This is a genomic window from Modestobacter italicus, from assembly GCF_019799965.1.
In the GTDB taxonomy this organism is placed as follows: domain Bacteria; phylum Actinomycetota; class Actinomycetes; order Mycobacteriales; family Geodermatophilaceae; genus Modestobacter; species Modestobacter italicus_A.
This window is the reverse complement of record NZ_JABGCJ010000010.1, coordinates 57,672-100,345: the sequence shown is the minus strand read 5'-3', so window position 1 is coordinate 100,345 and position 42,674 is coordinate 57,672. Positions and strand designations below refer to the sequence as shown.

At 73.5% G+C, this 42,674-nt stretch carries 35 protein-coding genes and 1 riboswitch (1 of these 36 only partly in view); of the genes, 23 read left to right on the top strand and 12 right to left on the bottom strand.

The window, feature by feature from the left end; translation table 11 throughout:
• The 4 genes from HLA93_RS19540 to treZ all read right to left on the bottom strand — a co-directional run.
• Positions 1-893, bottom strand: an 893-nt coding sequence (locus HLA93_RS19540) for a DUF222 domain-containing protein (protein ID WP_308128248.1), incomplete at its 3' end; no start/stop codon positions are given.
• A 63-nt stretch (positions 894-956) separates the two neighbouring features.
• Entirely contained in the window at positions 957-1,496 is a 540-nt protein-coding gene (locus HLA93_RS19535) for a putative immunity protein (RefSeq protein ID WP_222196112.1), read from the bottom strand.
• Positions 1,497-1,521: 25 nt separating this feature from the next.
• Positions 1,522-2,247 carry a dihydrofolate reductase family protein gene (locus HLA93_RS19530; protein WP_308128247.1) on the bottom strand — a complete coding sequence of 242 codons (726 nt, stop codon included), beginning with the start codon at positions 2,245-2,247 and terminating at the stop codon, positions 1,522-1,524.
• 2 nt (positions 2,248-2,249) lie between these two features.
• On the bottom strand, positions 2,250-4,004 hold the full coding sequence (gene treZ / locus HLA93_RS19525) for a malto-oligosyltrehalose trehalohydrolase (RefSeq protein ID WP_222196111.1): 1,755 nt from the start codon (positions 4,002-4,004) through the stop codon (positions 2,250-2,252).
• Between the two features lie 215 nt (positions 4,005-4,219).
• Between treZ and HLA93_RS19520 the strand changes: the two genes are divergently transcribed.
• Genes HLA93_RS19520 through HLA93_RS19510 form a run of 3 tightly spaced genes read left to right on the top strand, consistent with a single transcriptional unit; the run spans position 4,220 to position 7,181 of the window.
• Positions 4,220-5,248: an efflux RND transporter periplasmic adaptor subunit gene (locus HLA93_RS19520; protein WP_222196110.1), complete on the top strand. Its 1,029-nt coding sequence runs from the start codon at positions 4,220-4,222 to the stop codon at positions 5,246-5,248.
• On the top strand, positions 5,245-5,973 hold the full coding sequence (locus tag HLA93_RS19515) for an ABC transporter ATP-binding protein (RefSeq protein WP_222196109.1): 729 nt from the start codon (positions 5,245-5,247) through the stop codon (positions 5,971-5,973). The genes HLA93_RS19520 and HLA93_RS19515 overlap by 4 nt, the downstream gene beginning before the upstream one ends.
• Positions 5,970-7,181, top strand: a complete 1,212-nt coding sequence (locus HLA93_RS19510) for an ABC transporter permease (protein ID WP_222196108.1) — start codon at positions 5,970-5,972, stop codon at positions 7,179-7,181. Before HLA93_RS19515 ends, HLA93_RS19510 begins: the two co-directional genes overlap by 4 nt.
• A 51-nt stretch (positions 7,182-7,232) precedes the next feature.
• Here HLA93_RS19510 and HLA93_RS21705 read toward each other — a convergent pair whose 3' ends face one another.
• From HLA93_RS21705 to glgX, 3 genes are all read right to left on the bottom strand, one after another.
• Positions 7,233-7,802: a transglycosylase family protein gene (locus HLA93_RS21705; RefSeq protein WP_222196107.1), complete on the bottom strand. Its 570-nt coding sequence runs from the start codon at positions 7,800-7,802 to the stop codon at positions 7,233-7,235.
• Between the two features lie 14 nt (positions 7,803-7,816).
• Positions 7,817-7,990: riboswitch (cyclic di-AMP (ydaO/yuaA leader) on the bottom strand.
• Positions 7,991-8,293: 303 nt separating this feature from the next.
• Complete coding sequence (gene treY / locus HLA93_RS19500; protein ID WP_222196106.1) at positions 8,294-10,630, bottom strand: malto-oligosyltrehalose synthase; 2,337 nt, start codon at positions 10,628-10,630, stop codon at positions 8,294-8,296.
• Positions 10,627-12,732, bottom strand: a complete 2,106-nt coding sequence (gene glgX / locus HLA93_RS19495; RefSeq protein WP_222196105.1) for a glycogen debranching protein GlgX — start codon at positions 12,730-12,732, stop codon at positions 10,627-10,629. Before glgX ends, treY begins: the two co-directional genes overlap by 4 nt.
• 729 nt (positions 12,733-13,461) lie before the next feature.
• Here glgX and uvrB point away from each other — a divergent pair.
• From uvrB to HLA93_RS19480, 3 genes are all read left to right on the top strand, one after another.
• A complete protein-coding gene (uvrB, locus tag HLA93_RS19490) occupies positions 13,462-15,579 on the top strand; it encodes an excinuclease ABC subunit UvrB (RefSeq protein WP_222196104.1) in 2,118 nt (705 codons plus the stop codon).
• Between the two features lie 279 nt (positions 15,580-15,858).
• Positions 15,859-16,983 carry a TerC family protein gene (locus HLA93_RS19485; protein WP_222196103.1) on the top strand — a complete coding sequence of 375 codons (1,125 nt, stop codon included), beginning with the start codon at positions 15,859-15,861 and terminating at the stop codon, positions 16,981-16,983.
• Positions 16,984-17,145: 162 nt separating this feature from the next.
• A complete protein-coding gene (locus HLA93_RS19480; RefSeq protein ID WP_222196102.1) occupies positions 17,146-18,219 on the top strand; it encodes a TerC family protein in 1,074 nt (357 codons plus the stop codon).
• A 41-nt stretch (positions 18,220-18,260) separates the two neighbouring features.
• Here HLA93_RS19480 and HLA93_RS19475 read toward each other — a convergent pair whose 3' ends face one another.
• Positions 18,261-19,505: a metal-dependent hydrolase family protein gene (locus tag HLA93_RS19475; RefSeq protein WP_222196101.1), complete on the bottom strand. Its 1,245-nt coding sequence runs from the start codon at positions 19,503-19,505 to the stop codon at positions 18,261-18,263.
• A gap of 75 nt (positions 19,506-19,580) precedes the next feature.
• Here HLA93_RS19475 and HLA93_RS19470 point away from each other — a divergent pair, with 75 nt between their 5' ends.
• The 3 genes from HLA93_RS19470 to HLA93_RS19460 are packed head-to-tail and all read left to right on the top strand — an operon-like array spanning position 19,581 to position 22,983.
• Positions 19,581-21,680: a S9 family peptidase gene (locus tag HLA93_RS19470; protein ID WP_222196100.1), complete on the top strand. Its 2,100-nt coding sequence runs from the start codon at positions 19,581-19,583 to the stop codon at positions 21,678-21,680.
• Positions 21,677-22,678, top strand: a complete 1,002-nt coding sequence (locus HLA93_RS19465) for a DUF2891 family protein (protein WP_222196099.1) — start codon at positions 21,677-21,679, stop codon at positions 22,676-22,678. The genes HLA93_RS19470 and HLA93_RS19465 overlap by 4 nt, the downstream gene beginning before the upstream one ends.
• Before the next feature lie 26 nt (positions 22,679-22,704).
• Entirely contained in the window at positions 22,705-22,983 is a 279-nt protein-coding gene (locus HLA93_RS19460) for a hypothetical protein (protein WP_222196098.1), read from the top strand.
• Between the two features lie 82 nt (positions 22,984-23,065).
• Here the strand turns inward: HLA93_RS19460 and HLA93_RS19455 are convergent, their stop codons facing one another.
• The gene (locus tag HLA93_RS19455) at positions 23,066-23,461 is read right to left on the bottom strand and encodes a VOC family protein (protein ID WP_222196097.1); all 396 of its coding nucleotides are present in this window, start codon (positions 23,459-23,461) and stop codon (positions 23,066-23,068) included.
• Positions 23,462-23,568: 107 nt separating this feature from the next.
• Here HLA93_RS19455 and HLA93_RS19450 point away from each other — a divergent pair, with 107 nt between their 5' ends.
• The gene (locus HLA93_RS19450) at positions 23,569-24,171 is read left to right on the top strand and encodes a hypothetical protein (RefSeq protein ID WP_222196096.1); all 603 of its coding nucleotides are present in this window, start codon (positions 23,569-23,571) and stop codon (positions 24,169-24,171) included.
• 3 nt (positions 24,172-24,174) lie between these two features.
• Here HLA93_RS19450 and HLA93_RS19445 read toward each other — a convergent pair whose 3' ends face one another.
• Positions 24,175-24,843 (bottom strand): MBL fold metallo-hydrolase, encoded by a 669-nt coding sequence (locus tag HLA93_RS19445; protein WP_222196095.1) that lies wholly within the window; start codon positions 24,841-24,843, stop codon positions 24,175-24,177.
• A gap of 47 nt (positions 24,844-24,890) precedes the next feature.
• Between HLA93_RS19445 and HLA93_RS19440 the strand changes: the two genes are divergently transcribed.
• From HLA93_RS19440 to HLA93_RS19430, 3 genes are all read left to right on the top strand, one after another.
• Positions 24,891-26,300, top strand: coding sequence for an amidase (locus HLA93_RS19440; protein WP_222196094.1), 1,410 nt, complete (start codon positions 24,891-24,893; stop codon positions 26,298-26,300).
• 196 nt (positions 26,301-26,496) lie between these two features.
• Entirely contained in the window at positions 26,497-29,388 is a 2,892-nt protein-coding gene (gene uvrA, locus HLA93_RS19435) for an excinuclease ABC subunit UvrA (protein ID WP_222196093.1), read from the top strand.
• Positions 29,389-29,494: 106 nt separating this feature from the next.
• On the top strand, positions 29,495-30,415 hold the full coding sequence (locus HLA93_RS19430) for an alpha/beta fold hydrolase (protein WP_222196092.1): 921 nt from the start codon (positions 29,495-29,497) through the stop codon (positions 30,413-30,415).
• Positions 30,416-30,559: 144 nt separating this feature from the next.
• Here HLA93_RS19430 and HLA93_RS19425 read toward each other — a convergent pair whose 3' ends face one another.
• Entirely contained in the window at positions 30,560-31,123 is a 564-nt protein-coding gene (locus tag HLA93_RS19425) for a hypothetical protein (protein ID WP_222196091.1), read from the bottom strand.
• A 198-nt stretch (positions 31,124-31,321) separates the two neighbouring features.
• Between HLA93_RS19425 and uvrC the strand changes: the two genes are divergently transcribed.
• The 10 genes from uvrC (at position 31,322) to HLA93_RS19375 (ending at position 42,450) form a co-directional block, all read left to right on the top strand.
• Positions 31,322-33,388 (top strand): excinuclease ABC subunit UvrC, encoded by a 2,067-nt coding sequence (gene uvrC, locus HLA93_RS19420; RefSeq protein WP_222196090.1) that lies wholly within the window; start codon positions 31,322-31,324, stop codon positions 33,386-33,388.
• On the top strand, positions 33,385-34,359 hold the full coding sequence (gene rapZ / locus HLA93_RS19415) for an RNase adapter RapZ (RefSeq protein ID WP_308128246.1): 975 nt from the start codon (positions 33,385-33,387) through the stop codon (positions 34,357-34,359). Before uvrC ends, rapZ begins: the two co-directional genes overlap by 4 nt.
• Complete coding sequence (locus HLA93_RS19410) at positions 34,359-35,396, top strand: gluconeogenesis factor YvcK family protein (RefSeq protein WP_308128245.1); 1,038 nt, start codon at positions 34,359-34,361, stop codon at positions 35,394-35,396. Before rapZ ends, HLA93_RS19410 begins: the two co-directional genes overlap by 1 nt.
• Before the next feature lie 79 nt (positions 35,397-35,475).
• Positions 35,476-36,450 carry a DNA-binding protein WhiA gene (gene whiA, locus HLA93_RS19405; protein ID WP_439957991.1) on the top strand — a complete coding sequence of 325 codons (975 nt, stop codon included), beginning with the start codon at positions 35,476-35,478 and terminating at the stop codon, positions 36,448-36,450.
• Positions 36,451-36,717: 267 nt separating this feature from the next.
• Positions 36,718-37,722, top strand: coding sequence for a type I glyceraldehyde-3-phosphate dehydrogenase (gap, locus tag HLA93_RS19400; protein ID WP_222196088.1), 1,005 nt, complete (start codon positions 36,718-36,720; stop codon positions 37,720-37,722).
• Positions 37,722-38,915: a phosphoglycerate kinase gene (locus HLA93_RS19395; RefSeq protein WP_222196087.1), complete on the top strand. Its 1,194-nt coding sequence runs from the start codon at positions 37,722-37,724 to the stop codon at positions 38,913-38,915. Before gap ends, HLA93_RS19395 begins: the two co-directional genes overlap by 1 nt.
• Positions 38,915-39,727: a triose-phosphate isomerase gene (gene tpiA, locus HLA93_RS19390; RefSeq protein ID WP_222196086.1), complete on the top strand. Its 813-nt coding sequence runs from the start codon at positions 38,915-38,917 to the stop codon at positions 39,725-39,727. The genes HLA93_RS19395 and tpiA overlap by 1 nt, the downstream gene beginning before the upstream one ends.
• A 38-nt stretch (positions 39,728-39,765) precedes the next feature.
• Positions 39,766-41,538 (top strand): ABC transporter substrate-binding protein, encoded by a 1,773-nt coding sequence (locus HLA93_RS19385; RefSeq protein WP_308128244.1) that lies wholly within the window; start codon positions 39,766-39,768, stop codon positions 41,536-41,538.
• Positions 41,539-41,657: 119 nt separating this feature from the next.
• A complete protein-coding gene (secG, locus tag HLA93_RS19380; RefSeq protein ID WP_222196085.1) occupies positions 41,658-41,888 on the top strand; it encodes a preprotein translocase subunit SecG in 231 nt (76 codons plus the stop codon).
• Between the two features lie 196 nt (positions 41,889-42,084).
• Positions 42,085-42,450: an RNA polymerase-binding protein RbpA gene (locus HLA93_RS19375; RefSeq protein WP_439957990.1), complete on the top strand. Its 366-nt coding sequence runs from the start codon at positions 42,085-42,087 to the stop codon at positions 42,448-42,450.
• A 138-nt stretch (positions 42,451-42,588) separates the two neighbouring features.
• On the opposite strand, the gene pgl is transcribed toward HLA93_RS19375, so the two are convergent.
• Positions 42,589-42,674: the 3' portion of a 6-phosphogluconolactonase gene (gene pgl / locus HLA93_RS19370; RefSeq protein WP_222196083.1), read on the bottom strand. It continues 727 nt past the right edge of the window; the window shows 86 of its 813 coding nt (coding positions 728-813); the start codon falls outside the window, past its right edge — the gene reads right to left on this strand; its stop codon occupies positions 42,589-42,591.

Sequence of the window (42,674 nt, the reverse complement as noted above, 5' to 3'; positions counted from 1 at the left end):
GTGGTGCTGCTGGCGCCTTCGAGGGCGGTGAGGTCGGCGGTGATGGTCAGGTTCGCGGCCACCGCCGGCAGTCCTGAGTCGGCGGGGCGACGGATCAGGGCTGAGAGCACGTGGGCGCGGAGGACGCCGATGGGGCGGGGGTCGCCGTCGGCTTTGAGCATGCGGGCGAGTTGGTCGAGCAGGTCGTGGCACTCGGCGGCCTCGTCGGTGGGCAGGTCCGCGGCCAGCGTCGCTCGCCCGTCGACCGGTGAGGGGTGGACGCGTACGTCGGCGGTCTTGTCGGCGTCGGCTCGGCGTTCGTCGGCTGCGGCGGCGTCGAGCTCGAGCATCAGGGCGGTGGCGCGCTTCTCCAGCCGGGACACCGACAGATGGGCGGCTCCCCCGAGCAGTGTGTTCTCGACCTGGCCGGCGACGGTGGGGTTGGTGTGGGTGAGGGTGTCGGCCAGTGCCTGGGCGCGGCGCTCGTCCAGGTCGCCGGCTTTCAGGGCGGCGAAGGTGGCCGGCAGCTTGGTCGACCAGGTCAGCGCCCGGCGCAGCCGTAGTGCGGCGGTGCCGTGACCGAGGTTGAGCACGGTCGCGAGCTCGGTCACGAAGAACTCGCTGATCTCGCCGTCACCGGTGCTGCTGGTCCAGCCCGGTCGGCGGGCGCCGGGGGAGTCGGCCGGTGGATCGTCGGTGGCGGGCCGGTGGCCGGCGAGCGCGAGGATCAGTTCGGCTTCTTCGGCGGCGAGCCTGGCCCGCCGCCGTTGCATGCGGTCCAGGTCGGTGGCCAGCTGCTCGTCCGACCACGACGCGGGTTCGGCAGCCAGACGGGTGAGGGCATGAGGGCGGCCCAGGTACACGATGTCGATGACCGGCTCGAAGGGGCCTGGTGGCACCGCGGTCGTCGTCACGCATCGAACATACGTACGGGGTACGACAGTTCCGCCCACCGGAGGAGCACCACCGACGCCGGCTCAGACAAGAGCCCGGAGTGCCCGGTCGAGAGAGCGGAGGAGTTCCCCGACACGGCCTCCGCCGGGTGGTGCAACGGGGTACCGGAGCAAGACGTCCACGACGGCCGGGGTCGCGCGGCGACGAGCTCGCTCGATGTGCTCGTCACCCACGGAGCGGTCGTCGCCCGCGGTGAGCTCGGCAGCCCGCGCCGCGTGGGCAGCTGAGCCCAGGACGTGCTTGACCTGGTGGGCGTCGGCGAGCGGGTGCAGGTACGCGGCAGACGCGGCGTGCATCGCTGCTCGTGCCGCTTCGCCCGCGGCCCCGGCGCCGGCGGCGCGGGCTGCCCGGTGCGCGGCCCAGCCGGCGTCCCGCAAGGGCTTGCCACGTGCGCCCCCGGAGGCGAACGTCCACGCCGCGGCGATCGCCTCGCGAGGTCTCGGGTCTCCCGGGCACGCTGTCTCGAAGGCGTCCAGGACCTCGTCCGCGCTCTCCGCGGCGAACCGCGTCACAGCACGGAGGTCCGACAGGCCGAGGACGATCTGCTCCACCTGGTCCGGCACGAGCCGATCCTCGCCGACCCGCGGGTCACCCGCCCGCGCCCGACCGGAGCCCGTACCGGGTGAAGAGGACGCCGTCCTCGTCCAGGACCTGCCGCAGCTCGGCCCGCAGCGGGCTCCCCAGAGCGGAGGGGAGCAGGCCGGGGCCGCCGCCGACCAGCTGCGGGGCGAGTGACAGGTCCAGCTCGTCGACCACCCCCGAGGCGAGGGCAGCGGAGAACAGCGCCGGTCCGCCTTCGCAGAGCACCTGGGGCAGCCCGCGCTCGGCGAGGGCGTCCAGCGCGGCTGGCAGGTCGACCTCGTCGTCCCCGCAGACCATCACCTGCACGCCGGCGGCGGCGAGCGCCGCACGCCGCTCGGGGTCGGCGGCCGCGCAGGTCACCAGCAGGGTCGGGGTGACCGCGTCGGTGACCAGCTGGTCGTCCGGGGCCAGCGACGCCCGCCGGGAGACCACCGCGACCGGCATCGTCGCCGGCCGGCCGAGGGAGCTCCGTAGTCGGCCCACCGCGGAGCCGGGCAGCACCGGGCGGTACCCCTCGGCCGCGGCGGTCCCGGCGCCGACCAGGACGACGTCGGACAGCGCCCGCAGGGTCCGGAACACCCGCCGGTCGCCGTCCGACCCCAGCCCGCCACTGCGGCCCTCGACGCTGACCGCGCCGTCCAGCGAGGCGATGAAGTTGACCCGCAGGTGCCGGCCCGGCGCGACGCGGTAGGCGTCGGCCAGGCCGGCCGGGTCGTGGGGGAGCGGCGGCACGCTCAGTGGGTCGCGAGGACGACGGCGCTCTCCGCCGGCACCGTCACCTGCGCACCGTCCAGCTCGGGCAGCTCCCCGCTGGCGAACAGCACGTGGGTGGCTGGTGCGTCCAGGTCGATCTCCCGCGGCTGGTCGGAGAGGTTCGCGACCACCCGCAGCGAGCCGCGGTGCACCACCAGCCAGCGGTCGGCGTCGTCCCAGTGCACCTGGACCGCGGACAGGTCCGGGTCGACCAGCTCCGGGTGCCGCCGCCGCAGCGCCAGCAGCGCCTTGTGCACGGCCAGCACGTGCGCGTGCGGCTCCTGGGCGACCTCCGACCAGTCCAGCTTGGAGCGGGTGAACGTCTCCGGGTCCTGCGGGTCCGGCACCACGGCGGCGTCCCAGCCGTGCGCGGCGAACTCGCCGATCCGGCCCTCGGCGGTGGCCTTGCCCAGCTCCGGCTCCGGGTGGCTGGTGAAGAACTGCCACGGCGTTGAGGCGCCCCACTCCTCGCCCATGAACAGCATCGGGGTGAACGGGCTGGTCAGCACCAGGGTCGCGCCGACGCCGAGGAGGCCGGGGGAGAGGGACGCGGAGATCCGGTCGCCGACCGCGCGGTTGCCGATCTGGTCGTGGTCCTGCAGGTAGCCCAGGAACTTCCAGCCCGGCAGTGCGGCGGTGTCGACCGGGCGGCCGTGGTGCCGGCGGCGGAAGCTGGACCAGTCACCGGCGTGGAAGTAGGCGCCGGTGAGCACCTTCGCCAGCCCGCCGAGCCCCGCGGCGGCGAAGTCGGCGTAGTAGCCCTGGCCCTCGCCGGTCAGCTGGGTGTGCAGCGAGTGGTGGAAGTCGTCGCTCCACTGCGCGTCCAGCCCGGTGCCGCCGGCCACCCGCGGGGTCACCATGCGCGGGTCGTTGAGGTCGCTCTCCGCGATCAGCGTCAGCGGGCGGCCCTCGGCCACCGACAGCTTCGCCACCTCGGCCGCCATCTCCTCCAGCACGTGGGTGGCCCGCTCGTCGACGAGGGCGTGGACGGCGTCCAGCCGCAGCCCGTCGACGTGCATGTCGCGCAGCCACATCAGCGCGTTGTCGATGATGTAGCGACGCACCTCGTCGGAGTCCGGGCCGGACAGGTTGATCGAGTTGCCCCAGGTGTTCGCCCCGCCTTCCGCGAAGATCGGGAAGAACTCGGGCAGGTAGTTGCCGGAGGGGCCCAGGTGGTTGTAGACGACGTCCTGGATCACGCCGAGTCCGCGCTGGTGGCAGGCGTCGACGAACCGCTGGTAAGCGGCCGGACCGCCGTAGGTCTCCTGCACGGCGTACCAGGCGACGCCGTCGTAGCCCCAGTTGTGCGTGCCGTTGAAGGCGTTGACCGGCAGCAGCTCGACGAAGTCGACGCCCAGGTCGGTCAGGTGGTCGAGCCGGTCGATCGCGGCGTCCAGCGTGCCCTCCGGGGTGAAGGTGCCGATGTGCAGCTCGTACACGACCCCACCGGCCAGCGGCCGCCCGGTCCAGGCGCGGTCGCCCCAGCGGTGCGCGGAGGGGTCGAACCGGCGGGAGAGACCGTGCACGCCCTCGGGCTGACGGCGCGAGCGCGGGTCCGGCCGCGGCGTCTCGACGTCACCCAGCAGGAAGCCGTAGTCGGCCTCGGGGGCGGCGGCGACCTCGGCGCGCCACCAGCCGGCGTCGTCCCGCTGCATGTCGTGCACCTCGCCGCCCACCTGGAGGCGGACCCGCTCGGGCAACGGCGCCCAGACGGCGAACTCGACGGGCTCGGACATGCGGGGGCCTCCAGGGCGCGGGCGGGGACGGGCAGGTCGATCATGCCCGGGCGCCCGGCGGTCAACCGTGACAGCGGGCACGACTCCGCAGCCGCGGCGTCCACCCGGGGGATGACCTGGTCACGACGGCGTTTCCGTCGCCGGGATGACGTCGACGGGGCCTCCGCACCGCTACGTTCCTGACGCTTCCGTTCCGCGCGACGAAGAGAGCCGACATGACGGTGGTCCGGACCTGGGTCCTGCCCGTGCTGAGAATCCTGATCTGGGCGGTGATCGCCGTCGCCCTCGTCGTCCTGGCCTTCCGCGGCAGCGGTGGCGACGCCGACCCGGCCGGGGCCTCCGGCGCGCCCGGTGTCGACCTGGGCTCCCCGGAGATCCCGGTCGGCCGAGGCACGGTGACCAACACCGTCTCCGTGCAGGGCGCCATCGCTGCCGACCCGGCGGTGCCGGTCAAGGCCACCGCCGCCGGGACGGTGAGCCGGCTGCACGTCAGCCCGGGGGCCACGGTGGCCGTGGGCGACAAGCTGCTGGACGTCCGGTACGAGGAGGAGCGGGACCCCGTCGTCGGGACCGACGCCGAGGGCAACCCGACGTCGACCCCGCGCGACCCGCTGGTCAGGGTCGTGACCGTCACCGCGACGGCGGCCGGCCGGCTGGCCACCCTCGACGTGCTCAAGGACCAGGTGGTGGCGGTCGGCGACGCCGTCGGCACGATCTCCCCCGGCACGCTCTCGGTGACCGCGTCGCTGTCCCAGGCCGACCAGTTCCGCCTGCTCAGCCCGCCCGGCACCGCCGAGGTCACCGTCACCGGCGGCCCTGCACCGTTCACCTGCACCGGGCTCACCCTCGGCGCCCCGCAGGGCGAGGACGACCAGGCCACCGCCGGGGTCGACCCGATGACCGGCATGCCGATCACCGCGACCACCACCGCCCGGTGCGCCGTCCCGGCCGGGGTGACGGTCTTCTCCGGGATGGCGGCGACCGTGGCCATCCAGGCCGGGGAGGTCGCCGACGCGCTGGTGGTGCCGGTGACCGCGGTGCAGGGCTCGGTGCAGAACGGCACGGTCTGGGTGCCCGGTGCCGACGGCACCCCCGAGGAGCGGCCGGTCACCCTGGGCCTCACCGACGGCCAGCAGGTCGAGATCACCGGCGGGCTCACCGAGGGCGAGTCGGTGCTGGAGTTCGTGCCGGTGCCCGACGACGCCGCCGCCGACCCCTACGGCATGGGCGGGCCGTACGGGTGAGCCTGCTCGAGCTCACCGGCATCGGCCGGGACGTGCGCCTCCCGGACGGGAGCCTGCTGCCCGTGCTGGCCGGGGTCGACCTGAGCGTCGAACCCGGGGAGCACGTGTCGATCGTCGGGCGGTCCGGCTCCGGGAAGTCCACCCTGCTCAACGTGCTGGGCCTGCTGGACAGCCCGACCGCCGGCACGTACCTGCTGGACGGTCAGCCGACCGACTCCCTCGGCGGCCGGCGGCGGTCCCGGCTGCGGGGGGAGACCTTCGGCTTCGTCTTCCAGCAGTTCAACCTGCTGCCCCGCCGCACCGCGGAGGAGAACGTCGCCGCGCCGCTGCTCTACGCCCGCGGCCGGGAGTTCCTGACCCGCAACCGGGCCGCCCGGGCGATGCTCGACCGGGTGGGGCTCGGCCCCCGCGCGCTGTCGGTGCCGGAGAAGCTCTCCGGCGGCGAGCAGCAACGGGTGGCGATCGCCCGCGCCCTGGTCCGCGGGCCGCGGGTGGTGCTCGCCGACGAGCCGACCGGCGCTCTCGACGTGGAGACCGGCGCAGCGGTGATGGCCCTGCTGGCCGAGGTGACCGCGGAGAACGGTGCCGCGCTGGTGACGATCACCCACGACCTCTCGGTCGCCGCACTCGCCGGTCGACGCTTCCGGCTCGACCACGGCCGGCTCACCCCGGTCGCCGCCGGCGGTGCCCTGGCCGCCGCGACGAGCGACCGGACCGACGCATGACCGGGCTGCTGGGCACGCTCAGCGAGGCCTGGGGCGAGGTCCGGGTGCACAAGGCCCGGGTGCTGCTGTCGCTGGTCGGGGTGTTCCTGGCCGTGCTGGCGATGACCACGGTCACGGCGCTGGGCCAGATGGCTGCCCAGGTGCAGCAGGAGCAGGGCGAGGCCAGCGGCGGGCGGACGGCGACCATCGGCGTCTCGGCCTATGACCCGATGACCGGCAGCGTGCCACGGGACGAGTGGGACGCCGGGGTGCAGGCGCTGGTCAGCCGGTACGGGCTGCCGGAGGAGGCGGTGGCCACCCTCGCCTACGAGAACGGGCTCTACCGCTTCCCCGGCGGCACCCAGGCGGTGGAGACGCGGCGGGTGTCGCCGTCCTACGGGCCGCTGCATCGCATCCAGCCGGTCGAGGGCCGCTGGCTCCGCTCGGGTGACCGGCAGAGCCTGTCGCCCGCGCTGGTGGTCAACCGCGACTTCCTCGGACTGCTCGGGGCGGCCGACCTGAGCGGGCACCCGACCGTGGTGATCGGTGGACCGCAGCCGGTGCTCGCCACGATCGTGGGGGTGGTCGCCTGGAACGAGGGCTACCCGAGCGCCTACCGGATCGACTCCTCGGCCGGGGACGCCACGGCCTCGGCCGGCGGGGTCGGTTTCTGGTCACCGCCCTCCCTGGAGCTGTGGGTGCCCTCCGACCAGGCGGACGCGGTGGTGGCCGCGGTGCAGACCGACCTGGCCCGGCTGCTGCCCGGCGCGGAGGTGCAGGCCAACCGGCAGGACCCGGAGAACCTGGAGGACACCATCGCCAAGCTGCGGCTCGCGGTGCGCGCGGCCGGGCTGGTGGTGCTGTTCCTCGGCGGGCTGGGCGTGCTGAACATCGGGCTGGTCACCGTGCGGCAGCGGATCCGGGAGATCGGCGTGCGGCGCAGCTTCGGGGCGACCTCCGCCCGGGTCTTCTCCGCGGTCGTGCTGGAGAGCGTGGTGGCCACCGCCCTGGCCGGGCTGGCCGCGGTGGCCCTGTCGGTGGCGATCGTGCGCAACCTGCCGCTGGAGCGGTGGCTGGCCGGGGGCGTCCCGCTGGTCGACGCCCCCGGCTTCCCGGTCTCGGCCGCGGTCGAGGGGCTGCTCGCCGCCACCGCCGTGGGGGCGCTGGCCGGGCTGGTGCCCGCGCTGATCGCCGTCCGGGTGAAGGTGATCGACGCGATCAGGTTCTGACGCAGGCCCCTGCCCTCCCCACCACGTCGGCCGGGGAGGGCAGGGGATCTCTCAGAGCGTCAGCTGCTGCCCCACGTAGATCAGGTGCGGGTCGCTGATCGTGGCCTGGTTGGCGGCGTACAGCGCCCGCCAGCCGCCTGCGACGCCCTGGGCGGTGGCGATGCTCCCCAGGGTGTCGCCCGGCTGCACCGTGTAGCTGCCCACGGACGGCGCCGGCGCCGGTGCCGGCGCCGGGGCCGGGGCCGGTGCCGGTGCCGGATCGGCGACCGCCGTGCTGCCTCCGGTCAGGTACTGCCCGCACACGGGCCAGGCGCCGACGCCCTGACCGTCCAGCACCCGCTCGGCGACGGCGATCTGCTGGGCCGGCGTGGCCAGGTCGGCGCGCGGGGCGAACTCGAGGCCGCCGTAGCCCTCCCAGGTCGGCTGGAAGAACTGCAGCCCGCCGTAGTAGCCGTTGCCGGTGTTGATCTGCCAGTTGCCGCCGGACTCGCAGTCGGCGACCCCGCTCCAGTCGTGCTCACCGGCGGCCGACGCGGGAGCAGCGAGGACGCCGATCCCGATCGCCGCGGCGCCGGCCAGGACGGCGCCGCCGCGGGTCAGACGACGGGTCCGGGACGTCATGTGGTGGGACAAGGTGATCCTCCGATCACCGCCGACGAGGTGAGCTGTCGGGTTCGGGCTGATCGATGCCCGGCCGGTCGTGCGCGGGGCGCACGGCACGGCTTCACCCCGAGACGCGCGGACGCGTCGGTGGAGAGTGGTTCCCCCGCCCCCGTCCTGGACTGCTCGGAGTCAGGCGACCGGCGGACGGGGTTGGGCGGTCCGGTGCCTCGCGCCCGGCCATTCCGGCCCGGGCACGCGACCCATGCTGTGCGAGACCGTCCGGTTCCGCTCGTGCGCTCCGGCGTCGATCCGGCATCCGCCCAGGAGCGGTCGCGACAGGCCGACCCCTCGGCGGCTCCGTGTGCGCCGGCGCGGACGCTGCGTCACCGCCCCGGACGCCGGACGGCGGCCGGACCCGAGGGCCCGACCGCCGTGCGTGTCGTTCTTCCGGCCCCTCTGCAGGGTCCCGCCGCGAGCTTGCGAGTGGTGGGGGGCAGAGGGGTCCTTCCTCAGTCCCGGACGAGCAGGGCGACCGGCAGCTGGGTGAGCAGCTCGTCCAGCCGGACCCCGGCGCGGTCGGAGACCACCCGGGTGCCGGTGAGGAGGTCCCGCCAGGCCCCGGTGCGGGAGCCCACGGTGGTGTCGCCCCAGCCGGTCTCGGCCAGGTGCACCGGCCGGCGGGTCGCCACGGTCACCACCCCACCGCGGTCGAAGGCGATCACCGAGTCGGCGGCCGGGCCGGTGGCCTCGACCGGCGTGTAGCCGGCGTAGGCCTCGGGGGAGTCGCGGCGGTGCCGCAGCGTGCGGGAGACCACCAGCAGCTTGGCCGCGCCGGTCTCGTCGACCGGCGGCACCCAGCCCTCGTCGAGCCGGGTGAGCAGGCTGCGCCGCAGCTCGTAGTCGACCGGACGGCGGTTGTCCGGGTCGACCAGCGAGAAGTCCCACAGCTCGGTGCCCTGGTAGACGTCCGGGACGCCGGCGATGGTCAGCTGCAGCAGCTTCTGGCTCAGCGAGTTGCTGAACCCGAAGGGCCGGATGCGGGCGACGAACGCCTCGATCTCGGCGTGCGTTGTCTCGTCGTCGTAGGCGGCGTCGACCAGCGCGTGCAGCTGGTCCTCGAACTCCTGCACCGGGTTGGTCCAGGTGGTCGAGGTGCCCGCCTCCCGGGCGGCCTTCTCCACGTAGGCGTGCGCCCGCTCCCGGGAGAGCGGCCAGGCGCCGACCAGGTTCTGCCACACCAGGTGGGCCAGCTGCCGGTCGGCCAGCGGGTGCCGGCCGAGCCAGCCGCGCACGAGGCCGGCCCACTCGCTGGGCACCTCGGCGAGCACGGCCAGCCGGGCCCGGACGTCCTCGCTGCGCTTGGTGTCGTGCGTGGACAGCGTCGTCATCGACGCCGGACGGCGCTCGGCCCGCCGCTGCTGGGCCTCGTGGAACTCCGCGACCGTCGAACCGAAGCGAGCCGGGTCGCCGCCCACCTCGTTGAGCGCCACGAACCGCGCCCACCGGTAGTAGGCGCTGTCCTCGACGCCCTTGGCCATCACCGGGCCCGAGGTCTGCTCGAAGCGGGTCGCCAGCTCCGTGCCGGCCGAGCCGAGCAGCGGGTGCAGCGCGTCCACCGCGGCCGCCAGGTCGGGCCGCCGCTGCTTGACCGCCGCCACGGTCTCGTCCAGGTGCTCGCGGCCGTCGGGCAGGTAGCTGCGGTAGACCGGGAAGGACGCCAGCAGTTCGGCCAGCCCCTCGGTCACCTGCTCCGCCGGGACGCCGGGCAGGTCGCCGACGATCCGGTGCAGCCGGGCCACCTCCGAGCCGAGCATGCCGTCGGTGACCTCGCGCTTGCAGTCGTGCACCAGCTGCGCGTAGTCCACCGCCTTCCCGGCCAGCTCGGTGTCCAGCGCGGTGACCGCCGCCTCGCCGGCCGGGTCGACGAGCACCTCGTCGACCTCGGACAGCGCGTCGTAGCCCGTCGTCCCGGCCGTCTTCCACGACTCGGGCAGCTCCTCGCCCGGCTCGAGGATCTTCTCCACCACGGTCCACCGGTTGCCGGTGGCCTCGGCGAGGGCGTCCAGGTAGCCCTTGGGATCGGCGAGGCCGTCCGGGTGGTCGATCCGCAGCGCGTCGACCGAGCCGTTCTCGACCAGCTCCACGATCAGCGCGTGGGTGGCCCGGAAGACCTCCGGGTCCTCCACCCGCAGACCGGCCAGGGTGTTGATCGCGAAGAACCGCCGGTAGTTGAGCTGGTCGTCGGCGCGCCGCCAGTCGACCAGCTCGTAGTGCTGCCGGGCGTGCACCTCCTGCGGCGACCCGCCCTCGGTGCCGGGGGCGATCGGGAAGCGGTTGTCGTAGTACCGCAGCTCGCCGTCGGTGACGGTCAGCTGCGCGACGTCGTCCGCGCTGCCCAGCACCGGGATCCGGACCTTGCCGCCACCGAAGTCCCAGTCCACGTCGAAGGCGTCGGCGTGCACGGACTCCCGCCCGTGCTGCAGCAGGTCCCACCACCAGCCTGACTCGGCCGGGTCGCTGACGCCCATGTGGTTGGGCACCAGGTCCAGCACCAGGCCCAGGCCGTGCTCGTGCAGCGCGGCGACCAGCCGGTCGAACCCGGCCCGGCCGCCGCGCGGCTCGTCGATGTGCGCGTGGTCGACCGTGTCGTACCCGTGCGTGCTCCCCGCCGCCGAGCGCAGCAGCGGCGAGGAGTACGCGTGGGTCACCCCGAGGTCGGCCAGGTACCCGGCCACCGCCGCGGCGTCGTCCAGGGTGAAGTCGGCGGTCACCTGCAGCCGGTAGGTGCTGGCGGGCACCTCCCGGCGCCGGCTCTCGCTCGGCTGCCCTCCGGCGGGCTGGGTCACGGGGCGGCCTGCAGGACGACGGTCGCGCGGGGGGCGATGGTCAGCGTCTCGCCGGCCTTGACCACGACCGGCTCCACCTCGTCCAGCTCCGCGGTGTCGACGACGACGGTCCAGCCCTCCGCGTACTCGCTCGGCGGCAGGGTGAAGTCGATCGGCTCGTGGTGGGCGTTGAACGCCAGGTAGAAGCAGTCGTCCACCACGTCCTCGCCGCGCTCGTCGGTCTCCCGGATGCCGTGGCCGTTGAGGTACACGGCCAGCGCCTTGGCGCCGGCGTCCCAGTCCTCGTCGTCCATCAGCTCGCCGGCCGCGGTGAGCCAGGCGATGTCCTGCACCGGGTCGCCCTCCGCCCGGCGCACCGGGCGGCCGTGGAAGAACCGGCGGCGGCGGAACGTCGGGTGGTCGGTGCGCAGCTTGGTGACCAGCTTGGTGAACTCCAGCAGGCCCTCGTCGACGTTCTCCCAGTCGATCCAGGTGAGCTCGGAGTCCTGGCAGTAGCCGTTGTTGTTGCCTCGCTGGGTGCGGCCCAGCTCGTCGCCGTGCAGCAGCATCGGCACGCCCTGGGAGAGCATCAGCGTCGCGATGAAGTTGCGCCGCTGCTGCGCCCGCAGCGCCAGGATCTCCGGGTCGTCGGTCTCGCCCTCGACGCCGCAGTTCCAGCTGCGGTTGTGGCTCTCACCGTCGTTGTTGCCCTCGCCGTTGGCCTCGTTGTGCTTCTCGTTGTACGAGACCAGGTCGTTGATCGTGAAGCCGTCGTGCGCGGTGACGAAGTTGATGCTGGCCACCGGGCGCCGGCCGGAGTGCTGGTAGAGGTCGGCCGAACCGGTGATCCGGCTGGCGAACTCACCGATCGACGCGTCCTCGCCCCGCCAGAAGTCGCGGACGGTGTCGCGGTACTTGCCGTTCCACTCGGTCCACAGCGCCGGGAAGTTGCCGACCTGGTAGCCGCCGTCACCGATGTCCCACGGCTCGGCGATCAGCTTGACCTGGCTGACGATCGGGTCCTGGTGCACCAGGTCGAAGAAGGCCGACAGCCGGTCGACCTCGTGGAACTGGCGGGCCAGGGTGGAGGCCAGGTCGAAGCGGAAGCCGTCGACGTGCATCTCGGTCACCCAGTAGCGCAGCGAGTCCATGATCAGCTGGAGCGACTGCGGGGTGCGGACGTTGAGCGAGTTCCCGGTGCCCGTGGTGTCCATGTAGTACTGCTTGTCGTCCTCGACCAGGCGGTAGTACGCCGCGTTGTCGATGCCCTTGAACGACAGGGTCGGGCCCATGTGGTTGCCCTCGGCGGTGTGGTTGTAGACCACGTCGAGGATCACCTCGATGCCCGCCTCGTGCAGGGCTCGGACCATGCCCTTGAACTCCTGCACCTGCTGGCCGTCGGTGGCCTGGGCGTACTCGTTGTGCGGGGCGAAGAACCCGATCGTGTTGTAGCCCCAGTAGTTGCGCAGGCCCTTCTGCTGCAGGGTGTCGTCCTGCACGAACTGGTGCACCGGCATGAGCTCGATCGCGGTGATCCCCAGCTCCTGCAGGTGCTCGATGACCGCCGGGTGGGCGACGCCGGCATAGGTGCCGCGCAGCTCCTCGGGGATGCGCGGGTGGGTCATCGTCAGGCCCTTGACGTGGGCCTCGTAGATGACCGTCTTGTTGTAGGGCGTGCGCGGGGGGCGGTCCATGCCCCAGTCGAAGAACGGGCTCACCACGACCGACTTCGGCATGTGCGCCGCCGAGTCGTCGTCGTTCTTCTCGCCGGACTCGAAGTGGTAGCCGAAGACCGACTCGTCCCAGTCGACCTGGCCGTCGATGGCCTTGGCGTAGGGGTCCAGCAGCAGCTTGTTCGGGTTGCACCGGTGGCCCTGCGCGGGGTCGTGCGGGCCGTACACCCGGAAGCCGTAGCGCTGCCCGGCCTGCACGCCGGGGAGGAAGGCGTGCCAGACGTAGGCGTCCATCTCGGGGAGCCGGATGCGCTCCTCGTTGCCGGCCTCGTCGAACAGGCACAGCTCGATCTTCTCGGCCACCTCGCTGTAGATGGCGAAGTTGGTGCCGGTGCCGTCGTAGGTAGCTCCGAGCGGATAGGCGGAACCGGGCCACACCTGGGTGGTCATGAAGGGGTCGTCCTCCTGAAGCTGATCGCCCCTGGGCGGAGGCGCAGGGCGCGGGTCGTGGCGGCTGAACCGGGGGGTTCGACGGTGGATGCCCGCGTCGGGGCCTCCGCACACCTGCCGAGAGGCAGGACACGGTGGCCGGACGGCGGGGTGTCCGGGAGGAGTCTGCCAAGTCCGCGGTGCGTGCGCGCGGCGTCCTGACCTCGACCGACGCGGCCGGGTCGTCAGGGTGCGACGTCGTCCGGACCGGGTCGCCACCGGCCAGGTGGGCGGCCTCGGGGACGACCTGGCGCCCGCGCCGTCTTCGGCCTCACCGACCCGACCAGCTGATCGCCCGGATCAGCGCCGGACTCGCCCGTCGAGTGGCGCGCTGTCGACGCATCACCCCGGGGTGACACGTCGATGCCCCGACCCTCGACGAGCGAGCCGGCGGGTCAGGCGCGCTGGTGGGGGGCGACGGTGGCGCGCGGGAGGAGGCGAGGGCGGGCAGCCCGGTCACCGCCGACCTCGCCCGGCGTCCGGGTGGCGCTGGTGGTGACCGGTGCTGCTCGCTCCTGCGGGCGCAGACGCTAGGGGCATCCGGTGGTCGACGGCAAGCTCTCCGGCCGTGTCCCGGGCGCCGGGTGCACCACCTGTCCCAGGAGTGGGCAGGAGTCCGCCCACCCTCCCGACCAGCGGCGGGACGGCGACCGGCCCGTCCTGTCGCACCCCCGTCGTACCGTCGTCCCCGTGCGCACCCCCACCGACATCCGCCCCACCCAGGGGCGGTTCCGTGTCGTCAGCGAGTTCGAGCCCTCCGGTGACCAGCCCGCCGCCATCAAGGCCCTTGCCGAGCGGGTCAACGCCGGCGAGCAGGACACCGTGCTGCTGGGCGCCACCGGCACCGGCAAGTCGGCCACCACGGCGTGGCTGATCGAGCAGGTGCAGCGCCCCACCCTGGTCATGGCGCCGAACAAGACCCTGGCGGCGCAGCTGGCCAACGAGTTCCGCGAGCTGATGCCCGACGCCGCGGTCGAGTACTTCGTCTCCTACTACGACTACTACCAGCCCGAGGCCTACGTCCCGCAGACCGACACCTACATCGAGAAGGACTCCTCGATCAACGAGGAGGTCGAGCGGCTGCGGCACTCCGCGACGAACAGCCTCCTCACCCGGCGCGACGTGGTGGTCGTCTCGACCGTCTCCTGCATCTACGGCCTGGGCACCCCCGAGGAGTACGTCGAGCGCGCCCTGAAGATCAAGGTGGGGGAGGAGCGCGACCGCGAGGAGCTGCTGCGCACCCTGGTGACCGAGCAGTACACCCGCAACGACCTCGCCTTCACCCGCGGCACGTTCCGCGTGCGCGGCGACACGATCGAGGTCTTCCCGGTCTACGAGGAGCTCGCCTGCCGGATCGAGATGTTCGGCGACGAGGTCGAGCGGCTGTACTACCTGCACCCGCTGACCGGTGAGGTGATCCGCGAGGTCGACGAGCTGTTCGTCTTCCCGGCCACCCACTACGTGGCCGGCCCCGAGCGGATGGAGCGGGCCATCGCCGGCATCGAGGCCGAGCTGGAGCAGCGGCTGGCCGAGCTGGACAAGCAGGGCAAGCTGCTGGAGTCCCAGCGGCTGCGCATGCGCACCACCTACGACATCGAGATGATGCGCCAGGTCGGCTTCTGCTCCGGCATCGAGAACTACTCCCGGCACATCGACGGGCGTGCCCCCGGCAGCGCCGGCGCTTGTCTCATCGACTACTTCCCCGACGACTTCCTGCTGGTCATCGACGAGTCGCACGTGACGGTGCCGCAGATCGGCGGCATGTACGAGGGCGACATGAGCCGCAAGCGCACCCTGGTGGAGCACGGCTTCCGGCTGCCCTCGGCGATGGACAACCGCCCGCTGCGCTGGGAGGAGTTCACCGACCGGATCCACCAGACCGTCTACCTGTCGGCGACCCCGGGCTCCTACGAGCTGGGCCGGGTGCAGGGCGACGTGGTGGAGCAGGTGATCCGCCCGACGGGGCTGGTCGACCCGCAGGTCGTGGTGAAGCCCACCAAGGGCCAGATCGACGACCTGGTGCACGAGATCCGGGTGCGCACCGAGAAGGACGAGCGGGTCCTGGTCACCACGCTGACCAAGAAGATGTCCGAGGACCTCACCGACTACCTGCTCGAGCTGGGCATCAAGGTGCGCTACCTGCACTCGGAGGTCGACACCCTGCGCCGGGTCGAGCTGCTCCGGGAGCTGCGGCAGGGCGAGTACGACGTGCTCGTCGGCATCAACCTGCTGCGCGAGGGGCTCGACCTGCCCGAGGTCTCGCTCGTGGCGATCCTCGACGCCGACAAGGAGGGCTTCCTGCGCTCGGGCACCTCGCTGATCCAGACCATCGGCCGGGCGGCGCGCAACGTCTCCGGCGAGGTGCACATGTACGCCGACAAGATCACCCCGTCGATGGCCCAGGCGATCGACGAGACCAGCCGGCGGCGCGAGAAGCAGATCGCCTACAACCTCGAGCACGGCATCGACCCGCAGCCGCTGCGGAAGAAGATCGTCGACATCCTCGACGGCATCTACCAGGCCAGCGAGGACGCCGAAGGTGCCACCGAGCTGCTCGGCGGCTCGGGGCGGCAGCAGTCGCGGGGCAAGTCGCCGGTGCCGGGGCTGTCGTCGAAGAGCCGGGCGAAGGCCGGGTCGATCGACGTCCAGGGCCTGCCGCGCAACGAGCTGGCCGACATGATCACCACGATGAACGAGCAGATGCTCGCCGCGGCCCGCGAACTGCAGTTCGAGGTCGCCGCCCGGCTGCGCGACGAGCTCAACGAGCTCAAGCGGGAGCTGCGGCAGTTCGACGCCGCGCACGCCTGAGGCGGCACCGCCCGTCCAGGTCCGCCCGGAGCGCGACGGGCGAGGAAGTCGCCGATCCGGGGAACTCTGCGGCTGCCCCGGGCGTTGCGGACTTCGGGTTCTCACTGGGGCAGCTGTTGGCCGCCCACGGTGTCGAGCCCGACGTGGAGGGGAGTATCCCGGCACGGCACCGTCGTCAACACGGGGTCCGATGACCCCCGGCGCTGCTGGCCGGCCCGTGGTCCGGGTCGGTGGGAGAGACCTCCGGTACTGACACCTGCCAGCACCGGAGGAATGTGCATGGACGTCCCCCTGTGGGTCTGGGGCATCACCGTTGCCGCGATCATCGGGATGCTCGTCTTCGACTTCATCGGCCACGTGCGGACGCCGCACGCGCCGACCCTGAAGGAATCCGCAACCTGGTCGGCGGTCTACGTCGGCATCGCCGTCCTGTTCGGCCTGGTGGTGCTGCTGTTCTGGGGCGGCACCTACGCCGGTGAGTACTTCGCCGGCTGGGTCACCGAGAAGAGCCTGTCGGTCGACAACCTCTTCGTCTTCGTGCTGATCATGGCCAGCTTTGCGGTCCCGCGGGAGCTGCAGCAGAAGGTGCTGCTGTTCGGCATCGCCTTCGCGCTGGTGCTGCGGACGGTCTTCATCTTCGTCGGCGCCGCGTTCATCGCGAACTTCAGCTGGATCTTCTACGTCTTCGGCGGCTTCCTGATCTACACCGCCTGGGCCCAGGCCCGGAGCGGCGGGCACGACGAGAACGAGGAGTTCAAGGAGAACTCGGTCCTGCGGCTCACCCGCAAGGTGGTGCCGACGACCGGGGAGTACCACTCCGACCGGCTCACCGCGAAGCTGGACGGCAAGCGGCACATCACCCCGCTGGCCATCGCGCTGATCGCCATCGGCAGCGCGGACATCCTCTTCGCCGTCGACTCGATCCCGGCGATCTTCGGGCTCACCCAGGAGACCTACCTGGTCTTCACCGCGAACGCCTTCGCGCTGCTGGGCCTGCGGCAGCTGTTCTTCCTGCTGGACGGGCTGCTCGACAAGCTGGTGTACCTCGCCTACGGCCTGGCCGTGATCCTGGGCTTCATCGGCATCAAGCTGGTCATCCACGCCCTGCACGAGAACGAGCTGCCGTTCATCAACGGCGGCGAGCACGTCACGGCGATCCCCGAGATCCCGACCTGGTTGTCGCTGCTGGTCATCCTGGTCACCCTGCTGGTGACCACCTGGGCCAGCCTGCGCAAGAACAAGAAGGACGCCCAGCGGCGTCAGCAGCACGGCGCCGGCGAGCCGGGCGCCGACAGCTCCGGGCGGCACATCGGGGCGCCGGGCGACCCGGACGCCGACACGGCCGATGCGCCGGCCGACCCGCGCGAGGTGCCGGTCAGCCGACCGGAGTCCCGCACCGACTGAGCAGGGCGGCAGTCCGGGGGGACGACGATGCGTCGTCCCCCGGGGCTGCCGGTGCGCAGCCGCACGCCGTCCGCAGGCGCCCGGTGGGTCCCGACCCGCCGGGCGCCTGCGCGTCTGCGCCTGACCCAGTGGTGTGCCCAACCAACTTGTACAGTCCCGCCCGTGGAGCTCCCCGTCTGGTTCGAGATCGCGACGTTCGTGGGGCTCACCGTCCTGCTGCTCGCCGATCTCGCCATCGTCGTCCGCCGTCCGCACGAGCCCTCCGTCAAGGAGGCGACCGGCTGGGTCGTCTTCTACGTGGCCCTCGCGCTGGTGTTCGGCGGCATCGTCTTCGCCGTCACCAACGGCACGTTCGCCACCGAGTTCTACGCGGGCTGGCTGACCGAGTACTCGCTGTCGGTCGACAACCTGTTCGTCTTCGTGATCATCATGGCCCGCTTCCAGGTGCCTCGGAAGCTGCAGCAAGAGGTCCTGATGGTCGGGATCATCATCGCGCTGGTGCTCCGCGGGCTCTTCATCCTCGCCGGCGCCGCCCTGATCGAGCAGTTCATCTGGGTCTTCTACCTCTTCGGCGCCTTCCTCGTGTACACCGCGATCAACCTGGTCCGGCACCGCGACGAGGACGAGGACTACGAGGAGAACGGCTTCATCCGGCGCATGCGCAAGGTGCTGCCGATGACCCAGGACTTCCACGAGAGCAAGATCCGGGTCGTTCAGGACGGCAAGAAGCTCTGGACGCCGATGATCGTCGTCTTCCTGGCGCTGGGCACCACCGACCTGCTCTTCGCGCTGGACAGCATCCCGGCGATCTTCGGGCTGACCCGTGAGCCGTTCATCGTCTTCACCGCGAACATCTTCGCGCTGATGGGCCTGCGCCAGCTGTACTTCCTGCTCGGCGGCCTGCTCAAGCGCCTGGTCTACCTGTCCCTCGGCCTGGCCGTGATCCTCGCCTTCATCGGCGTCAAGCTGATCCTCGAGGCCGTCCACGAGAACCAGTACCCGTTCCTGGGCCACCGCGAGCCGCTGGAGAGCGTGCCGGCGATCCCGACCTGGCTGTCGCTGACGGTGATCCTCGTGGTGCTGCTGGTCGCGACCGTGGCCAGCCTGCTCAAGACCCGCGGCGAGAGCACCGAGGCGCACCCGCCGGCCGAGGTCGAGCGGGGCGAGACGCCGGTCGGCACCGAGACGACCGGGCGCCCGGCGCCCGCGCCGGAGTCGGGGTCCCGGTCCAGCTGAGGCCCTGGCGGCCCGGCCCGGCCGGGCCGCCAGGACGGGGGTCAGCGAGGCGGCAGGGTCCCAGCCTCGACCGTCGCGCCACCGGCGGCCACCAGGACGCCGTCCCGCCACACCTCCCGGACCCGGCCGGACAGGCCGGTCAGGTCGGTCGCGTCGCCGTCCAGGACGACGACGTCGGCCCGCTTGCCCACCTCCAGGCTGCCCAGCTCGTCGGCCACCCCCAGCAGCTCGGCGGCCGACCGGGTCGCGGCGTGCCACGCCTGCTCCGGGGTCATGCCACAGCCGGCCATCAGGGCCAGCTCGGAGAGGTTGTCCCCGTGCGGGCCGACCCCGCTGTCGGTGCCCATCGCCACCTTGACCCCCGCCTGGACGGCCCGGCGCACCGACTCGTCGTGCACCGCCTGCACCGAGCGGGCCTTCTCCACCACCGCCTCGGGCAGCGACGCCCCGGCCGCGGCGGCGGTGAGCACCGCCCGCGGCGCGGCGAGGGTGGGCACCAGCCAGGTGCCGTGCGCGAGCATCAGCTCGATCGCCTCGTCGTCGAGGAAGATGCCGTGCTCGATCGAGCGGATCCCGGCCCGGACGGCGGCCTTGATCCCCTCGGCGCCCTGCGCGTGCGCCATCACGTACACCCCGGCCGCGGCGGCCTCCTCGGCCAGCACGTCGAGCTCGGCGGGCCGGAAGTGCGGGTGCCGCGGGTCGTCCCGGGCCGACAGCACGCCGCCGCTGGTCGCCACCTTGATCACGTCGGCGCCGGCCCGCAGCAGCTCCCGCACGGTGCGGCGCATCTCGTCGGCGCCGTCGACCACGGTGTCGGGCCGGCCCGGGTGCGGCGCCATCAGCGGCACCTCCGCACCGCAGACGTGCCAGCCGTCGCCGTGCCCGCCGGTCTGGGACAGCATGCTGATCGCGATCTGCATCCGCGGGCCGGCGATCAGCCCGTCACGGACGGCCTGGGCGACGCCGAGGTCCGCGCCGCCGGCGTCCCGCACGCTGGTGATGCCCTGGGCGAGCGTGCGGCGCAGGTTGTGCACCGCCTCGTAGAACCCGTAGCTGAACGGCGTCTGCAGCAGCCGCATCATGTCGACGCCGCTGAGCATCACGTGCACGTGGCAGTCGAACAGGCCGGGCAGCACGGTGGCCCCGGTGCAGTCGACGACCTCGTCGCCGTCCAGACCGGTCCCCACCTCGACGATGCGGCCGTCCTGCACCGCCACGTCGCCGCGGGTCGCGGGCCCGCCCGTTCCGTCGAGCACCTGGCCACCGGAGAACACACGTCGCGTCATGGACGCACCCTAGGACCTCACCCGTTAGCGGTGCTCATCATCTCGTGGTGATCTCGCTGGACTAGCGTGCCGGTCATGCGGCCCACCGACCTGTCCCTGCTGCGCGTCCCGGGCGTGCCCACGGTGTCCCCGGACGGGCAGACCGCCGTCGTCGCCGTCAGCCGGCTGGACCTGGAGGCGGACGAGTACCGCAGCCAGCTCTGGACCGTGCCGACCGACGGGTCCGCGCCGGCCCGGCCGCTCACCCACGGGCACCGGGACTCCGCCCCGGTGTTCTCCCCGGACGGGCGGTGGCTGGCCTACCTGGCGGCCGAGCCGAAGGGCAGCCCGCAGCTGCACGTGCTCCCGGTCGGCGGCGGCACCGCGCGGAAGCTGACCGACCACCACCTCGGCGCCGGCGTGCCGGTCTGGTCACCGGACTCCCGGCGGATCGCCTACACGGCGCGGGTGCCCGAGGCAGGTCGCTACGGCACCGAGGACGACGTCCCGCCGGCCGCGGAGGCGCCCCGGCTGATCGCCACGCTGAAGTACCGCGCGGACGGAGTGGGCTTCACCAACGACCGCCGCCCGCACGTCTTCGTCGTCGACCTGCCGGCCGAGGGCGAGGACGACGCGGTCGAGCTCGCCCCGCCGTTCCAGGTGACCGACGGCGACGCCGACGACGCCGACGTGGCCTGGAGCCCGGACGGCACCGAGCTGGCCTTCGTCTCCGCCCGGCACGAGGGCGCCGACACCGACCGGGTCACCGACGTCTACGTCGTCCGGCCCGACGGCACCGGCCTGCGCAGGGTCACCGACTCGCGGTCGAGCTGCGCGCACCCCGCCTACGACCCCGACGACCCGGCCGGCAGCACGATCTACCTCACCGCGATCCCGGACCTCGGCCCGCTGGGCCGGGACTTCGTCGGCCGCAACACCACGCTGGCGAAGGTCAGCGCTGCCGGCGGGCCGGTCGTGCCGCTGCTGGACCCCGAGGACCACGACCGCGGCGACGAGACCCCGGCCACGGTGGTCGCCGGCGGGGCGGCGTTCCTCGGCGTCCAGCGGCGCGGCGCGGTCGAGCTGCTGCGGGTGCCGCTGTCGGGTGGTGCACCCGAGGCGCTGGTCGACGGCCCGTACACGGTGCGCGGGATCGGCGTGGGCGGTGGCGTGGTCGTCGCCACCGTGGCCCACGACCGCTCGGCCGGCGAGTTGATCGCGATCACCCCCGGACGCCGGCGGCTGATCACCGGGTTCGGCGCCCCGCTGCAGGCCACCGGCCGGCTGCACCGGATGCGTGAGGTCACCGCGACCGCACCGGACGGTTACCCGGTGCACGGCTGGGTCACCACGCCGTCCGGCCCGGGGCCGCACCCGGTGCTGCTCACCGTGCACGGCGGGCCGTTCGCGCAGTACGGCTGGACGCTGTTCGACGAGACCCAGGCCTACGTCCAGGCCGGCTACGCGGTGGTGAAGTGCAACCCGCGCGGGTCGTCGGGCTACGGGCAGGCGCACGGCCGGGTGATCAAGGAGCACATGGGCGAGCTGGACGCCGACGACGTGCTCGCTTTCCTCGACCACGCGCTCGAGGACCCCGCGCTGGACGCCTCCCGCGTCGGGATCATGGGCGGCTCCTACGGCGGCTACATGACCACGCTGCTGCTCGGCCGCACCGACCGGTTCGTCGCCGGGATCAGCGAGCGGGCGTTCAACGACCCGGTCAGCTTCGTGGGCTCCTCCGACATCGGCTTCTTCTTCCCCGATGAGTACGTGGGCACCGACCCCGAGCGGGTCGCCGCCCAGTCGCCGATGGCCCAGGCGCACCGGATCACCACCCCGACGATGGTGATCCACTCCGAGGAGGACTGGCGCTGCCCGCTGGAGCAGGGCACCCGGCTCTACGTCGAGCTCAAGCGCCGCGGGGTGCCGACCGAGCTGCTGCTCTTCCCGGGGGAGGGGCACGAGCTGTCCCGCTCGGGCCGGCCGAAGCACCGGCGGGCCCGGCTGGAGCACGTGCTGCGCTGGTGGGGACGCTGGCTGCCGACCTCGCACAACACCTCGGCGGTCGCCGAGCTGCCGGCCGGACCGTCGGCCGGGTCGTCGGCCGTGGAAGGCGCAGCCGTGGACGGCGCTCCCGCGGACGGTGACGCTCGGCGCGGGGACACGCTCACCGTGCCGGCCACCCGGCTGCGATGAGCACCCCGGAGCTGCTCGCCGCCGCGCCCGGCCTGGCCGCGACCGCACTGCGCACCGTCCAGGAGGAGTTCCCGAACGGGCTGTACGTGCACTACCGACGCCCCGGTGACGCCCCGGTGCGTCCGCGCGACCGGCACCCGGCGTTCTACGGCAGCTACGACTGGCACTCCGCGGTGGAGATGCACTGGGTGCTGCTCCGGTTGCTGCGAGTGGCCCCCGACGCGGTGCCCGCCGCGGAGGTCCGGGCGGTCCTCGACGAGCACTGGACGCCGCCGTCGATCGCGGCGGAGGTCGCGCACGCGGTCGCCCACCCCGGCTGGGAGCGGCCCTACGGCTGGGCGTGGGCGCTGACCCTGGTCGAGGAGGCGGCGTCCTGGGCCGCCGAGCCGGGTGCGCCGGACGACGTCCGCCGGTGGGCCGCGACCCTGCAGCCGCTGGCCGACCACTTCCTCGCCGCGTTCGGGCGCTGGCTGCCGGCGGCGACCTACCCGGTGCGCACCGGCCTGCACCCCAGCAGCGCCTTCGGGCTGCTCATGTCCCTGCCGGCCGCCCGCCGCGACGGGGTGGACGGGGCGCTGGCCGACGCCGCGCGCCGCTGGTTCGGTGCGGACACCGACGCGCCCGTGCGCTGGGAGCCCTCCGGCTCGGACTTCCTCTCGCCGTCCCTGGTCGAGGCGGTGCTGATGACCGAGGTGCTGCCCGACCCCGGCCCGTGGCTGACCCGGTTCCTGCCCGGGCTCGCTGCTGGCCCGCTGTTCGGCCCCGCGGTGGTGAGCGACGCCAGCGACGGGCAGACGGCGCACCTGCACGGGCTCAACCTCAGCCGGGCCTGGTGCCTGCGCCGGCTGGCCGCGGCGCTGCCCGACGCCGCCGACGTGCTGCTGGCCTCGGCCGCCGAGCACGCCGCCGCGGCGATGCCGCACGTCAGCGGCAGCGACTACATGGTCGAGCACTGGCTGGCCGCCTACGCGCTGCTGTACCTCGACCCGGCGTACTGAGGGCCCGCTGGGTCTAGCGTGCGGGCATGGCACTCGTGTACCCCGTCCTGGCCGATGCTCCCGAGCCCGACGAGGACGCCGAGCCGGACTTCGCCGAACTGGCGGCCGACCTGTCGGACAACTGGCTGGTCGAGATCTCGGTGAGCGAGGACGGGGACGACGCGTGCTTCGGCCCGCTCACCGCCCGGGCCGCCTGGGACCTCGCGGTCGAGCTCGACGACCGGCAGCCGGAGTGGACGATCGCGGTCGTGCCGCTGCACGCAGCCGGGACGGCCGACGAGCTGGTCGAGCTCTTCGAGGACTGACCGCCGACCCTGCTGGGACGGCCCGCCGACCGACACCGTGACCCTCGGTCGGTCACGACCCCCGGGGGTGGCCCCGGCGCGGTCATCCGTGCTCGGCCGTGGCCGGGGGGTGCTCGGCGATGCAGAAGAAGTTGCCCTCGGGGTCGGCCAGCGTCGACCACTGCACCCACGGCACCTCGTCGAGGACGTCCCAGCGGTGGACGGCGCCGAGCGCGACCGCGCGCTCGACCTCAGCGGCGCGCGTGCCCCACGGGACGGTCAGGTCCAGGTGCTGGGACTGCGAGTCCGGGCGGGGGCCGGTGCGCGGCTGGAAGAACATCGCGAACCCGCCGTCCGGTCGAGGCGCCAGGAAGACGTGTCCCTGGTGCTCGCCGGCGATCGTGGTGCCCAGCAGCCCGGCCCAGAACCGCGCCATCGTGGCCGTGTCGTCGGCCGCCATGTTCACCGCGCCCAGCGTGATCGCCGTCGTCTGCGTCATGGTCGGCAGGCTAGGGCCGACCGCTGACGATCTCGCGCGGAGTCGCGGACCAGGCGGTCCGCCGCCATGCTCTCGACCGGTCGTGATCATGACGAGGGAGGTGTCCTGTGGCTGCGCGCAAAGGGTCGCCCGACGGCCTCCGTGCAGCCCGCCGGGGCCGGGGCGCGCTGGCCGTTCAGGCCGCCGTGACCTTCCTGCTGGTCGCCGCGGTCTGGACGGTGGGCCAGGCCGTGGTCCGGGACGGGGCGATCGACTGGGGGCTGGTGGTGGGCACGGCCGCCGGGACGACCGGCGGTGCGCTGGCCGGGACGGCGCTGGTCAGGTGGTGGCAGCGACGCGTCGCGGGCGAGGCCGAGCGGGAGCGGCTGCGGCCGTTCCGGACGGCGACCCGGACCGGCCGGTTGCCTGCGGAGGCGGACGCGGAGGAGTGGCTGCCGCTGCTGGCTTTCGAACAGGCGCGCCACCGGCGGCGGATGGTGCTGCTGGCCGCGGGCGCCACGGCGCTCGCCGTCGTGCTGCTGGGCTGGGTCGCGCTGGCCACGGCGCTCGGGCGGCTGGACGTCCCGGTGCACCGCATCCTGACCTGGTCGGCGGTCTACGTGCAGTCGGCGCTGCTGGGCTGGGGCCTGGGCGCCCGGAAGCAGCGGCGGCTGGCCGGGATGCGGCAGCGGCTGGCAGCCCGGCGACCGACCACCGGACCGGTGCGCTGACCGTCACCAGCCGCGGGCGCGCCACTCCGGCAGGTGCGGGCGCTCGGCGCCGAGCGTGGTGTCCTTGCCGTGGCCGGGGTGGACCCAGGTGTCGTCGGGCAGCACGTCGAACAGCCGGTGCTCGACGTCGTCGACCAGGCTGGCGAACCGGGTCGCGTCCTGCTGGGTGTTGCCGACCCCGCCGGGGAACAGGCTGTCCCCGGTGAAGACGTGTGTGCCGGCACCGTCCGGTCCGCGCCAGACCAGCGCGATGCTGCCCGGGGTGTGCCCGCGCAGGTGCACCACCTCCAGCACCTGGTCGCCGACCGCCACGGTGTCCCCGTGCTCGACCGGGCGGGTCACCGGCACCGGCAGGTCGGCGGCGTCGGCGGGGTGGGCCACGGTGTCGGCGCCGGTCGCCTGCACGACCTCGGGCAGGGCCCGGTGGTGGTCCCAGTGTCCGTGCGTGGTCACCACGGTGCGGACGTCGGCGTCCCCGATCAGCGCCAGCAGCGCCGCCGGCTCGGCCGCGGCATCGACCAGCAGCGCCTCGCCGGTGGCGGTGCAGGTGAGCAGGTAGACGTTGTTGGCCATCTCGCTGACCGCCAGCTTGGTGATCGTCAGGCCGGGGGTGGCGTGGGTCTGGGCGGGCCCGCCCACCTCGACGTCCCCGGTGTAGGACTGGCTGCTCATCCCGCTCCGATCTGAGAGTGTCGGTGGCCCCGGCTAGGTTCGACCGCATGGACGCTAGTGCAGATGCCGCGCTCGGTCCGGCGCTCGAGGGCGTCGTCGGGCTGCCGGCCACCGAGCTCGCCGCACGGGTCCGTTCCGGTGAGCTGTCCGCGGTCGACGTGGTCACCGCGCACCTGCGTCACCTCGCCGAGGTCGAGGCCCGGATCGGGGCCTTCCGGCTCGTCCGGACCGAGGCCGCGCTCGCCGAGGCCGCGGCGGTCGACGCGTCGCCGGACCGGGCCGCGCTGCCGCTGGCCGGCGTGCCGATCGCGGTGAAGGACAACGTCGCCGTCACCGGCGAGACCGCCACCGACGGCTCGCTGGCGCACGTCCCGCAGCCCGCCGATGCCGACCACCCGGTGGTGGCCCGGCTCCGCGCCGCCGGCGCGGTGGTCGTGGGGATCACCCGGGTGCCCGAGCTGTGCCTCTACTCCGCCACCGACGGGCCGGGCACCGTCACCCGCAACCCCTGGGACACGGCGCGCTCCTCCGCCGGCTCGTCCGGTGGCAGCGCGGCCGCCGTCGCCGCCGGGGTGGTCCCGCTGGCCCACGGCAACGACGGGATGGGCTCACTCCGGCTGCCCGCCGCTGCCTGCGGCCTGGTCACGCTGAAGCCGGGCCGGGGCGTGGTGCCCGGGCCGGTCGGGGTGAACTCCTGGTTCGGCATGGCGGAGAACGGCGTGCTGGCCACCACCGTCGACGACCTCCGCACCGGCTTCTCGGTGCTGTCCGCAGCCGGGCCGCAGGCACCGGTGGACAGCGGTCCGCTGCGGGTCGCCGTCGCCACCCGCTCGCCGGTCCCGGGGGTGCGGCTGGACGCCGCCGGCCGGGCCGCGGTGGACGCCGTCGTCGCCGAGCTGCGCGCAGCCGGGCACACCGTCCTCACCCGCGAACCGGTGGTCACCCCGGCCGCGGCGCTGGGCACCGTGGCCCGCTGGCTGGCCGGCGCCGACGTCGACGCCGAGGGCCTGGGCCTCGACCGGCAGGCGATGGAGCCGCGCAGCCGCACGCACGCCCGGCTCGGCCGCTGGGTCCGCCGCGCCGGCCTGGTCCGGCCGCGCACGGCGGAGGCCTTCCGCGCCCGGATGGAGGGCTTCTTCGCCGACGTCGACGTGCTCGTCACCCCGGTCGTCGCCGGCCCACCGCTGGCCGCCCGGCCGTGGCACGAACGTGGGTTCCTGGCCAACACCACCGCCAACGCCCGCTGGGCGCCGTGGACCTCGGCGTGGAACCTGGCCGGGCTGCCGGCGTTGGTGCTGCCCGCCGGCCCAGGCCGGGAGGGGCTCCCGACGTCGGTCCAGCTGGTCGGTCCGGCCGGTGCGGAGACGCGACTACTCTGGCTGGCCGGTGAGCTCGAGCGCCGGCTGCCCTGGCGCCGGCACGCGCCCGTCTTCGACCCGCACCCGCCGACCGGCTGACGCGGGTCCGCCGGCCGGGCCCCTGGAGCGGGCCCGGCGGGGGAGACGGAGCCGACACCGGGTTCGGGGAAGCCCGCTCCCCGGCGGCTCGTTCCACTCGGCGATGACCTCCTCGCGGCTCTCGCCGAGCACCGCACCACTGGCCCTCGCCCAGCGCGCTGGCCAGCACCGAACCACTGCGACCGACAGGGATCACATGGACCGGCTCGTCGTCCGCGGCGCCCGAGAGCACAACCTCAAGGACGTCCACCTCGACCTGCCCCGTGACGCGATGATCGTGTTCACCGGGCTCTCCGGGTCGGGGAAGTCCAGCCTGGCCTTCGACACGATCTTCGCCGAGGGCCAGCGCCGCTACGTCGAGTCGCTGTCGGCCTACGCGCGCCAGTTCCTCGGGCAGATGGACAAGCCCGACGTCGACTTCATCGAGGGCCTGTCGCCGGCGGTGTCCATCGACCAGAAGTCGACCAACCGCAACCCGCGGTCGACGGTCGGCACGATCACCGAGGTCTACGACTACCTCCGGCTGCTGTACGCCCGGGCCGGCCAGCCGCACTGCCCCAACTGTGGCAAGCCCATCTCCCGGCAGACCCCGCAGCAGATCGTCGACCAGGTGCTGGCGATGGAGGAGGGCACCCGGTTCCAGGTGCTCGCCCCCGTGGTCCGGGCCCGCAAGGGCGAGTACGTCGACCTGTTCAGCTCCCTGCAGACCCAGGGCTTCTCCCGGGTCCGGGTCGACGGCACCGTGCACCCGCTGACCGAGCCGCCGAAGCTCAAGAAGCAGGAGAAGCACACGATCGAGGTGATCGTCGACCGCCTGACCGTGAAGGAGAACGCCAAGCGGCGGCTGACCGACTCGGTCGAGACCGCGCTGGGCCTGGCCGGTGGGCTGGTCGTGCTCGACTTCGTCGACCTCCCCGAGGACGACCCGCAGCGCGAGCGCACCTTCTCCGAGCACCTCGCCTGCATCGACGACGGGCTGTCCTTCGAGGCGCTCGAGCCCCGCTCGTTCTCCTTCAACTCGCCCTTCGGGGCCTGCCCGGAGTGCACCGGCATCGGCACCCGCAAGGAGGTCGACCCGGACCTCGTGGTGCCCGACCCGGGCAAGAGCCTGGGCGAGGGCGCGATCGCGCCGTGGGCCGGCTCGATGAGCAACGAGTACTTCCAGCGGCTGCTCGGCGGGCTGGCCGACATGATCGGCTTCTCGATGAACACCCCGTGGGAGCAGCTCCCGGCGAAGGTGCAGAAGGCCGTGCTGCACGGCTCCCCGGACCAGGTGCACGTCCGCTACAAGAACCGCTACGGCCGCGAGCGCAGCTACTACGCCGCCTTCGAGGGCGTGCTGCCCTTCCTCGAGCGCCGCCACGAGGACACCGACAGTGAGTTCATGAAGGACAAGTACGAGGGCTACATGCGCGACGTGCCGTGCCCCGTCTGCCACGGCACCCGGCTCAAGCCCGAGATCCTCGCCGTCAAGATGATGGGCCGCTCGATCGCCGAGGTCACCGGGCTGTCCATCGGCGAGGCCTCCGAGTGGCTCAACGCCCTGGAGCTCGGCGAGCGCGAGCGGGCGATCGCCGTCCAGGTGCTCCGGGAGATCCAGGCCCGGCTCTCCTTCCTCGTCTCCGTCGGGCTGGACTACCTGTCCCTGGACCGTCCGGCCGCCACCCTGGCAGGTGGCGAGGCACAGCGGATCCGGCTGGCCACCCAGATCGGATCCGGGCTCGTCGGCGTGCTCTACGTGCTCGACGAGCCCTCGATCGGGCTGCACCAGCGGGACAACGTCCGGCTGATCGAGACCCTCGTGCGGCTGCGCGACATGGGCAACACGCTGATCGTCGTCGAGCACGACGAGGACACCATCAAGCAGGCCGACTGGGTCGTCGACATCGGTCCCGGCGCCGGCGAGCACGGTGGCGAGGTCGTGGTCAGCGGCACCTACGAGGACCTCCTCGCCAGCGAGCGGTCGATCACCGGGCAGTACCTCTCCGGCCGCCGGGAGATCGCCGTGCCGGAGAAGCGACGGGAGCCCACGCCGGGCCGCGAGCTCGTGGTCAAGGGCGCCCGGGAGAACACCCTCCGCGGCATCGACGTCGCCTTCCCGCTCGGGGTGCTGGTGGCCGTCACCGGTGTCTCCGGCTCGGGCAAGTCCAGCCTGGTCAACGACATCCTCTACACGACGCTGGCCAACGAGCTGAACCGCGCCCGGATGGTCCCCGGACGGCACCGCACCATCACCGGCCTGGACCAGCTGGACAAGGTCGTCGGTGTCGACCAGTCGCCGATCGGCCGCACGCCGCGGTCCAACCCGGCCACCTACACCGGGGTGTGGGACCACGTCCGCAAGCTGTTCGCCAGCACGTCGGAGGCGAAGGTCCGCGGCTACCAGCCGGGCCGGTTCTCCTTCAACGTGAAGGGCGGGCGCTGCGAGGCGTGCTCCGGCGACGGCACGCTGAAGATCGAGATGAACTTCCTGCCCGACGTCTACGTGCCCTGCGAGGTGTGCAAGGGGGCCCGGTTCAACCGGGAGACCCTGGAGGTGCACTACAAGGGCAAGACGGTGGCCGAGGTGCTGGACATGCCGATCGAGGAGGCCGCGGACTTCTTCGAGGCCATCCCGGCGATCTCGCGGCACCTGCGGACCCTGACCGACGTCGGCCTGGGCTACGTCCGGCTGGGGCAGCCGGCCACCACCCTCTCCGGTGGTGAGGCGCAGCGGGTCAAGCTGGCCAGCGAGCTGCAGAAGCGGTCCAACGGCCGGACGATCTACGTCCTCGACGAGCCGACCACCGGCCTGCACTTCGAGGACATCAACAAGCTGCTGCAGGTCATCCAGGGCCTGGTCGACAAGGGCAACTCGGTGATCGTCATCGAGCACAACCTCGACGTGATCAAGAGCGCCGACTGGCTGATCGACATGGGTCCCGAGGGTGGGTTCCGCGGTGGCTCGGTCGTCGCCGAGGGGCCGCCGGAGTTCGTCGCAACGGTGCCGGAGAGCCACACCGGCCGGTTCCTGGCGAAGATCCTCGACCCGGACGCCGTCGCCGCGGCCGCGGCGCCGAAGAAGCGGGCCCGCAAGAAGGCCAGCTGACCGCACCGGGGGCACCAGCCCAGCCACCCGGGCCGCGGACACACCCACGCCGGGTGGGTCCCTACCGGGGACCCGGGTCCCCGGCACCCGACCGAGAGGAGCGACCGTGACGACGACGTCCGGTGAGCTGAACGTCATGGAGAGCGCCGGGGGAGTGCAGGTCACCTACCGGCGGTGGCTGCCCGACGGCGACGTCCGGGCCACCGTCCAGGTGCTGCACGGGGCCTCCGAGCACTCCGGCCGGTACGAGCGGCTGGCGGCCGCGCTCACCGCCCGGGGCCTGGCCGTCCACGCCATGGACCTGCGCGGGCACGGCCGCACCGCGGAGAGCACCGGCACCGGCCGTTTCCGCGCAGCGGGCGTCGGCGCGGTGCTGGACGACGTGCAGGCGCTGCAGTCGGTGGCCGCCGAGCAGCACCCGGGCCTGCCCCGCCTGCTGCTCGGCCACTCGATGGGCTCGATCATCGCGCTGGCCAGCGCGGAGCGGGACGGCGCCGACCTGGCCGGGCTGGCGCTCTCCGGCCCGCTCGGGGTGGCCCCCGCGCTCGCCGACACGGTGACCAGCCTCGAAGCCGCGGTGGCCGCCGGTCTGGGAGACCAGCCGCTGGACGCCCTCGGGGCCTTCAACCAGTCGTTCGAGCCGGCCCGCACCCCCTACGACTGGCTGTCCCGCGACGACGCCGAGGTGGACGCCTACCTGGCCGACCCGCTGGCCGGGGACGACGTGCCGCTCACCTACGGCTACGCCGCCGGGGTCTTCGGCCTGTCGCTGCGGGCGGCGAGCCCGGCCGGCGTCGCCGAGCTGCCTGACGGCTTGCCGGTGCTGCTGCTCTCCGGCCGACGCGACCCGGTCGGCGGCGCGGACGCCGAGCAGGTGACCGCGCTGGCCGGCCTGCTGCGCGAGCGTGGCCTGCCGGTCGAGCAGCACGTCTACCCCGACGCCCGGCACGAGGTCTTCAACGAGACGAACCGCGACGAGGTCGTCGCCGACCTGCTCACCTGGCTGGACGCCCGACTCACCGGCTGAACGGCGCGGCCCCGCCTTCCGCGGGGGCGCGGCATCCACCCGGGCCCGGCGTCCGCACCGGCCCACCGTCCGCACGGCTCCCCGTCCGGCGTCCCTGCGGATCGGGGTGGCAGACGGTCGGGTCTTGAGGTCGGCCGTCGGGTGTCAGCGGCGGTCGTCGCGCACGTCCAGCAGCCGGGCGCCCGACGGCACCGGTGGCCGGCCGGCCCGCAGCGCCTCGGCGACCTCCCGGGTGGCCAGCTGGGCGGCGTCCGGGCCCGCCACCACCCACACGGCGGACCGGGTGGGCCCGGTGCAGGCGGTGAGCTGCACCAGCCACGGGTGGGTCGGCTCCAGCCTGATCCGCTGCACGATGCGGCCGGCCGCCAGGAGCAGGACCGCGAGCGCCCCCAGCCCTCCACGGCCGGCCGCCAGGAGGTTGCGGGCGGTGATCGCCTCGTCCCGGAGCGGGTCCTCGCTGGCGCCGGGGGCCCGGGGGCCCTGCCAGCGGGCCGACCGTCCCAGCACCCAGCTGGCCCGGGGTGGCGGGGGCGCCGCCACGGCCGCCGTCTCCCAGGGCATCAGCAGCCGGTGGACCGACTGGCCGTCCGGTGGCTCCGCGGGGGCCGGCAGGACGCCCGCCCGATGGCAGCTCACCCGCCAGTACGCACCCCAGCGGTCGGTGGCCACCGCCCCGTCCCAGCCGCTGCTCGCTGCCGTGACCCGCATCCCGACCCCGTCCGTCGCCCCGATGTCCGGGACGACCCTGGCAGGGCGGGCCCATCCCGTGCCGGCGTCGTCCACAGGTGCCCGGCAGCGGGCGGCCGGGGCGGTCCGGCGCAGGTCAGCGGGCCGGTGACGGACGGAGGCCGGGGTGGGGACCGGCCGGGCCGACGGAGTGTCGGTGCGCCGACCTAATCTGGGGTCATGCCCGACCCGTCCACGTACCGACCGGCGGTCGGCAGCATCCCGGAGAGCCCCGGGGTCTACAAGTTCCGCGACCCGGGCGGCCGGGTCATCTACGTCGGCAAGGCCAAGAGCCTCCGGCAGCGGCTGAACAGCTACTTCGCCGACGTGTGGGGCCTGCACCCGCGCACCCGGCAGATGGTCACCACCGCCGCCAGCGTCGAGTGGACCGTCGTCGGCACCGAGGTCGAGGCGCTCCAGCTCGAGTACAACTGGATCAAGGAGTTCGACCCGCGGTTCAACGTCCGGTACCGCGACGACAAGAGCTACCCCAGCCTCGCCGTCACCCTGAACGAGGAGTACCCGCGGCTGCAGGTGATGCGCGGGCCCAAGCGCAAGGGCGTGCGCTACTTCGGCCCCTACGCCCACGCGTGGGCCATCCGCGAGACCCTCGACACGCTCACCCGCGTCTTCCCGGCGCGCACCTGCTCCAACGGCGTCTTCAAGCGGGCCAGCCAGATCGGCCGGCCCTGCCTGCTCGGCTACATCGGCAAGTGCGCCGCGCCGTGCGTCGGGCAGGTCACCGCCGAGGAGCACCGGGAGATCGTCGACGACTTCTGCGACTTCATGGGCGGCCGCACCGACCAGATCATCCGGCGGCTCGAGCGCGAGATGGCCACCGCGGCCGAGGAGATGGAGTACGAGAAGGCCGCCCGGCTGCGCGACGACCTCGGCGCCCTCCGGCGGGCGCTGGAGAAGCAGGCCGTCGTCCTCGGTGACGGCACCGACGCCGACGTGGTGGCCTTCGCCCAGGACGAGCTGGAGGCCGCCGTCCAGGTCTTCCACGTGCGCGGTGGCCGTGTCCGCGGTCAGCGTGGCTGGATCATCGACAAGGTCGAGGACGTCACCACCGGCCAGCTCGTCGAGCAGTTCCTGCTCCAGGTCTACGGCGGCGTCGACGAGCAGACCGGCACCGGCGAGGTCGGCGAGGCAGTGCCCCGGGAGGTGCTGGTCCCCGAGCTGCCCGACGACGCCGAGGTGTACGCCGAGCTGCTCAGCGAGCTGCGCGGCTCCCGGGTGTCGCTGCGGGTGCCGCAACGCGGTGACAAGCGCAGCCTGATGGAGACCGTCGAGCGCAACGCCAAGGAGTCCTTCGCCCGGCACCGGGTGAAGCGCGCGAGCGACCTCACCGCACGCTCGCTCGCGCTCTCGGAGATCCAGGAGGCCCTCGACCTGCCCGACGCCCCGCTGCGGATCGAGTGCATCGACATCTCCCACGTCCAGGGCACGAACGTGGTGGCCAGCATGGTCGTCTTCGAGGACGGCATGGCCAAGAGGTCGGACTACCGGCGGTTCTCCGTCGCCCAGGGCACCGACGACACCGCGGCGATGGCCGAGGTGGTGCGCCGCCGCTTCGCCCGGCACCTCAAGGAGGAGCAGGACCGCAGGGACGAGCAGGGCGTCGCCGCCGAGGAGGGCCGGCCGCGCCGGTTCGCCTACCCGCCGAACCTGCTCGTCGTCGACGGCGGCGCCCCGCAGGTGGCCGCCGCCAGCCGCTCGCTCGCCGAGCTGGGCATCGTGGACGTCGCCGTCTGCGGGCTGGCCAAGCGGATGGAGGAGGTGTGGCTGCCCGACGACCCCGACCCGGTCATCCTGCCGCGCACCTCCGAGGCGCTCTACCTGCTGCAGCGGGTGCGTGACGAGGCGCACCGGTTCGCGATCACCTACCACCGGCAGAAGCGATCCAGCACCATGTTGGTCTCGCTCCTGGACGACGTCCCGGGGCTCGGCGAGACCCGGCGGAAGGCACTGATGAAGCAGTTCGGATCGCTCAAGCGGCTGCGAGCCGCCACCGTGGCGGAGCTCACCGCCGTCCCGGGGATCGGCCGGCGCACCGCGGAGGCCGTGCTGGCCGCCGTCGCCGAGCCGGTGGCCGCCGGCGCCTCGCCCGACGTGGTCGCCGAGGACGCCGTCGAGCTGGAGACCCCGGCGGGTGCCGGCGAGGCGGCGCTGCCGGTGCGCGGTGCGGCAGCCGGCGACACCGCCGAGATCGGTCGCGTGCACCCCGCGCTCGGGACCAGCGCGTGACCGGCACCGAGCAGGTCGCCGGCGACCGGCGCGCCGGTGGTCCGGTGGCCGATGACCCGGCCGGGCCGCAGAGCGACGTCCCCCCGTCGAGCGACGGGACGACGACGGAGGTCCCCGCGCTCGACGTGGTCGTGGTCACCGGGCTGTCCGGGGCGGGCAAGAACAGCGCCGGCCGGGTGCTGGAGGACCTGGGCTTCTTCGTCGTGGACAACCTGCCGCCGGCCCTCCTGCAGCCGATGGTGGAACTCGGCGCGCGCGGTGACCTGCGCCGGTTCGCCGCCGTCGTCGACGTGCGCAGCCGGGCCTTCTCCAGCGACCTGGAGGAGGCGATCCGGCAGCTGGCCGAGGCCGGGCACCGGCCCCGGGTCGTGTACGTGCACGCGCGCAACGAGGTGCTCATCCGGCGGTACGAGTCGGTCCGTCGTGAGCACCCGCTGCAGGGCAGCGGCCGGCTCATCGACGGCATCGACGCCGAGCGGGAGCTGCTCACCGGGATCGCCGGTGAGGCCGACCTCTGGGTCGACACCAGCGACCTCAACGTCCACCAGCTGCGGGCCACGCTCGAGGCGGCGTTCGTCGAGAACGGTGCCCCGCCCGAGGTGGTGGCGACGGTGCTCAGCTTCGGCTTCAAGTACGGCCTGCCGCTGGACGCCGACCTGGTGGTCGACGCACGCTTCCTGCCGAACCCGCACTGGGTGCCCGAGCTGCGGCCGATGACCGGGCGGGACGCGGAGGTCCGCGACTACGTGCTCGGTCAGGACGACGCCGAGGCGTTCCTCGACCGCTACACCGAGGTCCTCCGCCTGCTGCTGCCCGGCTACCGGCGGGAGGGCAAGCGGTACCTCACGCTGGCGGTGGGCTGCACCGGCGGCAAGCACCGCAGCGTCGCGATCGCCGAGGAGTTCGCCCGCCGGCTCAGCGCGGAGGGCGTGCCTGCCACCGCCCGCCACCGCGACCTGGGGCGCGAGTAGTGGACCCGGCCTCGCCCGAGGACGCGCCGGTGCGGATGGCGGCACCGCCGCCGGTGCCGCTGCCGGCGTCGGGCGTCCGGCAGCCGGCGGGTCAGCGGCTGCGGGTGGCCGCCCTCGGCGGCGGGCACGGCCTGGCGGCCGCGCTCGCGGCCTGGCGCCGGCTGACCGCCGACCTGACCGCCATCGTCACCGTCGCCGACGACGGCGGCTCCTCGGGCCGCATCCGCCGGGAGATGCCGGTGCTGCCCCCCGGCGACCTGCGGATGGCGCTGGCCGCGCTGGCCGGCCCGGACCCGCGGACGCAGGAGATGGCCGCGCTGCTGCAGCACCGCTTCGGGGGCAGCGGGGTGCTCGCCGGGCACCCGGTGGGCAACCTCATGCTCACCGGGCTGACCGAGATGCACGGCGGCGACAGCGTGCGCGCCCTCGGCGTGCTCGAGGCGCTGCTGGGCGCCGAGGGCCGCGTGCTGCCGATGGCCGAGGTGCCACTCGACCTGGTGGCCACGGTGGTGAGCGTCGACCCCGACGACCCCCAGGACACCCGCCGGATCCGGGGTCAGGTGGCGATCGCCTCCACTCCGGGCCGGGTCCGGGACATCCGGGTGTCCCCGGCCGACCCGCCCGTGCCGCCGGCGGTGCTCGACGCGATCGCCTCCGCCGACGTCATCTCGCTCGGCCCCGGTTCCTGGTACACCTCGGTGCTGCCGCACCTGCTGGTCCCGCGGCTGCGTGCGGCGCTCGCCGAGTCCCGGGCGAAGGTGGTCGTCGTGCTGAACCTGGAGCCGCAACCAGGGGAGACCGACGGCTTCTCGCCGGAGGAACACCTGGGCGTCCTGCTCGCGCATCTGGAAGGCGTGTCGCTGCACACGGTCATCGCGGACGCCGCTGCGGTTGTTGACCGGCGTGGTCTGCTGTCTGCTGTGCAGGGATGTGGTGCGGAACTGGTGCTCGCACCGGTGGCCGCACCAGACGGTGCACCACGGCACGATCCGCAGCGGCTCGCCGCCGCGCTGGCCTCGGTGGTCGGCGCCCGGTGAACGGTGGGGGAGTGGCTGGGCCCGGGAACGACCGGGGCACCGGCCGGCACACAGGGGGAAGGGAACACCGCTGATGGCGATGACCGCGATGGTGAAGGACGAGCTCTCCCGCGTGGAGTGCACGAGGACCTCCGAGCGCAAGGCCGAGGTGACGGCGCTGCTGCGCTTCTCCGGGGGCCTGCACATCGTGGGTGGCCGCGTGGTCATCGAGGCCGAGCTGGACACCGGGTCGGTGGCCCGGCGACTGCGCCGGGACATCAGCGAGGTGTACGGCTACACCAGCGGCGTCAGCGTGCTGGCCGGTGGCAACATCCGCCGGGGCGTGCGCTACCTGGTCCGGATCGCCAAGCACGGTGAGGGGCTGGCCCGGCAGACCGGGCTGGTCGACCAGCGCGGCCGCCCGGTCCGCGGGCTGCCGCCGTCGGTGGTCTCCGGTGGCATCGGCGACGCCGAGGCCGCCTGGCGCGGCGCCTTCCTGGCCCACGGGTCGCTCACCGAGCCGGGGCGGTCCTCCTCCCTGGAGGTCACCTGCCCGGGGCCCGAGGCCGCGATGGCGCTGGTCGGTGCGGCGCGCCGGCTCGGGATCGCCGCCAAGGCCCGTGAGGTCCGCGGCACCGACCGGGTCGTCGTCCGGGACGGCGACGCCATCGGTGCGCTGCTGACCCGGATGGGCGCGCACGACGCGGTCCTGGCCTGGGAGGAGCGGCGGATGCGTCGCGAGGTCCGGGCGACGGCGAACCGGCTGGCCAACTTCGACGACGCCAACCTGCGTCGCTCGGCGCGGGCCGCCGTGGCCGCCAGCGCCCGGGTGGAGCGTGCGCTGGAGATCCTCGGCGACGACGCCCCGGAACACCTGCTGGTCGCCGGCCGGCTCCGGCTGGAGTTCGGTCAGGCGTCGCTGGAGGAGCTGGGCCAGCGCGCCGACCCGCCGATGACCAAGGACGCCGTCGCCGGCCGGATAAGGCGACTGCTCGCCATGGCCGACAAGCGGGCCAAGGACCTCGGCATCCCGGACACCGAGTCGGTCGTCACCGACGACATGCTCGCCCAGTAGTCGAAGGACCCCCTTGCCCCCCACCGCTCGCAAGCTCGCGGCGGGCCCCTGCAAGGGGGCCGTTCCAGCACGTCACGTGGCGTCGCCGCAGGTCAGCGAGACGTCCGCGACGTCTTCTCGACCGGTCGGGCGCCCCTGGGGCGGTGGTCCGGACCGAGGGTCGGGGCCGATAGGCTCACTCTTGACATGTGGCCGCGCACACGCGTGGCCCACGGGTGCCGCTGGGCCGACCGGTCCGGTGAGGCAACACGGTCTGGGAGGTCCGCAGTGACGGTCAAGGTCGGGATCAACGGGTTCGGTCGGATCGGCCGCAACTTCTATCGGGCGGTGGCCGCCAGCGGCGCGGACGTCGAGATCGTGGCGGTCAACGACCTGACCACCCCGGAGACGCTGGCCCACCTGCTCAAGTACGACAGCATCCTGGGCAAGCTGGCCGAGGACGTCTCGGTCGTCGGTGACGGCATCAAGGTCGGCGGCAGCACGTTCAAGGTGCTGGCCGAGCGCGACCCGGCCAACCTGCCCTGGGGCGAGCTGGGCGTCGACGTCGTCGTCGAGTCGACCGGCTTCTTCACCAAGGCCGAGGACGCGCGCAAGCACGTCGACGCCGGTGGGGCCAAGAAGGTCGTCATCTCCGCGCCGGCCACCGGCGACGACCTCACGATCGTCATGGGCGTCAACCACGAGCAGTACGACGGCTCGCAGACGATCATCAGCAACGCCTCCTGCACCACCAACTGCCTGGCGCCGCTGGCCAAGGTGCTCAACGACGCCTTCGGCATCGAGCGTGGCCTGATGACCACCATCCACGCCTACACCGCCGACCAGAACCTGCAGGACGGCCCGCACAAGGACATGCGCCGTGCGCGCGCCGCCGCGCTGAACATCGTCCCCACCTCCACCGGTGCGGCCAAGGCGATCGGCCTGGTCCTCCCGGAGCTGAAGGGCAAGCTCGACGGCTACGCGCTGCGCGTGCCGGTGCCGACCGGCTCGGCGACCGACCTCACCGTCACGCTGTCCCGCGAGGTCACCGTCGAGGAGGTCGACGCGGCCTACAAGGCGGCTGCGGCCGGCCCGCTGGCGCCCTACCTGGTCTACACCGACGCGCCGATCGTCTCCTCCGACATCGTCACCGACCCGGCCTCCTGCATCTACGACGCCGGCCTGACCAAGGTGTTCGGCAACCAGGTCAAGGTCGTCGGCTGGTACGACAACGAGTGGGGCTACTCCAACCGCCTGGTCGACTCCGTCGTGCTGGTGGGCAGCAAGCTCTGATGCGGTCCGTCGACGAGCTCATCGCCGACGGGGTGTCGGGTCGGCGCGTGCTGCTGCGCGCCGACCTGAACGTCCCGTTGGACAAGAACAGCGGCGCCATCACCGACGACGGCCGGATCCGGGCGAGCCTGCCGACGATCACCGCGCTCCGCGAGGCCGGTGCTCGGGTCGTCGTGGCCGCCCACCTCGGCCGGCCCAAGGGCGAGCCGGACCCGCAGTTCTCCCTGGCCCCGGTGGCCGCGCGGCTCGGTGAGCTGCTGGGCACCGAGGTGCCCCTGGCGGCCGACGTCGCCGGGCCCGACGCATCGGCCAGGGTCGCCGCGCTGGCCGACGGCGACGTGCTGCTGCTGGAGAACGTCCGCTTCGAGGCGGCCGAGACCAGCAAGGACGACGCGGTGCGCGGCGAGCTCGCCGACCGGCTCGCCGGGCTGGCCGACCTCTACGTGGACGACGCGTTCGGCGCCGTGCACCGCAAGCACGCCTCGGTGTTCGACGTGGCCGAGCGCCTCCCGCACGCGGCCGGCCGGCTGGTCGCCCGTGAGCTGGAGGTGCTCACCCGGCTGACCACCGACCCCGAGCGGCCCTACGTGGTCGTGCTGGGCGGCTCGAAGGTCAGCGACAAGCTGGGGGTCATCGAGGCGCTGCTGCCCAAGGTCGACCGACTGCTCATCGGTGGCGGGATGACCTACACCTTCCTCGCCGCCCGGGGCCTCGAGGTGGGCACCTCGCTGCTGGAGGCCGACCAGGTCGAGACCTGCAAGCGGCTGCTGGCCGAGGCCGGCGATCGGATCGTGCTGCCGGTCGACGTGGTGGTCACCCCGGAGTTCAGCGCCGACGTGCCGACCCGGGTGCTGCCGGCCACCGAGATCCCGGCCGACGAGATGAGCCTGGACATCGGCCCGCGCAGCGTCGAGCTGTTCACCGAGGCGCTGGCCGGCGCGCACACCGTGTTCTGGAACGGCCCGATGGGCGTGTTCGAGCTCGCGCCCTTCCAAGGCGGCACCCGCGGGGTCGCCCAGGCCGTCGGCGCCGTCGAGGGGCTGTCGGTCGTCGGTGGCGGCGACTCGGCGGCGTCGGTGCGGCAGCTCGGCCTGGACGAGGGCGCCTACGGCCACATCAGCACCGGGGGCGGCGCGTCGCTGGAGTACCTGGAGGGCCGGGAGCTGCCCGGCCTCGCCGTGCTGGCCGACTGATGGCGCGCACCAGGGAGACCCGGCCGGCCCGCGAGGGGCGTCGTCCGCTCATCGCCGGCAACTGGAAGATGCACCTCACCCACCTCGAGGCGATCGGGCTGGTGCAGAAGCTGGCCTTTTCGCTGAAGGAGCAGCAGCTCGAGGCAGCCGAGGTCGTCGTCGTCCCGCCGTTCACGGCGCTGCGCAGCGTGCAGACGCTGGTGGCCGGCGACAAGCTGGAGATCGGGTACGGCGCCCAGGACCTCTCTGCACACGACTCCGGCGCCTACACCGGTGAGGTGAGCGGGGCGATGCTCGCCGCGCTGGCCTGCCGTTACGTCCTGGTCGGTCACTCCGAGCGGCGCACGCTGCACGGTGAGGACGACGCGGTCGTCGCCGCCAAGGTGCAGGCGGCGCTCCGGCACGGGCTGGTCCCGATCCTCTGCGTGGGGGAGGGGCTCGACGTCCGGCGGGCCGCCGGCCAGGTCGCGCACTGCACCGCCCAGCTGGACCAGGCGCTGGCCGGTCTGGGCGCCGAGCAGCTGCAGGAGCTGGTGATCGCCTACGAGCCGGTGTGGGCGATCGGCACCGGTGAGGTGGCCACCCCCGACGACGCGCAGGAGGTCTGCGCGGCCCTGCGGGCACGGCTCGCCGAGCGCTACGGGCCAGAGACGGCCGCGGCGGTCCGTATCCTCTACGGAGGATCGGTGAAGGCCGGCAACACCGCCGGCATCCTCGCCGGGCCGGACGTCGACGGCGCGCTCGTCGGCGGTGCCAGCCTGGACGCCGACGAGTTCGCACAGATCTGTCGTACCGCCGCCGACGGGAGCTGACCGCCGGCCGGCACTGACCGGGCGGAGCAGCACCCACGGTGATCCACAGCAGTGCACGACGGCCGACCGGCCGAGTCCCCGCGCGGGGCGCCGTCCGGTCGGCCGTCGTGCTGTTCCTGGTCGCGGCGCTGGCGGCGCTGACCGGGTGCGGCAGCAGCAACAGCGGTGTCGCCGGGGTGCCGACCCAGGCCGGTGAGGCCGGCAGTGGCGTGACGGGCGTGCGTGCCCCGTCGGAGGAGACCGGGGGCACGCTGCGCCTGGTGTCCGGCGACATCGACAGCCTGGACCCGCAGCGCTCCTACCTGCCCGGCGTCTGGAACCTCATGCGGCTCTACGCCCGCACCCTGCTCACCTACTCCTCGGAGCCCGGTTCCACCGACGAGCTGGTGCCCGACCTGGCGACCGACCTGGGCACCACCCCGGACGGCGGTCGGACCTGGACGTTCACGCTGCGCGAGGGAGTGCGCTTCGAGACCGGCCGGCCCATCACCTCCCGGGACGTGAAGTACGGGATCGAGCGCTCGTTCGCCTCCGACGTCGTCGTGGGCGGCCCGACGTACGTCGTCGACCTGCTCGACGACCCGGCCGACCCCTACGCCGGTCCGTACCAGGACGAGACCGAGGGGCGGTTGGGGCTGCCCTCGATCGCCACGCCGGACGACCGCACGATCGTCTTCACCCTGACCCGCCCCGCGCCCGAGTTCCCCTTCGTGATGGCGCTGCCCTCCAGCAGCCCGGTTCCGATCGAGAACGACACCGGCGCCGCCTACGGCAACGACCCGATCAGCTCCGGTCCCTACATGGTCACCTCGGTGGACCAGGTTGCCGGCATCGCGCTGGAGCGGAACCCGCAGTGGGACCCGGCCACCGACGACGTGCGCACGGCGCTGCCGGACTCGGTGGTCCTCCGGCCCGGCCTGTCCGGGGTGGCCCGGGACCAGGCGCTGCTGGCCGGCTCGGCCGATCTCGACCTCTCCGGCACCGGCGTGCAGCAGGCGACCACCAGCCGGTTGGACGACGACGCGCTGGCCGCGCGGATCGACGACCTCACCACCGGCTCGGTGCGGCTGCTCGCGCTGCCGACGACGGTGGCGCCGATGGACGACGTGAACTGCCGGCGCGCGGTCGCCGCGGTCGTCGACCGCGCCGCGGTGCAGGAGGCCTTGCGCGGTGCCGGCAACGCCGTCCGGACCTCGGTGTTGTGGCCGCGTGCCATCGCCGGTGCCCCGGAGGAGGCCGACCCGGACCCGGACCAGGCGGCGGCGACGGCGGCGCTGGCCGCCTGCGGGCGGGCCGAGGGCTTCAGCACCACGCTGGCCGTTGCCGACGTCCCCGGCAGCGTCGACGTCGCGGAGGCGGTCGCCGCCTCGCTGGCGGAGGTGGGGATCCAGGTCGAGGTGCGGCCGCTGGACCCCACTACCTTCTATGCCAGCGACGTCGGCAACCCCGACGCGGTGACCGCGGCCGGCTACGGGATGGTGCTGGCCACCTGGACCGCCGACTTCCCGACGTCCGCCTCGTTCCTGGTGCCTTTGGTGGACGGGCGGTCCATCCGGCAGGTGGGCAACACCAACTACGCCCGGCTGGACGACGCCCAGGTCAACGCCGCAGTGGACGCCGCCCGGGCGGCGACCGACCCGGCGGTCGCCGCCGACGCGTGGCGCCAGGTCGTCTACGCGGTGCAGGAGACGGCGGCCTACGTGCCGCTGGTGGAGAACCGGGTGCAGCTGCTGGCCGGCCAGCGGCTGCGCAACGCCGTGGTGATGCAGCCCTACGGCAGCTACGACGTCGCGACAGCCGGGGTGCGCTGACCCGGAAGGTGACCGGGGGGCTCAGCGGCGTCGGTTAGGCTGGACCGTCGAGAGCCCCCGAACCACGTGGGTGCACCACCACCCACCCCGTGGGCAGGCGGACAGGGAGACGGACGACCATGGAACTGGCGCTCAACGTGCTGCTGGTGCTCACCAGCCTGCTGCTGATCGTGCTCATCCTGCTGCACCGCGGCAAGGGTGGCGGGCTGTCCTCGATGTTCGGCGGTGCGGTGTCCTCGCAGCTGTCGGGCAGCTCGGTGGTCGAGAAGAACCTCAACCGGCTGACCGTCTTCGCCGGCGCCGTCTGGACCGTCTGCATCGTCGCGCTGGGCATCCTCATCAAGGTCTGAACAAGGACCCCCTCCCCCCACGCCTCGCAGGCTCGGCGCGGGCCCCTGAGAGGGGGCCGAGGTCGTGCCGGGCACCCAGGCGGCGGCGGTTCGGTGGACGGTCGCGTGCCGGTACTGAGGGTGTCCGCATCGTGACCTGAGACCGGGCCCACAGGCCCTAGACTGCGCGAGCGGTGATCAACTCAGTCATCGCGACGTGGCGACGATCAGGGGGCCGCTCGTGGCTGGTGGGAACGCGATCCGGGGGAGCCGGGTCGGTGCAGGTCCGATGGGTGAGGCCGAGCGCGGTGAGGCGGCGCCGCGGCGCCGGGTGGGCTTCTGGTGCGCCAACGGGCACGAGTCGCGGATCGCGTTCGCGACCGAGGCAGAAGTGCCCGAGACCTGGGACTGTCCGCGCTGCGGACTCCCGGCCGGGGTCGACCAGCGGAACCCGCCGCCGGCCCCGCGCACCGAGCCGTACAAGACGCACCTCGCCTACGTCCGGGAACGCCGTTCCGACGCGGACGGTGACGCCCTCCTCGAGGAGGCGCTGGCCCGGCTCCGCGCCCGCCGCGGGGCCTGACGGAGGGTCGCGCTGCTCTCCACCCCTCGTGAGGTCGGAGCGGGTGCCGGCAGCGAGGCCGAGGACGGCACCGGCCCGGTCACCCCACGAGCAGCTGGGGTGACCGGGCCGCTGTCGTGTGCGGGCCTTCGCGGCCGACTACTCGCGGGGGAGCTTGCTCGCGGCGGCGGTGTCCAGCAGCCAGCGGGTGGCCTGCTTGCCGCGCGCCCCGGCGGCCGGGATCT

What these genes read in the sequence shown, in the direction of transcription:
- treZ (WP_222196111.1), bottom strand. Translation starts at nt 4,004, where the DNA reads ATGTCCGAGCCCGTCGAGTTCGCCGTCTGGGCGCCGTTGCCCGAGCGG.
- HLA93_RS19520 (WP_222196110.1), top strand. Translation starts at nt 4,220, where the DNA reads ATGACGGTGGTCCGGACCTGGGTCCTGCCCGTGCTGAGAATCCTGATC.
- HLA93_RS19510 (WP_222196108.1), top strand. Translation starts at nt 5,970, where the DNA reads ATGACCGGGCTGCTGGGCACGCTCAGCGAGGCCTGGGGCGAGGTCCGG.
- HLA93_RS21705 (WP_222196107.1), bottom strand. Translation starts at nt 7,802, where the DNA reads ATGACGTCCCGGACCCGTCGTCTGACCCGCGGCGGCGCCGTCCTGGCC.
- glgX (WP_222196105.1), bottom strand. Translation starts at nt 12,732, where the DNA reads ATGACCACCCAGGTGTGGCCCGGTTCCGCCTATCCGCTCGGAGCTACC.
- HLA93_RS19485 (WP_222196103.1), top strand. Translation starts at nt 15,859, where the DNA reads ATGGACGTCCCCCTGTGGGTCTGGGGCATCACCGTTGCCGCGATCATC.
- HLA93_RS19475 (WP_222196101.1), bottom strand. Translation starts at nt 19,505, where the DNA reads ATGACGCGACGTGTGTTCTCCGGTGGCCAGGTGCTCGACGGAACGGGC.
- HLA93_RS19470 (WP_222196100.1), top strand. Translation starts at nt 19,581, where the DNA reads ATGCGGCCCACCGACCTGTCCCTGCTGCGCGTCCCGGGCGTGCCCACG.
- HLA93_RS19465 (WP_222196099.1), top strand. Translation starts at nt 21,677, where the DNA reads ATGAGCACCCCGGAGCTGCTCGCCGCCGCGCCCGGCCTGGCCGCGACC.
- HLA93_RS19460 (WP_222196098.1), top strand. Translation starts at nt 22,705, where the DNA reads ATGGCACTCGTGTACCCCGTCCTGGCCGATGCTCCCGAGCCCGACGAG.
- HLA93_RS19455 (WP_222196097.1), bottom strand. Translation starts at nt 23,461, where the DNA reads ATGACGCAGACGACGGCGATCACGCTGGGCGCGGTGAACATGGCGGCC.
- HLA93_RS19445 (WP_222196095.1), bottom strand. Translation starts at nt 24,843, where the DNA reads ATGAGCAGCCAGTCCTACACCGGGGACGTCGAGGTGGGCGGGCCCGCC.
- HLA93_RS19440 (WP_222196094.1), top strand. Translation starts at nt 24,891, where the DNA reads ATGGACGCTAGTGCAGATGCCGCGCTCGGTCCGGCGCTCGAGGGCGTC.
- uvrA (WP_222196093.1), top strand. Translation starts at nt 26,497, where the DNA reads ATGGACCGGCTCGTCGTCCGCGGCGCCCGAGAGCACAACCTCAAGGAC.
- HLA93_RS19425 (WP_222196091.1), bottom strand. Translation starts at nt 31,123, where the DNA reads ATGCGGGTCACGGCAGCGAGCAGCGGCTGGGACGGGGCGGTGGCCACC.
- uvrC (WP_222196090.1), top strand. Translation starts at nt 31,322, where the DNA reads ATGCCCGACCCGTCCACGTACCGACCGGCGGTCGGCAGCATCCCGGAG.
- whiA (WP_439957991.1), top strand. Translation starts at nt 35,476, where the DNA reads ATGACCGCGATGGTGAAGGACGAGCTCTCCCGCGTGGAGTGCACGAGG.
- HLA93_RS19395 (WP_222196087.1), top strand. Translation starts at nt 37,722, where the DNA reads ATGCGGTCCGTCGACGAGCTCATCGCCGACGGGGTGTCGGGTCGGCGC.
- tpiA (WP_222196086.1), top strand. Translation starts at nt 38,915, where the DNA reads ATGGCGCGCACCAGGGAGACCCGGCCGGCCCGCGAGGGGCGTCGTCCG.
- secG (WP_222196085.1), top strand. Translation starts at nt 41,658, where the DNA reads ATGGAACTGGCGCTCAACGTGCTGCTGGTGCTCACCAGCCTGCTGCTG.